At 62.5% G+C, this 57272-nt stretch carries 49 protein-coding genes and 1 pseudogene (1 of these 50 running past the window's edge); 19 read left to right on the forward strand and 31 right to left on the reverse strand.

All coding sequences use genetic code 11. The features are described 5' to 3' along the window. Window positions 1-31: 31 nt before the first annotated feature. Window positions 32-448 carry an RNA polymerase-binding protein DksA gene (gene dksA / locus NKI19_RS12430; RefSeq protein WP_023674847.1) on the reverse strand — a complete coding sequence of 139 codons (417 nt, stop codon included), beginning with the start codon at window positions 446-448 and terminating at the stop codon, window positions 32-34. 260 nt (window positions 449-708) lie between these two features. Here dksA and NKI19_RS12435 point away from each other — a divergent pair, with 260 nt between their 5' ends. The 4 genes from NKI19_RS12435 to NKI19_RS12450 all read left to right on the forward strand — a co-directional run bounded on the left by NKI19_RS12435 (window position 709) and on the right by NKI19_RS12450 (window position 4487). Next, a complete protein-coding gene (locus NKI19_RS12435; protein WP_352491600.1) occupies window positions 709-1212 on the forward strand; it encodes a SixA phosphatase family protein in 504 nt (167 codons plus the stop codon). Between the two features lie 63 nt (window positions 1213-1275). Beyond that, a complete protein-coding gene (locus tag NKI19_RS12440; protein ID WP_352565342.1) occupies window positions 1276-2754 on the forward strand; it encodes a YcjX family GTP-binding protein in 1479 nt (492 codons plus the stop codon). Then, window positions 2751-3845 carry a YcjF family protein gene (locus tag NKI19_RS12445; protein ID WP_352565341.1) on the forward strand — a complete coding sequence of 365 codons (1095 nt, stop codon included), beginning with the start codon at window positions 2751-2753 and terminating at the stop codon, window positions 3843-3845. Before NKI19_RS12440 ends, NKI19_RS12445 begins: the two co-directional genes overlap by 4 nt. 87 nt (window positions 3846-3932) lie before the next feature. After that, the gene (locus NKI19_RS12450; RefSeq protein ID WP_023674843.1) at window positions 3933-4487 is read left to right on the forward strand and encodes a hypothetical protein; all 555 of its coding nucleotides are present in this window, start codon (window positions 3933-3935) and stop codon (window positions 4485-4487) included. A gap of 63 nt (window positions 4488-4550) precedes the next feature. On the opposite strand, the gene NKI19_RS12455 is transcribed toward NKI19_RS12450, so the two are convergent. Continuing rightward, window positions 4551-4817, reverse strand: coding sequence for a hypothetical protein (locus tag NKI19_RS12455; RefSeq protein WP_352491603.1), 267 nt, complete (start codon window positions 4815-4817; stop codon window positions 4551-4553). Between the two features lie 229 nt (window positions 4818-5046). On the opposite strand from NKI19_RS12455, the gene NKI19_RS12460 reads away from it, so the two are divergent. Next, a complete protein-coding gene (locus NKI19_RS12460) occupies window positions 5047-6882 on the forward strand; it encodes a monovalent cation:proton antiporter-2 (CPA2) family protein (protein WP_352491640.1) in 1836 nt (611 codons plus the stop codon). A 20-nt stretch (window positions 6883-6902) separates the two neighbouring features. Beyond that, entirely contained in the window at window positions 6903-7451 is a 549-nt protein-coding gene (locus NKI19_RS12465; protein ID WP_352491641.1) for a DUF924 family protein, read from the forward strand. A 24-nt stretch (window positions 7452-7475) separates the two neighbouring features. On the opposite strand, the gene folK is transcribed toward NKI19_RS12465, so the two are convergent. The 3 genes from folK to folP are packed head-to-tail and all read right to left on the reverse strand — an operon-like array spanning window position 7476 to window position 9192. Next, window positions 7476-8000, reverse strand: coding sequence for a 2-amino-4-hydroxy-6-hydroxymethyldihydropteridine diphosphokinase (folK, locus tag NKI19_RS12470; RefSeq protein ID WP_352565339.1), 525 nt, complete (start codon window positions 7998-8000; stop codon window positions 7476-7478). Next, window positions 7984-8343, reverse strand: a complete 360-nt coding sequence (gene folB, locus NKI19_RS12475; RefSeq protein WP_023674838.1) for a dihydroneopterin aldolase — start codon at window positions 8341-8343, stop codon at window positions 7984-7986. The genes folK and folB overlap by 17 nt, the downstream gene beginning before the upstream one ends. Before the next feature lie 3 nt (window positions 8344-8346). Further along, entirely contained in the window at window positions 8347-9192 is an 846-nt protein-coding gene (folP, locus tag NKI19_RS12480) for a dihydropteroate synthase (RefSeq protein WP_352565337.1), read from the reverse strand. 96 nt (window positions 9193-9288) lie between these two features. On the opposite strand from folP, the gene NKI19_RS12485 reads away from it, so the two are divergent. After that, window positions 9289-9906: a DUF922 domain-containing Zn-dependent protease gene (locus NKI19_RS12485; RefSeq protein WP_352565335.1), complete on the forward strand. Its 618-nt coding sequence runs from the start codon at window positions 9289-9291 to the stop codon at window positions 9904-9906. A gap of 201 nt (window positions 9907-10107) precedes the next feature. Next, window positions 10108-11589 carry an MDR family MFS transporter gene (locus NKI19_RS12490; RefSeq protein ID WP_352491607.1) on the forward strand — a complete coding sequence of 494 codons (1482 nt, stop codon included), beginning with the start codon at window positions 10108-10110 and terminating at the stop codon, window positions 11587-11589. A 27-nt stretch (window positions 11590-11616) separates the two neighbouring features. Here the strand turns inward: NKI19_RS12490 and NKI19_RS12495 are convergent, their stop codons facing one another. The 3 genes from NKI19_RS12495 to NKI19_RS12505 form a co-directional block, all read right to left on the reverse strand. Continuing rightward, entirely contained in the window at window positions 11617-12645 is a 1029-nt protein-coding gene (locus NKI19_RS12495) for an NAD(P)/FAD-dependent oxidoreductase (protein ID WP_352491608.1), read from the reverse strand. Window positions 12646-12726: 81 nt separating this feature from the next. Beyond that, entirely contained in the window at window positions 12727-13047 is a 321-nt protein-coding gene (locus tag NKI19_RS12500; protein WP_352491609.1) for a 2Fe-2S iron-sulfur cluster-binding protein, read from the reverse strand. A gap of 97 nt (window positions 13048-13144) precedes the next feature. Then, window positions 13145-13513, reverse strand: coding sequence for an Hpt domain-containing protein (locus tag NKI19_RS12505; RefSeq protein ID WP_292660938.1), 369 nt, complete (start codon window positions 13511-13513; stop codon window positions 13145-13147). Between the two features lie 285 nt (window positions 13514-13798). Between NKI19_RS12505 and NKI19_RS12510 the strand changes: the two genes are divergently transcribed. Then, window positions 13799-20380 carry an apolipoprotein A-IV repeat region-like domain-containing protein gene (locus NKI19_RS12510; RefSeq protein WP_352565333.1) on the forward strand — a complete coding sequence of 2194 codons (6582 nt, stop codon included), beginning with the start codon at window positions 13799-13801 and terminating at the stop codon, window positions 20378-20380. Between the two features lie 317 nt (window positions 20381-20697). On the opposite strand, the gene NKI19_RS12515 is transcribed toward NKI19_RS12510, so the two are convergent. The 5 genes from NKI19_RS12515 to NKI19_RS12535 form a co-directional block, all read right to left on the reverse strand. Continuing rightward, window positions 20698-21225: a c-type cytochrome gene (locus NKI19_RS12515; protein WP_473559737.1), complete on the reverse strand. Its 528-nt coding sequence runs from the start codon at window positions 21223-21225 to the stop codon at window positions 20698-20700. 337 nt (window positions 21226-21562) lie between these two features. Next, window positions 21563-22219, reverse strand: coding sequence for an ABC-type transport auxiliary lipoprotein family protein (locus tag NKI19_RS12520; protein WP_352491611.1), 657 nt, complete (start codon window positions 22217-22219; stop codon window positions 21563-21565). A gap of 37 nt (window positions 22220-22256) precedes the next feature. Further along, on the reverse strand, window positions 22257-23630 hold the full coding sequence (locus NKI19_RS12525; RefSeq protein WP_352491612.1) for an MlaD family protein: 1374 nt from the start codon (window positions 23628-23630) through the stop codon (window positions 22257-22259). A 13-nt stretch (window positions 23631-23643) separates the two neighbouring features. After that, the gene (locus NKI19_RS12530; protein ID WP_352491613.1) at window positions 23644-24462 is read right to left on the reverse strand and encodes an ABC transporter ATP-binding protein; all 819 of its coding nucleotides are present in this window, start codon (window positions 24460-24462) and stop codon (window positions 23644-23646) included. Between the two features lies 1 nt (window position 24463). Further along, window positions 24464-25648, reverse strand: a complete 1185-nt coding sequence (locus tag NKI19_RS12535) for an MlaE family ABC transporter permease (protein ID WP_292660916.1) — start codon at window positions 25646-25648, stop codon at window positions 24464-24466. Window positions 25649-25726: 78 nt separating this feature from the next. On the opposite strand from NKI19_RS12535, the gene dgcA reads away from it, so the two are divergent. After that, entirely contained in the window at window positions 25727-26710 is a 984-nt protein-coding gene (gene dgcA, locus NKI19_RS12540) for an N-acetyl-D-Glu racemase DgcA (RefSeq protein ID WP_352491614.1), read from the forward strand. Here dgcA and NKI19_RS12545 read toward each other — a convergent pair. Both NKI19_RS12545 and NKI19_RS12550 read right to left on the reverse strand, forming a co-directional pair. Next, window positions 26681-27898 carry an MFS transporter gene (locus NKI19_RS12545; RefSeq protein WP_352491615.1) on the reverse strand — a complete coding sequence of 406 codons (1218 nt, stop codon included), beginning with the start codon at window positions 27896-27898 and terminating at the stop codon, window positions 26681-26683. The two genes, dgcA and NKI19_RS12545, sit on opposite strands and share 30 nt — an antisense overlap. Before the next feature lie 127 nt (window positions 27899-28025). Beyond that, on the reverse strand, window positions 28026-28847 hold the full coding sequence (locus NKI19_RS12550; protein WP_352491616.1) for a UDP-2,3-diacylglucosamine diphosphatase: 822 nt from the start codon (window positions 28845-28847) through the stop codon (window positions 28026-28028). A gap of 119 nt (window positions 28848-28966) precedes the next feature. On the opposite strand from NKI19_RS12550, the gene NKI19_RS12555 reads away from it, so the two are divergent. The 3 genes from NKI19_RS12555 to NKI19_RS12565 all read left to right on the forward strand — a co-directional run bounded on the left by NKI19_RS12555 (window position 28967) and on the right by NKI19_RS12565 (window position 32895). Then, window positions 28967-29746 (forward strand): SDR family oxidoreductase, encoded by a 780-nt coding sequence (locus tag NKI19_RS12555; protein WP_352491617.1) that lies wholly within the window; start codon window positions 28967-28969, stop codon window positions 29744-29746. A gap of 161 nt (window positions 29747-29907) precedes the next feature. Beyond that, a complete protein-coding gene (locus tag NKI19_RS12560; protein ID WP_352491618.1) occupies window positions 29908-30345 on the forward strand; it encodes a hypothetical protein in 438 nt (145 codons plus the stop codon). A gap of 225 nt (window positions 30346-30570) precedes the next feature. Further along, window positions 30571-32895, forward strand: a complete 2325-nt coding sequence (locus tag NKI19_RS12565; protein ID WP_352565331.1) for an NADP-dependent malic enzyme — start codon at window positions 30571-30573, stop codon at window positions 32893-32895. A 12-nt stretch (window positions 32896-32907) separates the two neighbouring features. Here the strand turns inward: NKI19_RS12565 and NKI19_RS12570 are convergent, their stop codons facing one another. Continuing rightward, window positions 32908-33528, reverse strand: a complete 621-nt coding sequence (locus NKI19_RS12570; RefSeq protein ID WP_352491620.1) for a DUF1287 domain-containing protein — start codon at window positions 33526-33528, stop codon at window positions 32908-32910. Between NKI19_RS12570 and NKI19_RS12575 the strand changes: the two genes are divergently transcribed. Next, on the forward strand, window positions 33527-33766 hold the full coding sequence (locus NKI19_RS12575; protein WP_352491621.1) for a hypothetical protein: 240 nt from the start codon (window positions 33527-33529) through the stop codon (window positions 33764-33766). The two genes, NKI19_RS12570 and NKI19_RS12575, sit on opposite strands and share 2 nt — an antisense overlap. A gap of 27 nt (window positions 33767-33793) precedes the next feature. After that, on the forward strand, window positions 33794-34987 hold the full coding sequence (locus NKI19_RS12580; protein ID WP_352491622.1) for a DUF2865 domain-containing protein: 1194 nt from the start codon (window positions 33794-33796) through the stop codon (window positions 34985-34987). Here NKI19_RS12580 and NKI19_RS12585 read toward each other — a convergent pair. From NKI19_RS12585 to NKI19_RS12605, 5 genes and pseudogenes are all read right to left on the reverse strand, one after another. Further along, on the reverse strand, window positions 34905-36278 hold the full coding sequence (locus tag NKI19_RS12585) for a glutamate--tRNA ligase (RefSeq protein WP_352491623.1): 1374 nt from the start codon (window positions 36276-36278) through the stop codon (window positions 34905-34907). The two genes, NKI19_RS12580 and NKI19_RS12585, sit on opposite strands and share 83 nt — an antisense overlap. Before the next feature lie 134 nt (window positions 36279-36412). Then, window positions 36413-38219: pseudogene (locus NKI19_RS12590) on the reverse strand (ABC transporter ATP-binding protein). Window positions 38220-38602: 383 nt separating this feature from the next. Continuing rightward, entirely contained in the window at window positions 38603-39016 is a 414-nt protein-coding gene (locus NKI19_RS12595; RefSeq protein WP_352491625.1) for a GNAT family N-acetyltransferase, read from the reverse strand. Window positions 39017-39043: 27 nt separating this feature from the next. Further along, complete coding sequence (locus tag NKI19_RS12600) at window positions 39044-40726, reverse strand: NAD+ synthase (protein ID WP_352491626.1); 1683 nt, start codon at window positions 40724-40726, stop codon at window positions 39044-39046. Window positions 40727-40791: 65 nt separating this feature from the next. After that, a complete protein-coding gene (locus NKI19_RS12605) occupies window positions 40792-41505 on the reverse strand; it encodes a DNA-3-methyladenine glycosylase I (protein ID WP_352491627.1) in 714 nt (237 codons plus the stop codon). Between the two features lie 83 nt (window positions 41506-41588). Between NKI19_RS12605 and NKI19_RS12610 the strand changes: the two genes are divergently transcribed. Next, complete coding sequence (locus tag NKI19_RS12610) at window positions 41589-42152, forward strand: DUF1003 domain-containing protein (protein ID WP_352491628.1); 564 nt, start codon at window positions 41589-41591, stop codon at window positions 42150-42152. Beyond that, window positions 42149-42736 carry a DedA family protein gene (locus NKI19_RS12615; RefSeq protein ID WP_352491629.1) on the forward strand — a complete coding sequence of 196 codons (588 nt, stop codon included), beginning with the start codon at window positions 42149-42151 and terminating at the stop codon, window positions 42734-42736. Before NKI19_RS12610 ends, NKI19_RS12615 begins: the two co-directional genes overlap by 4 nt. Before the next feature lie 3 nt (window positions 42737-42739). On the opposite strand, the gene NKI19_RS12620 is transcribed toward NKI19_RS12615, so the two are convergent. The 6 genes from NKI19_RS12620 to NKI19_RS12645 form a co-directional block, all read right to left on the reverse strand. Next, window positions 42740-43327, reverse strand: coding sequence for a hemerythrin domain-containing protein (locus NKI19_RS12620; protein ID WP_352491630.1), 588 nt, complete (start codon window positions 43325-43327; stop codon window positions 42740-42742). A 101-nt stretch (window positions 43328-43428) separates the two neighbouring features. Further along, window positions 43429-43788: a diacylglycerol kinase gene (locus NKI19_RS12625; RefSeq protein WP_352491631.1), complete on the reverse strand. Its 360-nt coding sequence runs from the start codon at window positions 43786-43788 to the stop codon at window positions 43429-43431. A 76-nt stretch (window positions 43789-43864) separates the two neighbouring features. Beyond that, entirely contained in the window at window positions 43865-44284 is a 420-nt protein-coding gene (locus tag NKI19_RS12630; RefSeq protein WP_352491632.1) for a GFA family protein, read from the reverse strand. Window positions 44285-44433: 149 nt separating this feature from the next. After that, window positions 44434-45807 (reverse strand): class II 3-deoxy-7-phosphoheptulonate synthase, encoded by a 1374-nt coding sequence (locus tag NKI19_RS12635; RefSeq protein ID WP_352491633.1) that lies wholly within the window; start codon window positions 45805-45807, stop codon window positions 44434-44436. A gap of 178 nt (window positions 45808-45985) precedes the next feature. Then, window positions 45986-49483 carry a transcription-repair coupling factor gene (mfd, locus tag NKI19_RS12640; protein WP_352491634.1) on the reverse strand — a complete coding sequence of 1166 codons (3498 nt, stop codon included), beginning with the start codon at window positions 49481-49483 and terminating at the stop codon, window positions 45986-45988. 13 nt (window positions 49484-49496) lie between these two features. After that, complete coding sequence (locus NKI19_RS12645) at window positions 49497-49784, reverse strand: FAD assembly factor SdhE (RefSeq protein WP_352491635.1); 288 nt, start codon at window positions 49782-49784, stop codon at window positions 49497-49499. A 91-nt stretch (window positions 49785-49875) separates the two neighbouring features. Between NKI19_RS12645 and recG the strand changes: the two genes are divergently transcribed. Next, entirely contained in the window at window positions 49876-51984 is a 2109-nt protein-coding gene (recG, locus tag NKI19_RS12650; RefSeq protein ID WP_352491636.1) for an ATP-dependent DNA helicase RecG, read from the forward strand. Here recG and NKI19_RS12655 read toward each other — a convergent pair. Continuing rightward, on the reverse strand, window positions 51936-52688 hold the full coding sequence (locus NKI19_RS12655) for a DUF502 domain-containing protein (protein ID WP_352491637.1): 753 nt from the start codon (window positions 52686-52688) through the stop codon (window positions 51936-51938). The two genes, recG and NKI19_RS12655, sit on opposite strands and share 49 nt — an antisense overlap. 80 nt (window positions 52689-52768) lie before the next feature. After that, window positions 52769-54592: a glutamine--fructose-6-phosphate transaminase (isomerizing) gene (gene glmS / locus NKI19_RS12660; protein WP_352565329.1), complete on the reverse strand. Its 1824-nt coding sequence runs from the start codon at window positions 54590-54592 to the stop codon at window positions 52769-52771. A 227-nt stretch (window positions 54593-54819) separates the two neighbouring features. Between glmS and NKI19_RS12665 the strand changes: the two genes are divergently transcribed. Then, entirely contained in the window at window positions 54820-55161 is a 342-nt protein-coding gene (locus NKI19_RS12665) for an ADP-ribosylation/crystallin J1 (protein ID WP_352493144.1), read from the forward strand. Between the two features lies 1 nt (window position 55162). Here the strand turns inward: NKI19_RS12665 and glmU are convergent, their stop codons facing one another. Next, window positions 55163-56524: a bifunctional UDP-N-acetylglucosamine diphosphorylase/glucosamine-1-phosphate N-acetyltransferase GlmU gene (gene glmU / locus NKI19_RS12670; RefSeq protein ID WP_352493143.1), complete on the reverse strand. Its 1362-nt coding sequence runs from the start codon at window positions 56522-56524 to the stop codon at window positions 55163-55165. A gap of 130 nt (window positions 56525-56654) precedes the next feature. After that, window positions 56655-57272: the 3' portion of an AraC family transcriptional regulator gene (locus tag NKI19_RS12675; protein ID WP_352493142.1), read on the reverse strand. Its footprint extends 330 nt past the window's final position; 618 of the gene's 948 nt are visible here — the last part of the coding sequence; its start codon lies beyond the right edge, outside the window — the gene reads right to left on this strand; its stop codon occupies window positions 56655-56657.

Below are 57272 nucleotides of genomic sequence, written 5' to 3' on the forward strand. Positions count from 1 at the left end.
CTTTACCGATGCCGCTGTTTTTCCCGGCGACTCAGTCGTCGCGGTAGACCTTCTCGCGCCGCTCATGGCGCTCCTGTGCCTCGATCGACAAGGTCGCGATCGGGCGCGCGTCGAGCCGCTTCAGCGCGATCGGCTCGCCCGTCTCCTCGCAATAACCGTAAGTGCCTTCGTCAAGGCGCTGGAGGGCGGAATCGATCTTCGAGATAAGTTTTCGCTGGCGATCGCGGGCGCGAAGTTCGATGGCGCGGTCGGTTTCCGAGGAAGCGCGATCGGCGAGGTCGGGGTGGTTGGCGTTTTCCTGCTGCAGGATTTCGAGAGTTTCGCGCGCTTCGCGCAAGATGTCGTTCTTCCAGGTGACGAGCTTCATGCGAAAGTAGGATTTCTGCCGCTCGTTCATGAACGGCTCGTCTTCGGAGGGTACGTAATCGGCGGTAACGATGTCGTTCATTCGACTCACCCAACAAACCCCAAATTTGGCGCCTATATATTCGCGGACCGAAAGCTGCACAAGGTCAATCGACGACAGTTTCACGCAATTGTTAGTCCCGGACAAACCAGCATCTGCGATGCCCTTTTTGCAAAGAATACGACCGAATCCGTACATGATTCGCTATGCTTGGGGGGCGCTTGCCATTGCGCACCGAGCTCTTCTGATGGCAAATCCTGCGGCGTGTTGACGGGTTCGGTGCCCGGCACAACGGGGATCCGGTGACCAGACTTTACCTGCTGAGGCATGCGAAGGCCGGCTGGGCGCTGCCTGGCGTGGCTGACTTCGACCGCCCGCTCGATGCATCCGGCTTCGCCGATGCCGAAGCGATGGGCGTGCTGATGCGTTCCCGCAAATACGCACCGGGCTTCACGCTTTGCTCAAGCGCCAGGCGCGCCCGCCAGACGCTGGAAAGCTTGGCTGGCCATGCGGATACGGGCCGGGTGCTGTTCCTTGACACGCTCTACAACGACGATGCCGCCGCGTACCTCGCTGCCATCCGGCAGAATGGCGGGCTGGATGCCCTGCTCGTCATCGGCCACAATCCGATGATTGAGGATCTCGCCATAGCGCTCTCAGGCGACGGCGAGGAGACCGCGCGGGCCATGCTGAATCACGGCTTCCCGACCTCCGCACTTGCGGTGGTGCGGTTCAACGGCAGTCTTGCCGCGGCTGCGCCGGGCGCCGGCTATCTCGAAGCCTTCCTGACGCTTGCCGATATCTGAGGCCATTTCAAAGCCGCGCATCAAAGCCTATATCGGGTCCTGACCGGCCCGCGAGAACAGATTTTGGCATCATCGCTGACGACTTTCACCGACGAGGCGAAGATTGCCTTGGATACGTTGTCAGGCCGCGCTGCCGGGCTTTTCGCTCCGTCGCTGCGTCTTGGCGTGACCGGGCTGTCCCGCGCCGGGAAGACGGTGTTCATCTCGGCCCTTGTGCACAATCTGGTGCATGGCGGACGCTTGCCGCTGTTTGAGGCACAAAAATCGGGGCGCATCGCCCGCGCTTTTCTGGAAGAGCAGCCGGACGACGCCGTACCACGCTTTCAATACGAGGATCACATCGCGGCTCTTGTCGACGATCGCGTCTGGCCGGATTCGACGCGTGCGATTTCCGAGCTGAGGCTCACCATCGAATACGAATCGGCCTCTGGCTGGAGCCGCATGTTTTCCGCCGGCAAATTGTCGGTCGACATCGTCGACTATCCCGGCGAATGGCTGCTCGACCTGCCACTGCTCGGCAAGTCCTACGCCGATTTTTCGCGTGAGGCCTTCGAGATGGCCGTGTTGCCGGTGCGTGTCGATCTTTCGCGGGAATGGCGGACGCTCTCCAATCCGGTCGACCCCAGCGCCGACGCCGACGAAATGACGGCGCGCCGTCTCGCCGAGAGTTTCGCCGCCTATCTCAAGGCCTGCAAGCTCGACGATCGGGCGCTTTCGACCTTGCCGCCCGGCCGCTTCCTGATGCCCGGCGATCTTGAAGGCTCGCCAGCTCTCACCTTCGCGCCACTGCCGAATCTGGGCGGCCGACGCGCCCGCTCAGGATCGCTGCAGGCTATGATGGAGCGGCGCTACGAGGCTTACAAGACCCATGTCGTCAAACCGTTCTTTCGCGAACACATCACGCGTCTCGACCGGCAGATCGTACTCATCGACGCATTGCAGGCATTGAATGCCGGCCCCGGCGCGATGGCCGATCTGGAACGTGCAGTCACCGAAATCCTGTCCTGTTTCCGGCCCGGCCGGGGCAACTTCCTGACCGACCTGTTTTCGAGGCGCATCGACCGCATATTGGTGGCCGCGACCAAGGCCGACCATCTGCACCACGAAAGCCACGACCGCCTGCAGGCGATCGTGCGGCGGCTTGCCGACCGCGCCGTGGCGCGGGCGAATTTCACCGGCGCCGACGTCGACGTCGTCGCCGTGGCGGCCATGCGCGCGACCCGTGAAGGCACGGTCAAGCAGGGCCGCGAGACTTTGCCGGTCATTATCGGCACGCCATTGCGTGACGAAAAAATCAATGGCGAAACCTTTGACGGAAAGACCGAAACAGCCATATTTCCCGGGGACTTGCCGGAGAAAATTGATGCGGTGTTCGACGTTTCCGAATCGGCCCGCCGGCAGAACAATGACGACCCCGCGATCCGCTTCGTGCGCTTTCGCCCGCCGAAACTCGAGCGCACCGCCGAGGGCGTCACGCTCTCGCTGCCACATATCAGGCTCGACCGCGCGCTGCAGTTCCTGATTGGAGATCATCTCGCATGAGTGCGCCCCGCAGACCGGCGGCCTTTCGCATCGAGCCGGAGCCCCAGCAGAAGGAAGATCCGACGGCTCGCCGTACCGGGACCGAGGCCGTGCCGGCGCGAAAGCCGCGTACCGTGAGGGCGGATCTTGCCGTGGTCACACCGGCGGAGACCGACGTGTTCGACGAGCCTGATATCGTCGCTGCCGAACCGCCGCCGGCGATTGCGCCGCGAAAACGTTCGCTGCTTGGCAGCCTATTCTTCGGCGCGCTGGGCGTTCTGGTTTCGCTCGCCGTCGGCCTCTGGACCGACCAGCTGATTCGCGACCTGTTCGAGCGCGCCGAGTGGCTGGGCTGGCTGGCCGCCGCTATGGCCACGATCGCCATCCTGGCGCTTCTGATCATCCTCGTGCGCGAGTTCATGGCGATTGCCCGCCTTGCCGAGGTCGAAAAGTTGCAGAAGCGGGCGCTCGATGCGATTGCCCGTGACGATCCAAAGGCGGCCCGCGCCGTGGTCGACGAGTTGTCGGCATTTGTCGCGGCCAAGCCCGAAACCGCGGCTGGCAGGCGCTCGCTGGCCGAATTGCGCGGCGAGATCATCGACGGCGGCAATCTGGTGCGGCTGGCCGAGACCGAGATCCTCGGGCCGCTCGATGCCCGCGCCAGGGTGATGATTCTCGAAGCGGCGAAGCGCGTCTCCCTGGTGACCGCTGTCAGCCCCCGCGCGCTGGTCGACGTCGCTTATGTCGTGTTCGAAGCCGGCCGGCTGATTCGCCGCCTGGCGGAACTTTATGGCGGCCGCCCCGGCACGCTTGGCTTTTTTCGCCTGGCGCGCAGCGTTCTGGCCCATCTCGCGGTCACCGGGTCGATCGCCGTCGGCGACAGTTTCGTCCAGCAGATCGTCGGCCACGGTCTTGCCGCCCGGCTCTCGGCCAAGCTCGGCGAAGGCGTCGTCAACGGCATGATGACTGCGCGCATCGGCATTGCAGCGATGGAAACGGCAAGGCCCCTGCCCTTTTACGCTGTCAAGCGGCCCGGATTGGGCGATTTCCTCTCCGCGCTGACCTCCTTTGCAGCAAAGAAAGAAAAAGAAACATCCGCTTCCGGAACGTGACTATTGCCTTGGGGTGACAAAGCATTAACCAATCTTGTCCATGGTCGGAAGCGTCCAAACCAGTCTCTTTGTTGCCGGGTGTCGTCGATGAAAAGCGTTATTCTGTCCAGCGGGCTGCCCGTGGCGCTCGCGCTTGTCGCAACCGTCGGCATTGCCGGAAAGACCTCGGCAGCGGAACCGGACAAGCAGTTCTTTCGGTCGGTCGAAGGCAAATGGGTCGGCCCCGGGGAAATCGTTGCCGGCAAATACAAGGGCACGAAGTTCACCTGCAGCTTCATCGGCTCGACGCCTGACGGAAAGGTCGGCATGTCGCTCGACGGCGGCTGCCGGGTAGGCATGTTCACCCAGCAGATGTCGGCAACGATCGAGCACAAGGGACGGCAGGGCTACAAGGGCAGCTTTATGGGCGGGGCCGCCGGCTCCGGCCTCGATATTATCGGCGGCAATGTCGTCGATGCGCACAAGGTGGTTTTCACCATCAACCGCAATCAGTTGCGCGGCGTTATGCAGGCGCTTGTCCCCGACGACAATTCGATGACGGTGACCGTTGCCGTGCGCGTCGACCAGCAGCTGGTCCCGGTCATCGGCATGAAGCTGAAGCGGATCGATGCAGTCGAGGTCGGCTCCATAACTCCGAACTGACTTTCAGCGTGAGAAAAGGCGGCAACCAAACGGCGCCGCCTTCTTTAACATGCAAATGGGCGCTCAGCCCTTGATCGCGGCAATCACGTCGTCATAGGCCTTGCAGGCCTCGGCCGCTGTCGTGCCGCCCTGATATTTGGTTGTGACCGCCTGGACCTTGGCCGTGAGGTCGGCTGCCTTGGCCGGATCCTTGGTAATCGCAGCCTGAAGTGCCGCAGTCATGTCCTGGGCCTTCTTGGTCAGCATCTCGGTCGTGCACTCGGGTGCCTTCGAACAGGCAGAGCCGGCAAGCGCCGCGATGCCAACGGCAACCAGCAAAAACGTCTTCATGTCAGTCATCTCCTCAAAAAAGGGCCGCGACTTAATCGTCGCTCACCCTCCACTGGCCGAAGCCGGGCGTCCTTAGCGCCGGATCGCTGGAACAAGCAACGCCAGGCACTCCATTATCCTGTGCAGTGCGCCTGCAATATCGCCTTCACAATGCGCCGCATTCGCACTGTTCGATCCGCCCCGAAGCCCCTATCTTGGCCGCTTGTTGCAAGAGAGCGGAATGGCAGGCATGGCGGCAGAGGCATCGAACAGCGATCTGATCCAGGTGGTGGCGCTGCTTGCCGCCGGCGTCGTTGCGGTACCGATCTTCAGGCGCATCGGACTTGGCTCCATCCTCGGCTATTTGACGGCCGGCGTCGTGATCGGCCCGTTCGGGCTGCGCATCTTTTCCGAATCGGAAGCCATCCTTCATGTCGCCGAACTCGGCGTCGTCATGTTCCTGTTCATCATCGGGCTGGAGATGCAGCCGTCACGGCTATGGGGCATGCGCCGCGAGATTTTCGGGCTTGGCGCGCTGCAGGTCGGCGTCTGCGCGGTCCTGCTGACCGGCGTCGGGCTGGCGGGAGGTTTTCCTATCGCGCAATCCTTCGTCGCCGGCGCCGGTTTCGTGCTCACCTCGACGGCAATCGTCATGCAATTGCTGGAAGAACGCGGCGAACTGGCCACGCCCAAGGGCCAGCGCATCGTCTCGATCCTGCTCTTGGAAGACCTGGCCATCGTGCCATTGCTGGCGCTGATCGCCTTCCTCGCGCCGGGCGGCGCCGATATGAGCCTGTCGGATCGGTTGACGGAGGTCGGCATCGGCCTTGCCGCGATCGTCGGGCTGGTGCTTGCAGGACGCTATCTGCTCAATCCGTTCTTCCGTATCCTGGCGGATGCGCGCGCCCGTGAGGTGATGACCGCCGCCGCCCTCCTGGTCGTTCTCGGGTCAGCGCTTGCCATGCAGCTTTCCGGCCTGTCGATGGCGATGGGCGCCTTCCTGGCCGGTGTGCTTTTGTCGGAATCGACCTTCCGCCACCAGCTGGAGGCCGACATCGAACCGTTCCGCGGCATCCTGCTCGGGCTGTTCTTCCTCGCCGTCGGCATGTCGCTCGACCTGCATGTGGTCGTCGTCAACTGGCAGCTCATTGCCATTTATGTCGTCGCCTACATGGTGATGAAGGCGATCGGCATTTATATCGTCGCCCGCGTCCTCAAAACCGGTCACCGGGAAGGGCTCGAGCGCGCGGTCTTCATGGCGCAAGGCGGCGAATTCGCCTTCGTCCTCTATTCCGCAGCGGCAGCGGTCGGGATCATCGATAGCCAGGCCAATGCGATGCTGACCGCCATCGTCATCATTTCCATGGTGCTGACGCCGTTGGCAATCATAGCCCTGCGGTATCTAACACCGCGCGACGAGCAGTCGCTTGAAGGCGTCGATGTCGCCGAGGGCCTGACCGGCAGCGTGCTGATCATCGGCTTTGGCCGGTTCGGCCAGATCGCAAGCCAGCCGCTTTTGTTGCGCGGGATTGATGTGTCGATCATCGACAATGAGGTCGAGATGATCCAGGCGGCGGCCGATTTCGGCTTCAAGGTCTATTATGGCGATGGCACGCGGCTGGACATCCTGCGTGCCGCGGGAGCCGGGCGCGCACGCGCCGTGCTGATCTGCGTCGACAAGCCCGATGCCGCCGTGCGCATCGCGGAACTGATCAAGGCGGAGTTTCCCCTGCTGACGGTGCTGGCGCGCGCCTTCGACCGCGGCACGGCGTTGCAGCTCATTCGTGCCGGCGTCGATTATCAGCTCCGCGAAACGTTCGAATCGGCGCTCGTCTTCGGCGGCTCGACCCTGGAAGCCCTCGGCGTCGACCCGGAAGAGGTCGCCGAGGTAGTCGAGGACGTCCGCCGCCGCGATGCTGCCCGTTTCGAACTTCAACAGGCTGAAGGCATCCGCGCCGGGCGGCGCTTCCTCAAAGGCAATATCGGCACGCCCATCCCGACGCCGCTCAGCACGCCACGGCGCGCGGGCCAGGCGCTCAACGAGGAGACCGCCGGCGTGCTGCAGAAATCCGAGGCGGCCGATTGAACATTGGGAAGACGCGAATGATGAACGAACTGGACGAGCGCGCTGTCTCCGTCACTGGATTCTGGCGCGACGCGGGGGAGGACGCGTGGTTCGAGAAGAACGACGCCTTTGATACCGACTTCCGCACCCGGTTTTTCGATCTGCACTTCGCCGCCGCCCGCCGCGAATGCGACGGCTGGTCCGAACACGTCGAAGGGTCGCTGGCACTGATGATCTTGCTCGACCAGTTTCCGCGAAACTGCTTTCGCAGCACCGGCCACATGTACGCCACCGACCCGCTGGCGCGGTATTTCGCCGGGAAGGCGATCGCTGCCGGCCATGATTTGGCGCTCGACGAAGAGCTCCGCGTTTTTCTCTATCTGCCCTATGAGCATTCGGAGGACCTCGCCGATCAGCTCAAATCGGTGGAGCTTACCGCCGCCAAAGCCCCGACCTATCTGAAATATGCGATCGAGCATCGCGACATCATCCAGCGCTTCGGCCGCTTTCCGCATCGAAACAGGATGCTTGGCCGCGAGACGACACCGGACGAACAAATGTTCCTCGACGGAGGTGGGTTTTCCGGCTGACTTCGGCCATCGATGGCGGCAGCGTCAAGCCTTCCACCAATCCCGGCCCGACGGCAGCCGTTCAATGCCCGATGTGTCGACGGCGGCTAGCCGCTCCGACACGCTCTTGCCGTCGACCACAAGCTCCGGCGCAATTTCTGCCAGCGGTGCCAGCACGAAGGCGCGCTCCAGCATGCGCGGATGCGGCACCTCCAGACCGGTCTCGTGGATGACGCGGTCGCCGAACACCAGGATGTCGATATCGATCAGCCGCGGACCCCAGCGCTCCTCGCGCACCCGCTTCAGTTTTCGCTCGGCGTCGAGGCAAAGGTCGAGCAAAGCCCGCGGCGCGAGCGCGGTCGAGATTTCGGCGGCCGCGTTGAGGAAATCCGGCTGATCGAGCTTGCCCCAGGGCGGCGTCCGGTAGAGCGACGAAACGGCAACGACGCGCGTGCTCTCGTCGGCATCCAGAATGCCCAGTGCCGCAGCCATCGACTTCGCCGGATCACCGAGATTGCCGCCGAGGCTGAGATAGACAGTGTTACTGCTATTGCTATTCTGGCCAGACAACGGTCACCTCGACATGATCGAGCACACCCGGCACCGGGGCGTTCGGCTTGCGCACGGTAATCTCGGCCTTTTTGATCTGCGGAAACCGCGCCGTCAGCGCCCTCGCCACTTCGAGCGCCAGCGCTTCGATCAGAAAGCGCCGTTCGCCGGTAATGATCTTCTCGATGACCGCAAAAGCGATGCCGTAATTGACGGTGTCCTCGATGGAATCCTCGACCAGCGCTCGCCCGGGATCCACCGTGAGCGCCGCATCGACATAAAAGCGCTGGCCGAGCGTCTCTTCTTCGTCGAGCACACCGTGCCGGGCAAAGAAGGCGCAGTTCTTCATGCGGATGACATACATGGCTCAGCTTTCCCCGATCTCACGTGCCAGCATAGCATCGGCGATGGCCAACGCGTCCACGTTGATTGCGACATCGTGGACGCGAAAGAGATGCGCGCCTTTGAGCCTCAGGATGACGCTGGTGGCCGCGGTCCCGGCACCTCTTGCGGCTGCGTCGCGGCCGGTGACGGTGCCGATAAAGCGCTTTCGCGATGTGCCGGCCATCAGTGGAAAACCCAGCGCATGAAGTTCGGAAAACCGTGCCATCAGGTCAAGATTTTCCGCTGCCGTCTCCTTGGCGAAGCCGAAGCCCGGATCGAGCACGATATGATCGTCGGCAACACCGCTCCGCCGCGCGATTTCCAGTGACTTCCTGAGGAAGAAGAGCTGATCGGCAATCACGTCGGGCAGTTTCTGCCGGTCCCGACCCGTGTGCATGGCGACAAGGCCGGCGCCGGTTTCGGCCGCGACGCGGGCAATGCCCGGTTCGCGCTGCAGGCCCCAGACGTCATTGACGATATGTGCGCCGGCTTGGACGGCAAGCCGGGCCGTGTCCTCGCGATAGGTATCGACCGAGATCAGCGTTCCGCCAGACGTCGCGAGCGCCTCGATGACCGGCAATATGCGGGCCTGCTCTTCCTTTGCGGAGACCGCAGACGCCCCGGGACGTGTCGATTCTCCGCCGATGTCGATGACGGAGGCGCCCTCCTCCACCATGCGGCGCGCCTGGGCCACCGCTTTTTCCGGGGCGTCGAACAGGCCGCCGTCCGAAAAACTGTCCGGCGTGATGTTGAGGATGCCGACAACCACGGCCTTGCCGCCAAGGTCGAGATGGCGTCCGTGCGCCAACTGCCATCGCCCTGTCATCATTGCCCATCAACCATGTTCGATCCCGCGGCGTGGCTAGGGATCAATTCCGTTGCGCCGGAGACGGCGGTAAAGCAAGGTGGGCAAAGAGGCAACACGATGAAACGATCCCTCCTCTGCGCCCTGATGCTCGCTCTGACCGCATTCCCGGCCGGCGCCGCAACTCTCGTCAAGACATATAGTTATTTCCCGATCGGCGGCAGGACGCTCGACGACATCGAGACCCAGCTGTCGAAACTCGGGCCTCAGGTGAGAAGCACCGGGTCGCGGCATCCGGGCGCCACCCAGATGGCGTTCACCACCCGCGTCAGCTATGCGCAAAAGCCGGGCTCGTGCTGGATTGCCGACGCTGTCGTCACCGTCAAGGTCAAGGTGATCCTTCCCGAGTGGCGCCGCCCGCGCAAAGCCGATGCCGGCGTCAGGCTGTTCTGGGATACGTTGTCCGCCGACATCAAGCGCCATGAGGAACGCCACGTCGAGATTGCCAAAAACCATGGCCGCGAACTCGAAGACGCCTTGAAGGCGAGCTACCCGGAAAACACCTGCGAACTGGCCAAAGCCAAGGCCGCGAAAATCACGGCGGCCACGCTCGCCAAGCACGACCAGGAGCAGATGCGCTTCGATCGTGTGGAAAGCGTCAATTTCCAAAGCCGCATCCTGCGGCTTCTGCACTATCGCATCGAGCGCATTGAGAACGGCCGGCTCGCACCCGGCTGATCTCCGCGTCGTTGGACAAAGCCAATTTTGCCGAAACATAGTGCCAGCTTCGGAAAACTTTCGAGCCGCTGTCGAAATCGGCCTATAGCGAACGACATATGCCAGGTTCGCAGGGATCAGCCTCCGGCAAACGCCAATCGGCGTACTGGATGCTTCCCAGCCCGTCGCGGAAGTGCACGCAGGCATAATGGATGAACGGATATGGACCAGGCTGTCGACAAGCAAGCGATGGTGGAAACCAGCGCGCCGCTGACCGAAACCGAAAAAAACGCCATCATCGGCGGCGTGCTTTTGTCGATGCTGCTGGCGGCGCTCGACCAGACCATCGTCGCGCCGGCGATGCCGACGATGGCACGTCTGCTCGGGCACGCCGAATATCTGCCATGGATCGTGACCGGCTATCTTCTGACCGCGACCGCCGTGGCGCCGCTCTACGGCAAGATCTCCGACATTTATGGTCGCCGGCCGACCGTCTATGCTGCAATCCTGATCTTTCTCGCCGGGTCGCTGGTTAGCGCCACGGCGCCCAACATGCTGGTCCTGGTTGTCGGCCGGGCGATCCAGGGCGCTGGAGGCGGCGGTCTGTTCGCCCTGACGCAGACGGTGATCGGCGACCTCGTGCCGCCGCGCGAGCGGGCCCGCTACGCCGCCTGGATCTCGGGCACCTGGGCCGTCGCCAGCATCGCCGGGCCGCTGCTCGGCGGCACCTTCGCCGAACATCTGCATTGGTCGCTGATCTTCTGGATCAACATTCCGCTCGGCCTACTGGCGATGGCGATCATCAACAACCCGCTCAAGAAGCTGCCGATCGCCGCAAAACATCACCGCATCGACGGCCTCGGCGCGCTGCTTCTGGTCGCGGCCACCTCGCTGCTGCTACTTGCCTTGAATTGGGGCGGCAGCGAGTATCCGTGGCTGTCGCCTGAAATCTTTGGACTGCTCGCCTGCTCGGCGGTGTTCTGGAGCGCGTTCGCGCTGCGGCTGATGCGCGCGGCCGAACCGCTGATCTCGCTCGAAGTGCTCGGCAATCCGATCGTTCTCGCCGGCACGCTGTCGATGTTCCTGCTGCAGGCCGCCAATGTCGGCTTGTCGGTCTATCTGCCGGTCTACCTGCAATCGGTCGTCGGCCTGTCGGTCAGCGAATCGGGCACCGCATTGCTTGGGCTGATGCTCGGCACGGTGGCCGGTGCGACATTCAGCGCGCGAATGATCCCGCGCTTTTTCCACTATAAGCGCATTGCCATGATCGGAACTGTTTTCTCGATTCTGTGCCTCGGCGTGCTCAGCCTGGTCGCCGGGCATGCCTCACTATTGGTCGTCGAGGTGCTGACGACCTGCATAGGGCTGGGCACAGGCACGACCTTTCCGGTTGCCACCGTCTCGGTCCAGAACGCCGTCGATCGCATGCACCTTGGCGTGGCGACCGGCGTGCTCACCTTCCTGCGCTCGCTGGGCAGCGCGCTTGGCGTCGCCATGCTTGGTGCCGTCGCCCTTGGCTACGGCCTGCCGCTGGCCAGCGAAGGCACGCAGCCGGCAGGCCATGTCGCCTCGGCAATGCCGTTCGTGATGATCTTTCTTGCCGCGGCCGCGATCTTGCTGTTGTCGCTCATCACGCTCAGGCTGATGCCGGAAAAAACGCTGCGCGGCCATGCAGAGGCTGTGGCCCCCGCCCTGGCGGAGTAGACCGGCCTGACGAAAATATGGCGAGGTTCAGCCGACCACGCCGAGCTTCTTCTGCAGACTGGTCGACGAGGTCGTATACTGGAACACGATGCGCTCGCCGGGGCTGACGATGCGCTTGGCTGCCTGCGCCATCAAGGCGACCTCGTGGAAGCCCGACAGGATCAGCTTCAGCTTGCCGGGGTACCAGTTGATGTCGCCGACGGCGAAGATACCGGGCACCGACGTCTGGAATTTTTCGGTGTCGACCGGGATCAGGTTCTCGTAAAGGTTGAGGCCCCATTCGGCGATTGGGCCGAGCTTCATCGTCAGGCCGAAGAATGGCAGCATCCGCGTACACGGCACTTCGATATCGCCCTCCGGCCCCCTGATGATGGCGGAGGCGAGCTGGCCGTCGGCACCGGTCAGGCCGGTCACCTGTCCGACCTGGAATTCCAGCTGCTTCATCTCCTGCATGGCATACATCTTGTTGACGCTGTCGGGCGCTGCACGGAATTCGGGCCGCCGGTGCACCAGTGTCACGCTCTTGGCTACCGGCTGCAGATTCAGCGTCCAGTCGAGCGCCGAATCGCCGCCGCCGACGATGACGAGGTCATGGCCGCGAAAGTCCTCCATCCGGCGCACCGAGTAGAACACGCTCTTGCCTTCATAGGGTTCGATGCCCGGAATCGGCGGCCGCTTCGGCTGGAAAGAGCCGCCGCCGGCGGCGATCACAACAATTTTGGCTTCGAACACCTCGTTTTCGTCGGAAGTGACGCGGAAGCTGCCGTCCTCCAGTCTTTCCAGGCTCGAAACCATGCGGTTATAGGTGAATTCGGGCTTGAACGGCGCGATCTGCTCAAGCAGCTTGTCGACCAGACCTTGCGCCGAGATCGAGGGCCAGCCCGGAATGTCGTAGATCGGCTTTTCCGGGTAGAGTTCGGCGCATTGCCCGCCGGGCCGGTCGAGTATGTCGATCAGATGGCACTTCATGTCGAAGAGGCCGAGCTCGAATACGGCAAAAAGGCCGACAGGCCCTGCCCCGACAATGAGTACGTCTGTCTTGGTGATAGCGGTCATGAAGCATGCGCCTTTATGGGAAAACGCGCGACACTGCATGACCATTGGCCCGCTGCCAAGCGGCAGCGGCAAAAATCGGCTTCAGCCCTGGCGGGCCGGCACGCGCACGATCAGCCCGTCGAGGGCGTCGCGCACCTTGATCTGGCATGACAGCCGCGAATTCGGCTGGACCTCGTAGGCGAAATCCAGCATGTCCTCTTCCATGGCTTCCGGCTCGCCGACCTCCGCCGTCCAGGCTTCGTCGACATAAACATGGCAGGTCGCGCAGGCGCAGGCGCCGCCGCATTCCGCTTCTATTCCCGGCACCGCATTGCGGATCGCATTTTCCATGACGGTCGAGCCGTTTTCGGCATCCACGTCAAAATGCGTGCCGTCATGGGCGATGAAGGTCAGCTTGGTCATTTGTCACCTGAAGGGAGTCTGAGCCGACATAATCACTCTGGCGGACAAGTCAACTGCGGCGCGAAAGCGCCGCTGCGTGGCGTTTTGGAGATAAGTCCTATCGGCTGATGGCGGCGACGAAATCCCGCACTTCTTCGATCAGCGAGCCAAGCCGCTTCAGCGTGCTGGCGTCTTCGGGCCGGCATTCGATCGCGCTGGCGCAATCGGCAATGGCAAAGGCGCCGACCCCGCGCGCCGAGCCTTTGAGCCCGTGTGCCAATAACAGCCGCTGCCTGACATCCGCATCGACGATCTTGTCGCGCACCGACAGCGCCTGCTGCACGAATAGAGCCAGCACCTCCTGCTCGAGGCTCCGATCGCCCATCGTCTGGCGCGCAAGATGCGCCAGGTCGATCGGCCGCGCCCCGGCTGTCCCCGACACGTCGCCGCCTGGCATCGAGAAGGCAATGCCGTTTTCGCCACGTATCACTTTGAGACTCCGTTCTTCGACCGCCGCAAAAACTAGGCGTATCCGGTGGACAACGGGTTAATGATTGGCCCGGAAAAATGTCGCGATAACGGCGCCGGAATCACGGCTGTGTTAACCTTATATTTAAAGTTTTACGTATCGGCCGGAATGCATGTTTTCTTTACCCGGCTGTGTCATTACGATACGACAGGTCCATTTTCAGCCTCCTGCGCGGGACACGCTAGGCAGAATCAATAAGCAGAACCATAAGTCCCGCCGCAGCTTGTACAGGGTAGCGAAGGCATGGCGAAGAAACCAACGACGACAAGAACGCTCGACAGCGACGTAGCCAGGGAACTCGAAAAGGCACTTGATATCGATCTGAGCGGCGATGCCGGCGGCGACTTCGACATGGCGGCATCCATGGAAGATCTGGAAGCGCAAATATCGCAAGCCGCCGAAGAGCTGGCGCGCGAAGGTCGCAGCCAGAACGAACCGCCGGCCCCGGACCAGACCCAGAACGCGGCACCTGTCGCCAATCAAAGCCAGAACGCAAATCCCGCGCCAAAAGCCAAGCCGGCTGAGTTGCGTCCTGTCGCAACGCGCAATGGCTCGCAGCCGGCAGCTTTCTCGCCGGCCAACGACGATCGTCAAAAAGACTATAAGACGCTCCTGCACACCCTCAATCGGCGCGCCTCGAACACGATCTATTGGGTCGTGGCTTTCGTTTCGCTGGCCTGGATCGCCGGCGCTGGTGGCCTTGCGAACCTGTTGTTCGGACCTGGCATCTGGAACATCCGCACCTTCGATCAGTTTTTCGCCCGTCCCGAGCTGATCGGCCTGGCGGTTGCGGCAATCGTGCCCGTCATCCTGTTCTGGGCATTCGCAGTGATGATTCGCCGCGCTCAGGAGATGCGCCTTGCCGCGCAGTCGATGACCGAGGTGGCCTTCCGTCTGGCCGAGCCGGAAAATCTTGCCCAGGATCGCGTCATGATGATCGGCCAAGCGGTTCGCCGCGAGGTGGCGGCCATGGGCGAAGGCATCGAACGCACGCTTGCGCGTGCTGTCGAGCTTGAAACGCTGGTTCACAGCGAGGTGAACCAGATCGAGCGCTCCTATTCGGAGAACGAGTCGCGCATCCGCTCGCTGGTCGACGGGCTGGGCAGCGAGCGCGAAGCGGTCGTCACCCATGCCGAGCGCGTGCGCGCCTCGATCACCGGCGCCCACGAGACGCTGAAAGACGAGATCAACGCCGCCAGCGATATCATTCGCGACAGCATTCTCAACGCCTCGACCAAGCTGTCGATGACGATCAACGAATCCGGCGACACGCTGATCGACAGGATCAACGGAAGCTCGATGTCGATCTTCGATTCGGTGGAAGGCCGGCTCGAATCGATCACCGATCGGCTGTCGACGTCGGGCGAGGCCTTCGCCAGCCTGCTCGACACCCGCATCGCCAAGCTGACGGACACCACCGATGGCCTGACGCGGTCGCTGACCGACCTGCTCGACGACCGCACGAGCGGCATGGTGTCGCTGCTCGGCGGTGCCGCCCGCACACTTAATTCCGAATTCGAAGCCAGCCTCAACGGCATCGAGCGGACGCTTGCCGAACGTGGCCAGGCGCTTATCAGCGAGTTCCAGACCCGCGCCGAGGCGCTCGACACCGGTACGCAGAAGCTCAACGCCGCGCTGGAGGCTCGCGCACGCCAGATCAACGAGACGCTGGTCGAGCGCGCGCGCGAAATCGCCCACACCTTCCAGGATAGCAAGGAGACGCTGTCGGCGATGATTGATCAGGGCAAGACCCAGATCGGCGCCGACATGGCCGACATCATTTCATCGACCTCGACGATGCTTGAGGCCCGCGCCGGCGATTTCGCCGGGCGCATGGAGGCGGCACGCCATGTCGTATCGCGTTCGTTCGATACGGACATCCAGCGGCTTGCCGAGGCTCGCGCCGGCATCGAGGAAGCCGTCGAAAACCACAGCCACAAGCTTTCCGAAAGCCGCGACCGGATGGCGGCGGCAATGCAGGCCGATCTGGCGAAGTTCGCCGAGGGTCGCGCCGAAATCGACGCAGCGGTGGCCAACCAGGTGCAGAAGCTTGCCGAAGGCCGCAGCCTTATCTCGCGCGCCCTTGAGGAGGATCTGCGCAAGGTCAACGAATCGCGCGCAGCGATCGACGCTTCGCTGGGCAGCCATCTCGAAAGCCTTGAAGAGGGTCGCAACAGGCTTGCCCAGGCCTTGAACGAAGACTCTGGAAAACTCGTGCAAGCTCGTACGATGATTGATGAAATGGTTGCCGGGCACGTCGGCAAGCTCGCCGAAGGCCGCAGCATCCTTTCGCGCGCGCTGGAGGCCGACCTCGGCAAGCTGGCAGAGAGTCGCGCCGGCATCGACGGCCTAGTCGCCGGTCAAGTCGAAAAGATCGCCGAGGGCCGCGCCATACTCGCCAGTGCGCTGGAAGCCGACATCGCCGGCATCAATGGCCTCATCGAGGCGCATTCGGCGAAATTGGCGCAAGACCGCAGCGGCCTTTCCCAGTCGCTCGATAACGACCTGTCCGACATCAGGAGCCTGATCGCCGATCATTCTGGCAGGCTCGCCGATGACCGCAGCCTGCTTTCGAAGACGCTTGAAGACGATCTTGCCAAGCTGGCCGAAAGCCGGTCGAGCATCGATGGGCTGGTTGCCGGCCAGGTCGAGAAGCTGGCCGAAGGCCGCGACATCCTCAAGCGCGCGCTTGAATCGGACCTGAACGCGATCAAGGGCGTCATCGCCAGCCAGTCTGAAAAGCTGGCGGAAGACCGTGGCCAGTTGTCACGGGCACTGGAGAGCGACCTGGAGACTGTGCGGGGCGTTGTCTCCGATCACATGAACAAGCTCACAGAGGACCGTTCGACCCTTTCAAAGGCGCTCGAAGACGATCTCGTCAAATTGGCCGAAAGCCGCTCGAGCATCGATGTGATGGTTGCCGGACAGGTCGAAAAGCTGGCCGAAGGCCGCGACCTCCTCAAGCGCGCGCTCGAAGCCGATCTGAGCACCGTCAAGGGCGTCATCGCCAGTCAATCCGAGAAGCTGGCGGAGGATCGCGGTCAGCTGTCGCGGGCACTGGAGACCGATCTCGAGGCCGTGCGGGGCGTCGTCTCCGATCATATGAACAAGCTCGCCGAGGACCGTTCGGCCCTTTCGAAGGCGCTCGAGGACGATCTCGCCAGGCTGGCAGAGAGCCGGTCGAGCATCGACGGGCTGGTCTCCGGCCAGGTCGAGAAGCTGGCCGAGGGTCGCGACATCCTCAAGCGCGCGCTGGAAGACGATCTTGCCAAGCTGGCCGAGAGCCGCTCGAGCATCGACGGACTGGTTTCCGGCCAAGTCGAGAAACTGGCCGAAGGCCGTGACATTCTCAAGCGCGCTTTGGAGGCCGATCTCAACACCATCAAGGATGTTATTGCGGGGCAGTCCGAGAAACTGGCGGAAGATCGCTCAACCTTGACCAAGGCGCTCGAAGACGACCTTGCCAAGCTGGCCGAAAGCCGCTCGAGCATCGACGGACTGGTTTCCGGCCAGGTCGAGAAACTGGCCGAAGGCCGCGACATCCTCAAGCGGGCCTTGGAGGCCGATCTCAGCACGATCAGGGGCGCCATCGCCGACCAGTCGCAGCTATTGACCGACAATCGCGCACAGTTTTCGCGTGCCCTGGAAGCCGATCTCGGCAATGTCAACAACCTTGTCGCAACCCACGCAGAGAAGCTTGTCCAGGACCGCTCGACGCTGTCGAAGGCGCTCGAGGACGATCTCGCCAAGCTGGCCGAAAGCCGCTCGAGCATCGATGGGCTGGTTGCCGGCCAGGTCGAGAAACTGGCGGAAGGCCGCGACATCCTCAGGCGCGCGTTGGAAGCCGATCTGGAAAGGCTTGCAATGAGCCGCAGCGAGGTCGACGAGATCGTCGCCGGTCATGTCGGCAAGCTGAGCGAGGGCCGCGACATGCTGACCCGCGCATTGCAGGACGATCTCTCCAGGCTCGCCGAAACGCGCAAGGATGTCGACCGTTCGCTGTCCGGCCATATCGACCAGATCGCCGCCAGGAGCACCGACATCTCCGATGCAATCGCTGCCGACGTAGAAAAGATCGAGCAGGTGTTCAGCCGGCAGACAGGCGTCATCGAGGAGCGCGCCAGCACCATGGAGCGGGCGCTGTCGACGGGTGTCGACAACGTTCGCAGTGTGCTCGAAAGAAGCGCGGTCTTCGTCGCCGGGGCGCTGCGCGAAAAAGTCATGGAAGTCACCAGCGCACTGCATGAGCAGGCGGGCGCCGCATTCAGCGATGCCGACCGCAAGATCGCCGAGCGCGCCGAGCAGACCTCGGCGGCCCTGCTCGCCAGGGCGGAGGACATCGCCCGCACCTTTGAAGAGGCGGATCGTCGCCTCGCCGCCCGCGCCGAGGATACGTCGAGCGCACTGATTGCCCGCGTCGACGACACGTCGAACACCTTGCTCGCGCGTGCCCAGGAGACGGCCGATCAGCTGGCAGCCAGAGCAAGTGAGATTGCCGGCACCTTCGACGCGGCGGACCACAGGCTGGTCTCTCGCGCCATCGAAACGGCCCAGTCGCTGGCCGCACGTGCCGGCGACATCCTGCGCAATTTCGAAACAGCCGACGAGCGGCTGGGCGTGCGCATCGGCGAATCCGCCGAAGCGCTCGCGGCACGCGCCTCGGATCTGGGTCGCATTTTCGATGCCGCCGACCAACAACTTATTTCCCGCATTGCCGAAGGCTCCGAGGCACTTTCGGCCCGTGCGTCCGAGATCGGCCGCATCTTCGAGGAGGCGGATCATCGTCTGGTGTCCCGCATTGCCGACAGCAGCACCGCCATCGGCGAACACGCCGACACCATTGTCGGCGCCTTCACCAGCACCGAGCAACGGGTTGCCGAACGCGCCAGGCAGACTGGCCAGGAACTCGCCGTCCATGCCCGTGAAATCGAGCAGGTGCTTGCCGGTGCCGACGAACGCCTGGCATCGAGTGCTGCTGTTACAGCCGCCCGCGTCGAGGAGCAGGTCGCCAGCGTCGAGAACCGCCTCGCCTACTCCGCCGAGACAATGGGCCAAAAGCTCAACGAACAGGTTTCGAATGCCGAGGCGCAGCTGGTCTCGCGTGCCAACACGATCGCCGAAACCTTCACCGCGGTCGGCCAGCATATCGGCCAGAGCACCAACGACGCTGCAAAGACCATCGGTGCCAATACTCGCGAGCTCAGTACGATGCTTGCGGCACGTTCGGCCGAAATATCGAAAATCCTGGACGAGACGGCACGGCCTCTGGTCGAGCGCTTCGCCCAGGGCGGCTCCGAGCTGCAAAAGAGCATGGAAGAGGTCACCGAACGTGCGACCGAGAAGCTGCGCACTCAAAACGCTGCCCTCGTCGACGCCCTCGCCAGCCGTACGGCCGAAACCCTGTCGGCCGTCGAAGGTGCGCGCTCGACGCTTGCCGACAGCGTTGCCGACCTCATCGGCCGCATGACCACCTCCAGCTCGCAGCTCGGTCAGTTGATCGAGCAGGCGGCGACCAATCTCGGCCAGGTCGACGAACGCCTGACCGGCAGCACGCAAAGCTTCGCCGCGACCACGGAAAAGACCGCGCAGACCTTCGCCAGTTCGGCGCGCCTGGTCGATTCGAACACGACGCGGCTCACCGAGCTGTCGTCGTCGACCTTGCGCGAGGTTGCTTCAATCGCCACCAAGTTCGACGAGCACAGCCGGTTGCTTTCCAGTGCCTCGGACCTGTTGAGCTCGGCCCAGAGCAATCTCGAGCACACGCTCGAAAGGCAATCGTCGCTGGAGGACCTCGCCGTCGGCCTTGTCAAGAAGTCGGAAGATCTCGAAAGGGTCATGCGCTCGTTCGAGAATCTGGTCGGCCAGACGCTGCAGAACGCCGAAGGCAAGACGCTGGAATCGGCCGACAAGATCCGTACCGCGATTTCCGAAGTGGTCGATTCGGCTACCAAGCGATTTGCCGATGCGACCGAGGAGATGCGGCGTACCGCCGGCTCGATCAAGAGCGAGCTCGACCTCACCCGCGCCGAGCTCAAGAAGGGCGTCATCGAGATGCCGGAAGAGGCAAAGGAATCAACCACGGCTATCCGCCGTGCCGTTTCCGAGCAGATCAACGCGCTGAAGGAGCTTTCTGAAATCGTTGCCAAATCTGGGCGCGGCACCGACAGTTCGGAACAGCGCAACCTGCGTCCGGCGCCGCAAGCGCCTGCCGCACGCGCCGCCGAACCGCCACGTCGCCCGGCTCCGGCTCCCGAACAGCGCCGTGCACCGCAGGCACCTGCGGGCGAGACGGCGCTGCGCGGTACGCTCGACCTCGAACGTCCCGCAGACCAAGCGCCGCGCCAGCGCGACCCCAACGGCCGCACGCCGCAGGGCGGTTGGGTGCGTGACCTCCTGACCGGTGCATCGCGCGAAGACGACGCCAAGCCGGCAGCGCCCGCCGAAGCGCCGCGCCCGGCTCCCGCCGCGCGTTCGCCGCTTCATGTCGTGGAATCGCTGAACTCGCTCTCGGTCGATATCGCACGCGCCATCGATCACGATGCCTCGATCGAGCTGTGGAACCGCTACCGGCGCGGCGAGCGCGACGTCTTCACGCGCCGACTTTACACGCTGAAGGGCCAGCAGACGTTCGACGAAATCCGCCGCAAATATCAGTCGGAGGCGGAGTTCCGCGCAGCTGTCGATCGTTACTGCGACGATTTCGAAAAGCTGCTCAAGGACGTGTCGCGCAACGACCGCGACAACATCATGGCGCAGACCTACCTGACCTCGGATACCGGCAAGGTCTACACCATGCTGGCCCACGCCAGCGGCCGCCTGCATTGATCAGGCGACAATGGAGCATGAAAAAGGCGGGAATTTCCCGCCTTTTTCGCGCCGTGCCGATCTTCATCCTATCAACACATGAAGCGACAGCCCAGGATGCGTTCAAATGAACGAGGCATCCTGCTCTATCTGTTGTTTAGCCGCATTTCTGCGGTGCCAAGTAACACCATTGGGCAGAATGCTCTAGGGTCAAAAACCAAACACTCTGAACGACCGAGTTCGACCCATTTCTGCCGTTCCGATATCGGCCTCACCATCTCCAAGGCGGTACATTCACCCACTATTCGGCGAGAAATCTCGTTCCGATCAAAGCCGCCCTACTTCGTTGCAGCGGCTGCGGCTTCCCCCGGCGGCATAATCCGCATCATGAAAGCCGACACCGTTTCCCCGGGTTTGAACGGGCCGGGAACCTGATGGCTGACCGGCTTCACACTTTGGAGGAATGCCGCGATCGCCATGGCGTCATCCGCGGTGAGATGCGCAAAATCGCGCCAAGGCATGATCGGCGCCAGCATGCGGCCGTCCGGCCGTTCGCCGGTCTGGATCGCGGTGACGATCTGCTCCGGGGTCCAGCTTCCGATACCGGTCTCCTTGTCAGGCGTGATATTGCGGGCGACAAAGACACCAAGACCAGGAATCTCGAAGCCCACATCTGAACCGCCAAGAAAGCGCGACATGTCCGGCTTCCCGAAGAAGTAACCGGGTGTGTGGCAGTCGCTGCAGCCGGCAATCGTAGCCAGATATTCGCCGCGCGCAATCTGTGTGTCGTCGGCCATGGCCGCGTAAGATGGCAGGGCAACAATCGACGCTGTCAAGAATGCAAGATGAGTTAGTGTCCGAAACATTGCTTCCTCCCTGTGGTCTGTTCGTGGTTTGTCCATCGACCTCCCGCGTCGTAACCTGGTCGCAATTCCCCGATTTGGCCACGTCGGGGGCGTCAAATTTTAGCATGGCCAGGACGTATTAACCATCAGCGATCAGTTGGACCGTCGGCACTTGTCGTGTCCGGTTGAGCAACTGTTACGAAGCTCGCTAGCCGACGCACAACGCCTTCGCCTTCTTTTGGCGCAACGTGCTCGTCCTGGCAGATGAGCCGAACGGAAACTTACCGCCCATCTCGGCCATTGGCGGCAGTCAGATGATTGAGTTTGATCCTAGCTGCGCCCGGCAGTTCCGGCCGCGTCAGATCACCGTATCGGTCCAGCGGACGATTTGCCCGGCCGCATCGCCGAACGCGGCGTCGAGCGCGCCGACATAGGCCTGGTTGCCATTGCCCGAAACGGGCGCGATGGCGCTAAACGTCTTCGAAGCGCGCACTTCACCGTTGCGGTCGTTCAACAGGCGCACGAACAGCTCGACCTCGGCATGTTGGCCGCCATCGACACGCACCTCGAACGAGCGGATCTCGACGATCACCTGATAGTCGATCGCCAGCCCCTCGCCTGGCTTGCCGACGCCGGTGAAGCTGCCCGAGCGCTGGAACGTCTCTGCCAGCCGCGCCTGTACGATCATCGGCAGCCGGTCGGCCCATTGCGCGCCCTTGAGATACTGGATCGATCGCGGCGATGGCTTGATGACGATGTTCTGGCTATCTAGCGCCTTGAGCGCCGATGGCTGGGCGATGAGTATCTGGCGACGGCTGTGGGCACGCGCTTCCAGCGACGGCGCCGAAAGCTCGAACGTATCCAGCGGCGCCGGTCCGCCGCCAGGCAAGGCCGCACAGCTTGCTAGCGAAAGCGCCAGCAACACCGCCCCAACCTTAGACCCACCCGATGTTATGCCGCCTGAACTGATCGACTTCAAACGCGATCCCCCCCGGATCGTGGAAACAACGCGCATCTGCAAGCTATGTTCTTGCGGTGGTCGGGGATCGAAGTCAACGGCGCACCCTGCCGTCGAACTGCCGGACCTCGCCCTCGCCGCCGGACAAGATCCGTTGTGGGTTGCGGCTGAGATCGGTTACCGCCTCCTCGATGCGGTTGATCGAACGACGGCTGTCCTGGACCAGCGCTTCGACGTTTTGCAGCCCCTGTCCCGAGAATCGCGCCAGATTGTCGGTGATGGTACCGAGGCGGGCGTTCAGCGTATCGGCGACCTGCTTGAATGATCTCAGCGTCGCTCTGGCGTCGGCCATGACGCCGTCGGCCTGGCCGGAGCCGAGCAGTTTGTCGACCTTGGCAAGGATACCGTCGACTCGCACCGAGGCATCGTTGAGGCGTCCTGCGAGCTGGTGCGCGTCTTTGATGGTTTCGTCGATGTCGTCGGCTCGGTTGGCGAACTTGTTGGTCACCTTGGCGATGTCGGCGGCAGCCTCGTTGGCGTTTTCGCTGGCCTTCTGGATATTGGCCAGCGCGGTGCGAACCTCAGCCGGATCGATGCCGTCGAGAACGCCGTCGACCTTGGCCAGCGTGCCTTGCGTCTTCTGGGCGAAGTCGTTGATCGAGCCGACCGCCGTGTCGACGTTCTTGATGACCGTGTCGAACTGCTTGCTGGTTTCCTTGAGATTGGCGGTGACCGTGTCGACGTTGGCGACGATGCTCTTGATCTGGTCCTTGTCGACGGCGTTGAGTAGCCCTTCCGCCGCCTTCAGGGTGCCATCGAGCTTGCCCGAAACACCCTTCAGTTCGTCCGCCAGCGAGCTGACGCTGGCCAGGAACTTGTCGACGCCGTCCGCATTCCTGGCCAGTGCATCGGAGAAGGTCTGGACATTATTGACGGTCTGCGTCAGCGGCCCGCGAACATCCTTGGTGAAGCCTTCGAGCTCCGAAAGGACCTTGTCGGCGCGGGTGAAGATGTTCTGCGCCGTCTGCAGCAGGTTGGTGACCGCCGACGGGTTGGCAACGATCTCAGCGACACGGCCTTCCTTTTCCGCCTCGTCGAGGAGTTTTGGCTCCTTGGGGTCGGCGCCCTTGAGCTCGATGTTGGCCTGGCCGGTGAGGCCGGCAAGCCCGATATCGGCCTGCGTCGACTTGGTGATAGGCGTATTCCGGTCTATTTCGGTGTCGGCGATGGCAGCGGTCGGATTGTCGACGTCGATATAGACACGGCGCACGTCGCCGACTTTGACGCCGTTGAACAGCACGAAGCTGCCACGGCCAAGCCCCGAAGCGGAGCCTGGAATGCGCACGCGCAGCACCGTCGTCTCACCCTTTTCGCCGATTGCCGCCGTCCAATAGACGAAAGCGAAAGCCGCGAGGATCGCGGCCAGCGTGAAAATGCCGACAATGACGTAGTTGGCCCTGGTTTCCATCGCTCACTTATGGCTATGCGCGCGTCGCAAGATCAAGTTGCCGGGCGCGTTTTCCGCGGAAATAGGATTTTACCCAGGGTTCCTCGCTCCTGAGCATGTCGTCGATCGTGCCCTCGACCAGCACTTTCTTGTTGCCAAGCACCGCCACGCGGTCGCACGCCGTAAACAGCGTGTCGAGATCGTGCGTGACCATATACACGGTCAAATCCATCGTATCACGCAGCTTGACGACCAATTCGTCGAACTCAGCCGCGCTGATCGGATCGAGCCCGGACGTCGGCTCGTCGAGGAAAACGATATCCGGATCGAGCGCCAGGGCGCGCGCCAAGGCGGCACGCTTGATCATGCCGCCGGAGAGCTCAGAGGGGAATTTCTGCGCCGCAGCCGGAGGCAATCCGACCAGCTCGACCTTGAGCATGGCAAGTTCGTCCATCAGCTTCTTCGGCAAATCGAGATATTCGCGCATCGGAACCTGGACGTTTTCGAGGACCGTCAGCGCTGAAAAAAGGGCGCCATGCTGGAACAGCACGCCAAGCCGCATGTCGATGCGAAGGCGCTCCCTTTCGGTTGCCTTCTCGACGTCGACCCCGAACAGTTTGATTGTTCCCGATTGCTTGCGCGTCAAGCCAAGGATGGTGCGCAAGAGAACAGATTTGCCCGCACCGGAGGCACCAACGAAGCCGAGAATCTCCCCGCGCCAGATATCGAGCGTCAATTTGTCGAGAACGACCTGGTCGGCGAACGACACCGTGATGTCGTGCGCCGACAGCACGATCTCGTCTTCTTTGGCTTTCTCGGCCACCTTGGTCGTGTTTGTGCCCGGCAGCGCCATGTCAGAACTCGATCGCTGCATAGAACATGGCGAAAAGCCCGTCGAGGATAATGACCACGAAGATCGACTTCACCACTGAGGCGGTCACATGCTGGCCAAGTGATTCGGCGCTGCCGCCAACCTTCATGCCCTCGACCGAGGCAATTATGCCGATGATCATGGCCATGAACGGCGCCTTGATCAGGCCGGCAAAGATGGTGCTGAGATCGATGGCGACACGCAGCCGGTCGATGAACGCCGCCGGTGCAATGTCGGAGTAGAGCCACGCAGCCAGAATGCCGCCGCCCAGCGCGGCAAAGTTGGCGATGATCGTCAGGCAAGGCAGTGCGATCACCAGCGCGACCAACCGCGGAAACACCAGCACGCCGATGGGATTGAGGCCAATGACCTTCAGCGCATCGACCTCCTCGCGCATTTTCATCGAGCCGATCTCGGCGGTGATCGCGCTGCCGGAGCGGCCGGCGATCATGATCGCCGTCATCAGCACGCCGAGCTCGCGCAGGATCAGCACGCCGACCAGGTCGACGACGAAGATGTCGGCGCCGAAATAGCTGAGCTGATAGGCGCCTTGCTGGGCAACGATTGCGCCAACGATAGCCGACATCAGCACCACCACTGGTATGGCGCCGACGCCCATGCGATCGATCTGGTTGAAGATCGCCGCCATATTGACGCCATGGCCGCGGCCAAGCTTCATTTGCGAGCCGCGTATCGTGGCGCCGAGGATGTTCATTGCGGCCAGGAAATCGTCGCGCATCTCATAAACACGCCGGCCAACCGCCTCGAGCCCACGAATGATGAAGTTGGGCGGCTTTGCCGGACCTGATTCGGGCTCGCGTCGAACCGCATCACCGACGGCGCCAAGCAGGATCGAGGCAATCTCGCTTTGCCCCTGCGTCGTGATCTCGACGCCCTTCTTTTCGAAGCTGCTGACCAGGCGGTCGATCAGCCAGGCCCCGGCAGTGTCCATCTTCTCGATTTGTGAAAGGTCGAGCGCCAGCGTCTTGAAGCCGCTGCGCTTCTCGATCTTGCGCATCTCGGCGTCGACCAGCGCCACTGTGCGTGTCGTCCAGGTTCCCGAGAAAGCGCAGCCGAGAACGTCGCCCTCCTCGCCGATCGCGATGCGCGGCTGGTGGTCGGGCTCCTTGGCAGGGCCGCTTGCGTCGCGTTTGCGGATGGTCAACATGGCGTCCTGTTTAGCCTGACGGGGCCGACCTGTCGATTTGCCGACATCCTCCTTGTTGCACAGCCGGAGCAGAAAAATATGGCGCGTGTCATTTCGGTCGAGGCCGAGCGCTTTCCCATCGCCGGGACATTCACCATTTCGCGCGGCTCGAAGACCGAAGCTGAGGTGATTTCCTGCGTCATCACCGAAAACGGCGGTACAGGGCGCGGCGAATGCGTCCCTTACAAGCGCTATGGCGAGACCATGGAGGGTGTGCGCGACGCGATCGAAGCGATGCGTAGCGAGATCGCGCACGGCATCAGCCGCATCGCCCTGCTCGATGCCATGCCTGCGGGTGCGGCACGCAACGCCATCGACTGCGCGCTCTGGGATCTGGAGGCGAAGATCAGCGGAACACCGGTGTCGCATACGATACGAACCGTTCCGTTACGATCACTCGAGACGGCGTACACATTGTCGCTCGCCGAGCCGGAAGCGATGGCGGCGCAAGCCCGCGCCAACGCCCAGCGCCCGTTGCTCAAGGTCAAGATCGGCGGCGACAACGACATCGCCCGCATCCGTGCAGTGACGGCGGCAGCACCCGACAGCCGAATCATTCTCGACGCCAATGAGGGCTGGAATGACGGCAATATCGTCGCAAACCTCGCCTTTGCCGCCGAGCACGGTATCGCCTTGATCGAACAGCCGCTGCCGGCGGGACATGACGGTATTCTTCGCCACATCGCGCATCCGGTGCCGATCTGCGCCGACGAAAGCGTGCACGAGGCGAAGGACCTCGACGCGCTTGTCGGCCTCTACGACGCCATCAACATCAAGCTCGACAAATCGGGTGGCCTGACCGCAGCACTCGTGCTTCGCGACCGCGCCCGCGAACTGGGTCTTGGCGTCATGGTCGGCTGCATGGTCGGCACATCGCTTGCGATGGCGCCGGCCGTGCTGTTGGCGCAGGGTGCCGATTTCGTCGATCTCGATGGTCCGTTGCTGCTGGCCCGCGACCGCGTTCCCGGTCTCGTCTACCAAGGTTCGCTGGTGTCACCGCCCGAGCCGGCGCTGTGGGGCTGAACGCGCCGCAAGCCCGATCAGCGCCAGGCCCGTCAGGGCAATGGGGATCATCGCAAAGAAGCCATTCGCGCCGAAGCGGTCGTAAAGAGGACCGGAAATGAGCGTCGTCACGGCCATGAAGAAGCCGTTGGAGAAATAGGCGATGCCTTGCGCCGCCCCAGTGCGTTCTTCCGCGATTGTCTCACCGATCATCTTTTGCAGGCCGATCAGCACCAGCGCCACCGAAACGGCGTGCAGTGTCTGGATCGCGAAAAACCCGCCAACGCCAAGCCCAAGCGGCCAGATCAGAGGGAAGGCAATCCAGCGCACGATAGCGCCTGTCCCGGCAATCAGCATGATCGACACGACCGAGAAGGAGGCGAAAGCTCGGGTGAAGACGACGAACATGCATATCTCGGCGACGACTCCCCACCCCCACAGCAGCCCGACAACCGAATCGCTGATGCCGATCGACTTCCAGTAGATCGACACGAAGCCGTAGAGAAATGCGTGGCTGGCGGTGATGACCCCGACGCCCGTCGAAAAATAGAGGAAGTACCGGTTGAGGAGTTTCGGTGCCGATTGCTGGATATCGGCCGCCGAAAGCGGCGAGGCGCGGCGCGGACGGCCGAGGCGCGGCGCGATCAGTCCGGCGGCCAGCGCGGCACACAGCGCCGCGAAGATGATCATCGGGACAGCCTGGGCACCGCTTGCCGACAGGATGAAACCGCCGGCGAGATTGGCACAGAGATAGGAGATCGAGCCCCATTTGCGCATGCCCGCGTAGTTGGAGCCGAAGCGGCGAACACCTGAAAGGGCGAGCGAATCGGCAATCGGCGAATGCGGCGTCCAGACGACCGTCAGGGCCAACGACACGGCAAGTACCGTTGCGTAGGTCGGCGGCAGGAAGTAGCCGGCGGACAGGATCAGCGATGCGGCGACCAGCGCAACATAGACATTGGCGCGGTCGCTCGCTTTGTCTGCCAGCGCAGTAAGAAAAGGCGTCGTCGCCACGCGCAGGAACATCGGTGCAGCGAGGATCACGGCTATCTGCTCGGCGTGAAACCCTTTCGCCTGCAGCCACAGCGGGAAATACGGCACATGCGTCCCGAGCGGAACGAAGAGCGTAAAGAAAATCAAGCTCATGCGCAGTTCGAAATGGCGTGGCTTGACGAGCTGTTCGGGCGAAAGCGGCGGCAGCGAGGACATTAACAGGCGATCCGTCGGCACGGCATTCAGCCGGGTCGGCCCGCCACACCTGTCGCTGCTTAACACGGCCAAAAAATCGATGAAACCGCTGGACTAACCGATTAAAGCGAGATGAGGCCGGGTCTGGTCAAGCCGCCTGGACTGCCCTGCCCTTGATGTCGATCGGCACGAGCACCTGGCTGCCGACCGGAGTCTCCGGCAGGACATGGGCCCAGTGCAGGATCTCCATCCGGCCGTCAAAATGCTCGACCACCGCCGTGCAGCTCTCCACCCAATCGCCGGTGTTGATGTATTGCACGTCCTCATAGCTTTCGATCGCGGCATGGTGGATATGCCCGCAGATTACGCCGTCGACATGCGAGCGGCGCGCCTCCTCGGTCAGCACTGTCTGGAACGAGCCGATGAAGTTCACCGCCTTCTTGACCTTGACCTTGGCCCAGGACGAGAACGACCAGTAAGGCAGGCCGAGCACTTGGCGCAGGCGCGTGATGAAGCGGTTGACCAGCATCGCCGCGTCGTAGGCATAGTCGCCTAGATAGGCGAGCCAGCGCGCATTGTGGACGACGGTGTCGAACTGGTCGCCATGAATGACAAGAAGGCGTTTGCCATCGGCGGTCTCGTGGATGGCGCGATCGGCAACGACGATGCCGCCGAAATGAACGCCCTGGAATTGGCGCGCGAACTCGTCGTGATTGCCCGCTATGTAGGTGATGTTGGCACCTTTGCGCGCCTTGCGCAGCAGTTTCTGGACGACGTCATTGTGGCTCTGCGGCCAGTGCCAGCTCCGTCTCAGGCGCCAGCCGTCGACGATGTCGCCGACGAGATAGATGATATCGGCATCGTGATGGCGCAGGAAATCGATCAGGAACTCGGCCTTCGCCGCCTTCGATCCGAGATGGACGTCGGAGATGAACATGCTGCGGAAAGTGCGGGGCTCTGCGCCGGACATCATTTGTCACCGTTGCTTTCGGTGAGGCTATGCCCAGATTCATGCAACAACCGTATGACGGTTGCGATTGGTCCAGCCATCCGGATAGGTTGCCGCGGCAATCAGAGGAGAAAATCACCATGAATCTCGGCATTCGCGGCAAGAAGGCCATCGTCTGCGCTTCGAGCAAAGGCTTGGGACGCGGCTGCGCCATGGCACTGGCGGAGGCAGGCTGCGATCTGGTCGTCAACGGCCGCAACGCCGACGTGCTGGCCAAAACCGCCGCCGAGCTGCGCGAGAAATTCGGCGTCAAGGTGACCGAGATTGTCGGCGACGTATCCAACCCCGATGTCCAGAAGGCGCTGCTTGCCGCCTGCCCCGATCCCGACATCCTCGTCAACAACAATGGCGGTCCGCCGTTCCGCGATTTCCGCGCGCTCGACCGCGAAAAGATCCTCGAAGGCGTGACCCAAAACATGGTGACCCCTGTCGAGCTTGTTCAGGCCGTGATCGACGGCATGGCGGCGCGCGGCTTCGGCCGCATCGTCAACATCACCTCGTTGTCGGTCTATGTTCCTATCCCCGGCCTCGACCTGTCGTCCGGAGCCCGCGCCGGCCTCACCTCGTTCCTGGCAGGCGTCGCGCGCACGGTGATCGACCGCAATGTGACGATCAACAACATGCTGCCGGGAAAACTCGATACCGACCGGCTGCGCGGCCCACACGAGGCCGGCACGCCCGAAGATCCGGCCGCCGCCGCCGCGCGCAAAGCCACGGCCGCGGCCAACGTTCCGGCCAAGCGACTCGGCACGCCGGAGGAATTCGGCCAGATCTGCGCCTTCCTATGCTCGGTTCACGCCGGTTACCTGACCGGACAGAACATACCGGTCGATGGCGGCCTCTACGTCAGCGCGTTTTAATGGCAGAATCCAAGGCTTGGTATCCGCTGGAAACGGCGGGAAACGGATGCCCTCAGGCAAGCCGAAACAGGACAACATTATGCTCAAAACGGCGGCCAGTTCACAACTAGGGTTAGTCCGTATGTTATGTCCCGCCTCGCAGATGGAAATGAGACCGGCGAATGGCGTCTATTTATCGCTTTGTTACGCAAAAACTGCTGTCGCACGGGGTTCGAGACACGGCCGACGGCAACCTTGCAATTACCGACAGGAGATTGTTCCTTGACTTCGTTCGTCTAGAACGAGCGGTTAGGCTGGAGGATTTCGCCACGGTCCAGTCTGCGGTGGTGGCGATTGAAAATCGTTGCTTATCAATGGGTAAACGTCATATCGCGGTGTTTGCATACATGTATCTCAGGTTTTCGGATGCGGCACCAAAGTTTACGCACCTGGACATCGAGCTTGAGGAAGAAGGAGGCATCCGCCGAACAGTCGACTACCGGCGTAGGGTGTCGTCGACAGAGCGACTTGTCGGCGAGTGGGCTGCCGCTGGGTACGACCGCTATTCCAAGAGTTTCTTTCGTGCACTTTATAGGAGCAACAGCCCCACAGCGAACTAGCGAAAGAATACCTAATCGTCCGCAAACCACCTGAAGCAGACATTCGGCTCGCAGCTCGCTCCAGCAACGCGCCTATCGTCCCAACATTTCAATGGCAGACCGTACAGGCTGGCGGGTGGTGCAAGCCGTAAGCTCGCGCTTGCGACATATCACCTCTCGAAAAGCCTCGGCTGCATGCTAAGAGACTCAAAACACCAAACGGACTGAACTGAGGAGGCGGCCGTCATGACAGGCGAAAGCAAGAAGGCGGCCCGATCCGACCTCGACCAAGCAGCGCTCTATTTCCATAAGCACCCCCGTCCCGGAAAGCTTGAAATCCAGGCGACGAAGCCGCTCGGCAATCAGCGCGACCTGGCGCTTGCCTATTCGCCGGGGGTCGCCGCCCCCTGCCTTGAAATCCGCGACGACCCGGCAACCGCCGCCGACTATACAGCCCGCGCCAATCTTGTCGGCGTCGTCACCAACGGTTCGGCGGTGCTGGGCCTCGGCAATATCGGTCCGCTCGCCTCCAAGCCGGTGATGGAAGGCAAGGCGGTGCTGTTCAAGAAGTTCGCCGGCATCGATGTCTTCGACATCGAGATCGACGCACCGGGCATCGAGCGCATGGTCGAGACGATCTCGGCGCTGGAACCAACCTTCGGCGGCATCAACCTGGAAGACATCAAGGCGCCAGAATGCTTCGAAGTCGAGGAGCAGTTGAAAGCCCGCATGGGCATACCGGTCTTCCATGACGACCAGCACGGCACCGCCATCATCGTCGCCGCCGCCGTGCTCAACGGGCTGGAATTCGCCGGCAAGTCGATCTCCGACATCAAGATCGTCACGTCGGGCGCCGGCGCTGCCGCTCTTGCGTGCCTCAACCTATTGGTCTCGCTCGGCGCACGGGTCGAAAACATCTGGGTCACCGACCGGTTTGGCGTCGCCCATAAGGGCCGCGTCGAGGAGATGGACCGCTGGAAAGACCCCTATGTGAAGGACACCGAGGCGCGTACGCTGGCCGACGTTCTGCCCGGCGCCGACGTGTTTCTCGGCCTGTCTGCCGCCGGCGTACTGAAACCGGAACTGCTCCATCACATGGCGCCCAAGCCGCTGATCCTGGCGCTGGCCAATCCCAATCCCGAGATCATGCCGGAAGCGGCACGGGCGGCGCGACCCGACGCGATGATCTGCACCGGCCGCTCCGATTTCCCCAATCAAGTCAATAACGTACTCTGTTTTCCTTACATCTTCCGTGGCGCGCTGGATTGCGGTGCGAGCGCTATCAATGAAGAGATGAAAATGGCCGCCGTGCGAGCGATTGCGGCGCTTGCCCGTGAGGAGCCATCCGACGTTGCCGCGCGTGCCTATTCCGGCGAGACGCCGATCTTTGGTCCAGAGTTCCTGATCCCCTCGCCTTTCGATCCGCGGCTGATCCTGCGCATCGCCCCTGCCGTCGCCAAGGCAGCCTGCGAGACTGGCGTCGCGACACGGCCGATCACCGATTTCGCCGCCTATGTCGACAAGCTGAACCGCTTCGTCTTCCGCTCCGGCCTGGTCATGAAGCCGGTGTTCTCGATGGCCAAGACGTCGAGCGCCAAGCGCGTCATCTATGCCGACGGTGAGGACGAGCGCGTGCTTCGCGCCGCGCAGGTCGTGCTCGAGGAAGGCATTGCCGAACCGATCCTGATCGGCCGCCCGCACGTCATCGAGGTGCGGCTGAAGCGCTACGGGCTGCGCATCAAGCCCGGCGTCGATTTCGGCTTGATCAACCCGGAAGACGATCCGCGTTACCGCCACTATGTCGACCTTTTGATCGAGCTTGCCGGCCGCCGTGGCGTGACGACGGAAGCGGCGCGCACCATGGTGCGCACCGACAATACGGTGATCGCGGCCCTTGCCCTGAAGCGCGGCGACGCCGACGCCATGGTCTGCGGCCTCGAAGGCCGTTTCGAGCGCCATTTGCGCAACGTCACGCTGATCATCGGGCCGCGCGCCGGCATTAGGGATCGCGACCTGTCGACGCTTTCCATGCTGATCTCGCAGCGCGGCATCATTTTCCTCACCGACACCCATGTCTCCGTCGATCCGACCGCCGAAGAAATTGCGGAAATGACCGTTTTGGCGGCCGAGGAAATTCAGCGTTTCGGCATCGAGCCCAAGGCAGCGCTGCTGTCGCATTCGGATTTCGGCTCCCGCGATTCGCCAAGTGCCATGAAGATGCGGCAGGCGGCAGCGATACTGGCGCGCATCGCGCCCGACCTGCAATGCGACGGCGAGATGCACGCCGACTCGGCACTGTCGGAGCAGCTGCGCCAGCGCGTCTATCCGCATTCGCGGCTGAAGGGTGAAGCCAATCTGCTGGTGTTTCCCAATCTCGATTCGGCGAACATCACGCTGACCGCGCTGCGCACGATGATGGACGCGCTGCATGTCGGCCCGATTCTGCTCGGCACCGACAGCCCGGCGCACATATTAACGCCGTCGGTCACGTCGCGCGGCGTCGTCAACATGACCGCACTGGCCGTGGTCGAAGCTGCGCATAAGGCGCAGGCAATCGTTGAACTGGGCTAACCATGGGCTTTCTCAGACTGGCTTGAACCGGAAATGCCCTATCTGCCTGAAAGCAAACAAAGTGTCCTCTTCCCTGGCGCCGCCGCCGATATTGTGAATGACCAGCCTTCTTGTCGGCACCAAAGTGGAGCGATTGGACGACACGATGGCAATATGTGACAGGTTGCCGGGCAGCATCTGGGCGACGAGATCCCCAGGTCGATAGTCGGCGGGGTCTTGGCTGACGGGCAAGGCAGCACCGCGCCGCTCGAAATAGACCGCAAGATTGGGCACACGGCGGTGGTCGATGTTGCGGTCGGGCGCTTTCAGGCCCCAAGCCTTCGGATAGGCGGCAAAATTGGCCCGCATATCCTCATGCACCAATTTTTGCAGATCGACATCGAAGGCGCGGCGATACGCGCGGATCACGACATCCGTGCACACACCCCGCTCGGGCTCAACGTCCCCGCCCGGATAGGCCAAGCGTGTATAGGTCGGATCGTAGAGCGTGGTGACGCCGATCTGCTCACGGGCAGCTTCGACCAATTTGGTGCCCCAGTCCGGCGTGACGGGCTTTTCCTGCGCCATGGCGAGCGGCATCGCCAGGCACAAAAGACCAAACTGCAGTGCGGCTCGACGGGTAATCGCGGTCATGCCAAGCCTCCGGGCATTACTGAATCCAGGCATTCTTCTGGGCGAATACGCCTTTTTCGTGCAACGCCAGGATGTCGCGGTTCTGGCTCTGTCCGAATACGTCGTGGGGCGTGGTAAATATGACAGCATGGTCGTGGTCGAAGCTGCGCACAGGCGCAAGCTATCGCCGATTTGGGCTGAAGCCGGAATCAGCGGTATGCTAAACAAACGGTTAACCCCAAGCGCGGTAGCTTTCTGAACGATAGGCAGGCGGAGTTTCGGAGGGATGACGGGCGCAAGTTGGAAGCTGACGCGGGCCGCCGCGCTGCTCGGCGCCCTGCTACTGTGCGGCATTGCCGTCACTCAGGCGCAGGCCGCTCCGCGCCTCTGCCGCCAGCTTGAAGCCGATCTTGCCGCCGCTTCTCGTGGTGGCGGCGGCAAACCGGCCTTGCTCAGGAAATATGACGACGCGATCGTCCGGCAGCGCCAGCAGATTTCAAAGGCCGTCAGCCGGTCCAGCAGCGCCGGCTGCGGCTTTTCGCTGTCTCGCCGCAACGCCAACACATGCGCAGCACTCGACGCCACCATCGATCGCATGGCAGCCAATCTCGATGCCCTGCAGGCCAAGCGCGCTGATCTTGCCGGCGGTGGTTCGCGACGCGATCGGGCACGCATATTGACCTTGCTTGACGCCAATGGCTGCCGCGATGATGCGGCGTCGCCGACGCTCGCACCGGTTCGCGAAGCCAGCCGCGAAAACGGGAAGCGAAACCTGCCCGACCAGCTTTTGGGCAGTCAGCCCGAAGAGCCCGACCAGGCTGAAGAATTAAGTCAGCCGCGCAACATCCGCACCTTGCTCAACAACGCCGATGAGTTGGGCCAGCCGCGAGGCGAATTCCGCACCATGTGCGTGCGGACCTGCGACGGCTATTTCTTCCCGATGTCGAATGCGGCCTCGCTGGGCGATTTCGAGCGCGACCAGAAGAATTGCGAATCGAGCTGCCCCGGCACCGAAATGCAGGTTTTCTACACGCGCGGCATGAACGACGATTCGGCGTCCATGACGTCTTCAGTGACCGGCAGGCCTTATATCGAACTGCCGACGGCCTACCTCTACAAGCAGTCCGACATGCCGCGGCCGCCGGCCTGCGGCTGCAACGCCGCGCAGAATTTCGAAATCATCGCCGGCAACCCGCCCCCGCCCAGCCCGGAACAATCCGAAGCAAACGTGGGGGCCACTCCGTTCATTCCGCTGCCGGTTGCCAGGCCTAATGCGGGCGCCGACCCGGAGACCTTGGCCAATTCGGAAGGCGGCCTCGACCGCGAGGCGATCAGACGGCTTGCCGCCAAACCTGTGCCCTCGCCGACATCGTTGCCGCCGCCTGAGCAGCGCAAGGTCAGGGTCGTCGGGCCAACGTTCCTTCCCGACCCAGCAGCGGCAACAGATCTGCAAGCTCCGGACCCGAAGGCTGTCCCGTAAGCGCCAGCCTGAGCGGCATGAATAGCGCCTTGCCCTTGCGGCCGCTCGCCGCTCGGATCTTGCCGGTCCAGTCCTTCCAGACCGTGCCGTTCCAAGGCTCCTCCGGCAGCAGTTCGAACGCCTGGCGAAGAAAGTCGCGGTCATCGTCGGAAAACTCCGCCGGCTCCTCTGGACCGTCTCGAAGCGTACGCCACCAGATCGCCGCATCGGCCAGCCTATCGAGATTGCCGCGCACCGCTAGCCAGAAAGGCTCGGCCTGTTCGCCGGAGATGCCGAGCACGATCAGCCGGTCACGCGCCTCGGAAAACGGCATGTGGTGCAGTAGCGTGCGGTTGAGCACGAAGAGCTCATCCGGATCGAATTTGGCGGCGGATTTCGATGTTGCCGCCGGATCGAAGCGCTCGGCAAGTTCAGCCATCGTCGGCACCGCCACGACGTTTTCCGAGGTACCGACGAGCACCGCCAGCGAAGCGACCGCCATTGGCTCTATGCCGCTCTCACGCAGGCTCTGGATGGACAGCGCGCCGGTGCGCTTGGAAAGCCCCTCGCCTGATGCCGTTGTCAGGAGATTGTGGTGGCCGAACACTGGCGGCTCCGCGCCAAGTGCCCGGAACAGGGCTATCTGGACGCCGGTATTGGTGACGTGGTCGTCGCCACGAATGACATGGCTGACGCCCATCTCGATGTCGTCGATCACCGAAGGCGCCGTGTAGAGGTAGGTGCCATCCTCGCGCCGCAGAACCGGATCTGAAAGCGAGGCGAGGTCGACGGTCTCCTCGCCGCGCACCAGGTCGTTCCAGTGAATTTCGGTGCGCTCCGGCTGCAGCGGATCACTGCTGAAGTTGGGCAGCAGAAAGCGCCAGTGCGGCCGCCGGCCATCGGCCTCATATTCCGCGACCTGCTCGGGTGCCAGCGTCAGTGCCTCGCGGCCATAGACTGGCGGCAGGCCACGCGTGCGGCGCACCTTGCGCCTCAGGTCGAGCTCTTCAGGCGTCTCATAGCAGGCATAGACGAGGCGGGCCTCCTTCAGCCTTTCCAGTGCGGCATCATAGATTTCGACCCGCCGCGACTGATACTCCGTGGCATCGGGGAAGATGCCCAGCCAATGCAGGTCATAAAGGATGGCGTCGGAAAATTCCTGCGTCGAACGGACAACGTCGGTGTCGTCGAAGCGCTGGATGAAGCGGCCTTTGTTCTTGATGGCAAACAGCCAATTGAACAAAGCAGTGCGCGCATTGCCGATATGGATGCGGCCGGTCGGTGACGGGGCGAAACGGACGGTAACTGTCATGAGCGAGGGCGTACCGGATGGTTTTGCTGTTGACAAGACGCGCCCCCGCGCTCGGCGGCAGACATAGAACATGACAAAGGCGAAGAAAAGACTGCAGCGCCGCACGTCTATCAAGACGCGCGGCGCCGCAACCGTCAGATCACCAGGCCTTTGGTCAGCTCAAGCGCCTGGCGTTCGAACAGCCGGCGGTAGATGCCGCCTTGCAGCCGGATCAGCTGGTCATGCGAGCCCTCTTCCACGATGCGGCCGCGATCGAACACCAAAAGCCTGTCCAGCGCCCGCACCGTCGACAGCCGGTGGGCAATGACCAGCGTCGTGCGGCCGACCATCAACCGCTCCATCGCCTGCTGGATCAGCACCTCCGATTCCGAATCGAGGCTCGACGTTGCCTCGTCCAGGATGAGAATGCGCGCATCGGCAAGGAAGGCGCGTGCGATTGCGACCCGCTGACGCTCACCACCCGATAGCTTTACGCCACGCTCGCCGACCAGCGTGCCATAGCCTTTCGGCAAATTGGCGATGAAGTCATGCGCGCTGGCCAACCGCGCCGCGTGCTCGATCTCGGCCTGCGTGGCGGCCGGCCGGGCATAGGCGATGTTTTCGGCCAGCGACCGGTGGAACAGGATCGGGTCCTGCTGGACGATTTGCGATCTGTGCGCGCAGCGACGCCTGCGCGACATCGGCAATGTCCTGATCGTCGATCAGGATATTTCCGGCAGTCACGTCATAGAGGCGCTGGATCAGCTTGACGAACGTCGTTTTGCCGGAACCCGAATGGCCAACCAGCCCGACGCGCTCGCCCGGCGCGATATCCACCGAAAAGTCGCGATAGAGCGGCAAGCGATGGCTGCCATAATGGAACGTGACATTGTCGAAGGTGATACGGCCATCGGTGATCCGGATCGGTTTGGCACCGGGCCGATCCTCGATGCCGAGTGGTTCGGACTGGAAGTCGACCAGTTCCTCCATGTCGTTGATCGAGCGCTGCAGATTGCGAATATGCGTGCCGATGTCGCGCAGATAGCCTTGCAGCACGAAGAATGAGGTCAGCACGAAGGCGATGTCGCCGGCGCTCGCCTGTCCCCACGACCACAACAGCAGGGCGAATCCGATGACCGCTGCCCGCAAAAGCAGCAGCATCGTCCCTTGCGTGGTGCCGTTGACGGTGCCGCGCACCCAGGTGCGGCGCGTGCGGCCGCGCCATTTGGCGACGACCTCGGCAAGCCGTGTCTCCTCGCGTTCCTCGGCGCCAAAACCCTTGACCACGGCATTGCAGCTCACCGCATCGGCCAGCGAGCCGCCAAGCCGTGTGTCCCACGCATTGGCAAGCCTTGCCGCGGGCGCGACATAGCCAAGCGACAGCATCGTCGTCACCGCTATGAACAGAACCGAACCGGTGGCGACGACAGCACCCATAAGCGGCCAGAACCAGCCGAGCAGCAGCGTCGAGCCGACGAGCATGACGACCGATGGCAGCAGCGCGATCAGGATCGTGTCGTTGAGCAGGTCGAGCGCCCACATGCCGCGCGTTATCTTGCGCACCGTCGATCCGGCGAAGCTGTTGGCGTGCCAGTCGGTGGAGAAGCGCTGGACGCGGTGGAAGGCGTCGGCGGCGATATCCGCCATCATCTTCAACGTCAGCTCGACAATGGCCATGAAGGCGAGATTGCGCAGCACGACACCGGTGAGCGCCAGGGCCACCAGCATCGAAAAGGCAGCTGTCGCCGCGTTCCACGCAACATCGTCGGCCGCAGCACTGCTGGCGACGGCATCGACCAGCCGGCCGGAATAGAGCGGCGTCAGCACGTCGGCCAAGGTCGACAGCAGGAACGTGCCCATAATGCCGGCAAGCCGCCACGGCTGACGCCGCCAATGGCTGAGCGTGAAGCCAAGAACGCTGCGGAAGGCGCCCGCGCGCAAATCTATTCGAAAACGAGCCATGATGTCATTCGGGCGCAAACGAGCCCGATCCCACGAAAGTAGAAATTGAAAAAACCGCGTTGGCGCCGTTTGGCGCCCGGAGATGCGGAGGTTCGGCGTATTTGGCGGCCCCGTAGAGGGGCGGCGACCGGCAGCGGCGAAATACCTGCCTTGGTTCAGCCTTGCCGCGAGGCTATCTCGCGGCGCACTGACCAAGACCTAGGCTTCGCGGCCTCGCATAACGATGTCAAATCCTGGCATTCGGTTCCTCCTGAAGGGGAATCGCGGAGAGGCGTTTATAGAGACGCCTCAACGCCGCGCCAAGTCAGTAGATAGCCGAAAGCGCATCTGGTCCAACCAGTGCGGCGATTTTGCAACAACAGCCGGTTGTGTGAGGCCTCTGTTCAAATTGCCGGGATACGGTCGAGGCGCATATAGCGGCCGTCCGTGGAAGGCCTGAAGCCGAGCTTCTCGTAGATGGAGTGTGCGTCGTTGGTTGACAGGCTCCAGTGGGTGACAGTCTTGCAATCCGGATGATCGATAAGCGCCTGGACAAGCCGGGTTCCGATGCCTTGTCCACGATGCTCGGGCCACACGATGACATCGGCTAGATAGGCAAATACCGCACGGTCGGAAATCGCCCGGCCAAAGCCGACCTGATTGCCGGCGACATAGGCGCCGACGCAAAGCGAGTTGGAAAAGGCGCGGCGGTGCAGTTCATCGCTGCGGCCGCTGCCCCAATAGCTCTCCTTCAAAATGTCGGACGTCGCCCGGAAGTCGATCCGCGACAGGTCGAAGCTGATCTCAAAGTTGGCCATGGCTAAACCGTTACGCAGGCCAATTGCCTACCCGCCATCCCTGAACCGGTTGGTAATGGGATAGCGGCGGTCGCGGCCAAAATTCTTCCTGGTGATCTTCACGCCGGGCGCCGCCTGCCGGCGTTTGTATTCGGCGACGTAAAGCAGGTGCTCGACGCGGGCCACCGTCGCCCGGTCATGGCCGCGGGCAATGATCTCATCGACGCCCATCTCGTTCTCGACCAGACACTCCAATATGTCATCGAGCACTGGATAGGGCGGCAGCGAATCCTGGTCGGTCTGGTTCTCACGGAGCTCTGCCGAGGGCGCCTTGTCGATGATATTGTTCGGGATTACCTCGCCGGACGGACCGAGTGCGCCCGGCGGCACATGCGCGTTGCGCCAGCGCGACAACGCATAGACCTGCATCTTGTAAAGATCCTTGATCGGATTGAAGCCGCCATTCATGTCGCCGTAGAGCGTAGCGTAGCCGACCGACATCTCGCTCTTGTTGCCAGTGGTGACGACCATCGAGCCGAACTTATTGGAAATTGCCATCAGGATGGTGCCGCGTGCACGGCTCTGCAGGTTCTCCTCGGTAATGCCTTCCTTGGTGCCTTCGAAAAGCTGCGTCAGCGCGTGCAGGAAACCTTCGACCGGCTCGAAAATCGGCACGATATCGTAGCGGCAGCCGAGCGCGCGGGCGCAGTCCTCGGCATCCTTCAGCGAGTCCTTAGAAGTGTAGCGGTAAGGCATCATCACGGCGCGCAGCCGTTCCTCGCCGAGCGCATCGACGGCAAGTGCCGCGCAGATCGCCGAATCGATGCCGCCGGAGAGGCCGAGCACGACATTCTTGAAACCGTTCTTGTTGACGTAGTCGCGCAGGCCCAACATGCAGGCGCGATAGTCGGCCTCTTCCTTTTCAGGGATTTTCGACATCGGTCCGTCAGAGCAGACCCAGATGTCATTCTTTCGCTTCCAGGTGGTGACGTTGACCGTCTCCTCGAACTGGCTCATCTGGAAGGCCAGCGTCTTGTCAGAACCTATGGCAAACGATGCGCCATCGAAAACCAGCTCGTCCTGGCCGCCAAGCTGGTTGGCATAGATAATCGGCAGTCCGCATTCGATGACCTGGCGGATGACGATCTGGTGGCGGACATCGACCTTGCCGCGGTAATAGGGCGAGCCGTTCGGGACCAGCAGGATTTCCGCGCCGCTTTCGGCCAGCGTCTCGCAGACGGCAACCTCGCCCCAGATATCTTCGCAGATCGGCACTCCCACGCGCACGCCGCGGAAATTGACCGGCCCCTGGATCTCGGGGCCGGCCTGGAAGACGCGCTTCTCGTCGAACTCACCGTAATTCGGCAGATCGAGCTTGTAGCGTTCGGCAAGGATCTTGCCGCCATCGGCAAAGATGATCGAATTGTGGGTGCCGGTCTTGCGCTTCAACGGCGTGCCGATAATGAAACCCGGGCCGCCGTCGGCGGTATCGCCGGCGAAATCCTCCGCCGCCCGCTCGCAGGCCTTCAGGAAGGCGGGCTTCAGCACCAGATCCTCAGGCGGATAGCCGGAAAGGAAAAGCTCGGTAAACAGCACGAGGTCGGCGCCTTGGCGGGCGGCATCCGCCCTCGCCTCGCGTGCCTTGGCAAGATTGCCGGCGACGTCGCCGACCGTCGGATTGAGCTGGGCGACGGCGATGCGCAATATGTCTGGAGCGGTCTTGTCTGTCATGCCCGTGGGTTTAGCGCGGCAAAATTCGTCGGGCAATGGCGTTCGTTTGGACCAAACAGTCGATCCTATTCGCCCATATATTCGCGCAAGGCTTCCGGCGGATGGTTCTCGCCGATCGACATTGCCAGAATGCGCGAAATGTGTCGGCGCGGCAGCCCGGTTTCCGCCGCCCAGGCGTTGATCTGCGCCTGGATCCTGCCCAGATCCTTCTTCGACGTTGGGCTCTGCGCAATGTCGAGCCCGGCGTCACGCAGCGCTGCCGCCATGTCGGCCGAGACGATGAAGGCGTCCCACTCCAGCCAGCGCAGAAAATACTGGCCAGTATTGCCGCCGAGCCGGCTGCCATGCTTGCTGAGATAGGCCATCAACCCGACCTGGTCATCCGCCGGCCAATTGGCCAGGAACGTGCCGAAGCTGCCATGCTCCTTCGAGACGCGCTCGACGAAGGCTGCGTTGTCGCGTACGGATTTGATCTTCTGCGGATTGCGCACGATGCGCTTGTCAGCGGTGAGATCGTGCCAGAAATCGTCAGGCTGGAACAGCAGCCGCTTCGGTTCGAAGCCAAGAAATGCTTCCTCGAAACCCGGCCATTTCTGCTCGATGACGCGCCAGACAAAGCCGGCGGCAAAAACCCGCTCGGCCATGGTCGACAGGATCCGGTCGTCTGTAATCTTTGCCACCGCGGCATTGTCGGGCATGGGACCCAGCAGCGACGTAAGCGCTGCCTCACCGCCTTTGCGCTTCGCTGCACGGACGCGAATTTTCCGAAAATCCATCATTGTTTCCTGACCCCATCGCGTCAATCTACCACTTCCCGTATGAACCGGCAGCTTCTACCTCATCGCTGACGACGGAGGCGACGATGAATAAAACGATCGAGGACATGGCAAACCGCTGGCTGAAGCGAAAGCCCGACGGCCTCAGCGCGCTCGAAAGCCGGGTGCTGCAATCTACGCTCGAGCGCACCACGATCTCCAAGGACACCAACAAGGCCGTCGCCTTTCACCAGACATTTGGAGATCGCCTGGCCGACACCATCGCCCGGATCGGCGGCTCGTGGTCCTTCATCCTGGCATTCATTGGCTTCCTGATCCTGTGGACGGCAGGCAATGTCTGGCTCTTGTCGCGCGCCGCCTTCGATCCCTATCCCTTCATCTTCCTCAATCTCGTGCTTTCCATGGTCGCCGCCCTGCAAGCGCCAGTGATCATGATGGCGCAGAACCGCCAGACGGAGCGCGATCGAATCGACGCCGCCCACGACTATGAGGTTAATCTCAAGGCCGAGATCGAGATTATGGCATTGCACGAAAAGCTCGACGAACTGCGCCACAGCCAGATCATCGGCATGCGAGACGAGATTGCCCGGCTGGCCGAGCAGGTGAAGCGCATCGACGACATTCTGTCGAAGCAGCGAACGTCTTCATGACGGAAGTCATCCATCGTCTCATTGAGCAATATGGATTGGTCGCGGTCTTTCTGGGCTGTGTCGCCGAGGGCGAAAGCGCCGCAATTCTTGGCGGTTTTTTCGCGCATCAGCATGTCTTCGTCCCGTGGCAGGCGTTTCTCGCCGCCGCGCTCGGCGCCTTCGCTGGCGACACGTTCTTCTTCATCTTGGGACGGAGCTTCGCCGATCATAAATTCGTGATCAGGCTCCGAGCCCGGCCGGGCTTCAGCCACGCCTACCGCCTTGTCACCTCTCATCCCAACATTTTCGTGCTGTCGAACCGCTACATCTATGGCCTGCGACTGGTCGGCGGAATCGCGGCCGGGCTGTCGGGCATCGCCGCGGCGCGCTTCATCATCCTCAACGCCATCTCGTCGGTAGTCTGGGCGGCACTGTTCTGCACTGTCGGTTATGTCTTCGGGCTGGGCGCGGAGCACATCGTCGGCCAGGCGCTGGCCCGCCACGAGCGGTTGCTGATCGCTCTGGCAATCGGCCTCGTTGTGGCCATCCTCGGCTGGCTCGCCGCCCATATCGTCGCCAAGAAGGAACTCCACAAGGGAAGCTGATCGTCAATCAATGCCGAGCGCGCGATCACCCTTCTCGAGGATCAGCGGAATGATCAGGTCTTCCTCGTCGGCAAGATGCCGGGTCAACATGGCGATCAGCCGGCTGTTCTCGTCAGCATAGGCATCGGCGGCGAAACGCTGTTTGTCTTCGCTCTCCTGAAGCGTGCGGATGAAGGCATTTGCCGCCTGGGCATTGCGCTCCAATCCCTCATGGATTGCGTGGTGATCGGCATCGAGAATCTCGAAGCCGCGCTTCAGACGGGTCTCGGCCCTGGCGAAGACCGGAAAATAATGATGGTCCTCGACATTGTGGTGGCCGTCGAGATTGCCGAGGAAATGGTTGAGGCGCGGCGCGAACCAGCGCGCGAATTCCGGCGCGTTCAGCCTACCTTCCCGATAATCGCCGATACCGTTGGTGAGCATGCCGCCAAGCTCGCGGAACATGTCGTGCCGCTGCAGCCACATATTGGCCATGCCGTGGATGTTGGCATGCGCCTGCCAGTCCTCGCGCGGATATTTCTCGACCAGCCAGCGAAGATCGTCCGGCAGGCCCTCACGTTCGAGCAGCAGAAATCCGGCGGCATCGGCCATATCGGTTTCCTCAGACCATGATCCCGAAAAGTGGTACCGGTTTTCGGAAAAGATCATGGTCAAAACGAGAAATGCGGTGACGGCATGTAGTGTCTGAAACCTCAGATCGGTACCCCGAGGATCCGCTCGATGACGGCGATGCCCCAGACGCCGGCAGCGATCGCCACCGAAATCAGCACCGCCAGCGAACCGCAATCCTTGGCCAGTTGGATATCGATGTTGAATTCACGGCTGAACGCGTCGCATGCCGCCTCGATGCCGGTGTTCAGCACCTCGATCATGATCATGAGCAGCACCGCGCCGATCAGCAGCGCATAGCCGCGCCACGATTCCGAAAGGAACCAGCCGAGCGGCACGGCAAGCACGAGCAGCGTCAGCTCCAGCTGGAAGGCGGCCTCGCCGGTGGCCAGTTTGCGAAACGCCCGCACCGAATTGTAAAAAGCGTCGATCAGCCGCTGCATGCCAAAACCCTTCGGAATCACCGGCAGGGGATTAGCGCAATGGCTGGACCAAGGGAATAAGGCGAACTCTTCAAAATCAGTCGCCCGCCACCTTGATCGACGGCGTCGACTTCTCGAACTGCGGCAGCCCGTCATCGAGGGCGTAATAATCCCCCTTGTCGCCGACGAAGATATGGCATTCTCCTTGAAGCCCGGTTGGCGCGTCGAACAGGCCTGCCATGACCGAAACGTAGCCATCGTCGCTCGGCTTCCAGAACAGCAGAGAGCCGCATGTCTTGCAGAAGCCGCGCCTGGCGAACGAAGAAGCCTCGTACCAGGTGATGCCCTCCGCGCCGGTGATTGTGATGTCGCGGTCGGCAACGTTGGTCGCCGCATAGAAATGCCCGCTCTGCTTCCGGCACTGCGAGCAATGGCAGTAGATGACACCGCGCAGCGGTCCTCGTGTGTGGAACCGCACTGCCCCGCACAAGCATGATCCGGTGTGACTGTCAGCCATGTCGGCCTCCCGATACAATTTCCATCGCTTGGCAGGATTCCAGTTTTGCGCGCGTTAGGCACGAGTAAATACGACACCGGCGGGATTGAATACAAAAAGCGCCGGTTTTCGCCCGGCGCTTTTTCAATGACATCAAAGTTCAGATCGTATTAGCCGTTCACGGCCTGCTTGTGCTGGACCGGGTGGGTCTTCTTGAGCAGATCGGACACCAGGAACGCCAACTCGATCGCCTGGTCGGCGTTGAGGCGCGGATCGCAATGGGTGTGATATCGATCCTGCAGTTCTTCAGCGGTGATGGCGCGGGCACCACCGGTGCATTCGGTGACGTTTTTGCCTGTCATCTCGATGTGGATGCCGCCGGGATGCGTGCCTTCGGCGCGGTGCACCTCGAAGAACGTCTGCACCTCCTTCAGGATGCGGTCGAACGGCCGTGTCTTGTAGCCGGCGGCTTCGATGGTGTTGCCATGCATCGGATCCGACGACCACACCACGCTGCGGCCTTCCTTCTGCACCGCGCGCACCAGCTTGGGCAGATGGTCAGCGACCTTGTCCGAGCCGAAGCGGGCGATAAGCGTCAGCCGGCCGGGCTCGTTCTCCGGATTGAGCAGGTCGATGAGCTGCAACAGGCCATCTGGCGTCAGCGACGGCCCACATTTCAGACCGAGCGGGTTCTTGATGCCGCGGCAATATTCGACATGCGCATGGTCGGGTTGGCGCGTGCGATCGCCGATCCAGATCATGTGGCCGGAGGTGGCGTACCAGTCGCCCGAAGTCGAATCGACGCGGGTCAGCGCCTCTTCATAACCGAGCAGCAGCGCCTCATGGCTGGTATAGAAATCGGTCTCGCGCAATGCGTAATTGGTCTCCGAGGTAATGCCGACGGCCTTCATGAAGTCCATTGTCTCGGTGATGCGGTTGGCAAGCGACTCGTATTTCTCCCCCTGCGGGCTGTCGGAGACGAAGCCAAGCATCCATTGATGCACGTTCTCTAGGCTGGCGTAGCCACCTTGGGCGAAGGCACGCAAAAGATTGAGCGTCGCCGCCGACTGGCGGTACGCCATCTCCTGCCTTGCAGGATCGGGAATGCGCGACTTGGCATCGAATTCGATGCCGTTGATGATGTCGCCGCGATAGCTGGGCAGCGTCACACCGCCCTTGGTCTCATTGTCGGACGAGCGCGGCTTGGCGAACTGGCCGGCGACCCGGCCGACCTTCACCACCGGCTGAGCGCCGGCGAAGGTCAGCACCACCGACATCTGCAGGAAGACGCGGAAGAAGTCGCGGATATTGTCGGCGCCATGCTCGGCGAAGCTCTCGGCGCAATCGCCGCCCTGAAGAAGGAATGCGTCACCGGCAGCGACGGCTGCAAGCTGCTTCTTCAGCTTGCGTGCCTCACCTGCAAAAACCAACGGCGGAAAGGTAGCGAGCTGGGTTTCCGTGTTCCTCAGCGCGACAAGGTCCGGATAGGCAGGAACCTGCTGGATCGGCTTAGCTCTCCACGAATTCGGCGACCATTTCGTCATCGAAGCACCCAACGCTCTTTCAGGCGGACGCCATCGCCCGCCAATCCGCCCCAAGTGGGGTCGCGGCTCCATACACGAAGCCGATTTCCTATTCTAGACCGGAATCTCAGCGCTGGCGAATGACGGCCGGCGGCGAAAGTGCCAGCGCGGTTGTGTCCAGAGCACCAGCGACACCCGGCTACGCCGCCTTCTCCACCAGCCGCGCCAGCTGCGTCATGACAACCGCTGAGCCTGCCAGCCGCTTTTCGGGCGTCGCCCAGTCACGGCTGAAGACGACGCTTTGGTCGGGCCGGATCTTGGCCAGCGAGCCCTGTTCGGCGATGAGCTTGACCAGCCCGACCGGATTGGGGAATTCCCGCTTGCGGAAATGGATGACGACGCCTTTCGGCCCGGCGTCGAGCTTCTCCACGTTGGCCTTACGGCAAAGCGCCTTGATGAAGACGATCTTCAACAGATGCTTTACCTCTTCCGGCAGCGGCCCGAACCGGTCGATCAGCTCGGCGCCGAAAGCATCGATCTCTTCCGTATTTTCGAGATCGCCAAGGCGGCGATAGAGCGCCAACCTGAGCTGCAGGTCCGGGACATAGCTTTCCGGGATCATCACCGCCGTGCCGACGGCGATCTGCGGCGACCAGCCGCCGTCCTGCACCTCGCCGGAATCCTTCACTTCGGCCACCGCCTCTTCCAGCATCTGCTGGTAGAGTTCGAAGCCGACCTCCTTGATGTGGCCCGACTGCTCTTCTCCAAGCAGATTGCCGGCGCCGCGGATATCGAGGTCGTGGCTGGCCAGCTGGAAACCGGCGCCGAGCGTATCGAGCGATTGCAGCACTTTCAGTCGACGCTCGGCCGTATCGGTGAGCTTGCGGTTGGCCGGCAGCGTGAACAGCGCATAGGCGCGCACCTTCGAACGGCCGACGCGGCCACGCAGCTGATAGAGCTGCGACAGTCCGAACATATCGGCGCGGTGCACGATCAGCGTATTGGCGGTCGGTATATCGAGGCCGGATTCGACGATTGTGGTCGACAAAAGCACATCGTATTGGCCGTCATAGAAGGCGTTCATGATGTCGTCGAGTTCGCCGGGCGGCATCTGGCCATGGGCCACCGCCACTTTCAGCTCAGGCACGGATTCGCGCAGGAAATCATGGATTTCCGCGAGATCGCTGATGCGCGGTACGACATAGAAGGAATGGCCGCCACGGTAGCGCTCGCGCAGCAGCGTCTCGCGGATGACCAGCGGATCGAAGGGGGAGATGAAGGTACGCACCGCCATGCGATCGACCGGCGGCGTGGCGATCAGCGACAGCTCACGCACCCCGGTCAAGGCAAGCTGCAGCGTTCGCGGGATCGGCGTCGCCGACAGCGTCAGAACGTGGACGTCGGTCTTGAGATCCTTCAGCCGCTCCTTGTGCTTGACGCCGAAATGCTGCTCCTCGTCGATGATCAGCAGGCCGAGATTCTTGAACGAGATCGCGGAGCCGAGCAGTGCGTGCGTGCCGATGACGATGTCGACTTGGCCTTCGGCGACGCCCTTCTTGGTCTCGGCCAGTTCCTTGGCGCCGACCAGCCGCGAGGCCTGGGCGACGCGGATCGGCAGGCCGGAGAAGCGCTGCGAGAAGGTCTTGAAATGCTGGCGCGACAACAATGTCGTCGGCACCACCACCGCGACTTGAAAGCCTTCCATCGCCGCGATGAAGGCGGCACGAAGCGCGACTTCGGTCTTGCCGAAGCCGACATCGCCGCAGATCAGCCGGTCCATCGGCTTTCCGGCGCCCAGATCATCCATGACCGAATCGATCGCCGTTTGCTGGTCATCGGTTTCCTCATAGGGGAAACGCGCTGCAAACTCGCCATAGAGGCCGTCCGCCGGCACCAGCGCCGGTGCAGCCCGCATTTGCCGCTCGGCGGCGATGCGGATCAGCTGACCGGCCATGTCAAGCAGGCGTTTCTTCAGCCGTGCCTTGCGCGATTGCCAGGCGCCGCCGCCAAGCTTGTCGAGCGTCGCCTCGGCCGAATCCGAGCCATAGCGCGACAGCAGCTCGATGTTTTCCACCGGCAAGAACAGCCGATCGTCGCCGGCATAGTGGATTTCGAGGCAATCGTGCGGCGCACCGACCGCCTCGATGGTGCGCAGCCCGATGAAGCGGCCAATGCCATGGTCGGCATGGACGACGATATCGCCTGAGGACAATGCCGAAGCCTCGGCGATGAAGTCGGACGCACGCTTCTTGCGCTTCGAGCGCCGGATCAGCCGGTCGCCGAGAATGTCCTGCTCGGCGACGACGACCAGTTTCTCCGTCTCGAAGCCGGATTCGAGCGGCAGCACGGCCAGTCCCGCCTGCCCTGGCTCAAGCTTTCCGGCTTCGGCAAGCGTCGCCACCGGTTTCAGGTTGCCAAGGTGATGCTCGGCCAGGATCTGGCCGAGCCGGTCGAGCGAACCTTCAGTCCAGCCGGCGACGATGACACGGCGGCCTGCAGCGCGCTCGTCGGAAATGTGTTTTACGACGACGTCGAAGACGTTGGCGTTAGGGTCGGCGCGTTCCTCGACGAAGCTGCGACCATGGCGCGAGCCGGCATGGAACACCTTTTTCGCACCGGCATCGGGCGCGTCGAAGGAGGTGAAGTCTATCGCTTCGCGCGGGCCAAGCGAGGCAATCAGGTTCTCGGGCGACAGATAAAGCAAATCCGGCGGCACCGGCTTGTAGGGCACGGCATCCTTCAAGGCGCCGTCGGCCTGCTTTTTGCGCGCCTCGTAATGATCGAGGATCAGCGCATGGCGCTCGGCCAGTGCCTCATGTGCCAGATGGTCGAACACCACGGGCGCATCAGGCAGATAGTCGAACACGGTTTCCAGCCGCTCATAGAAGAACGGCAGCCAGTGCTCCATGCCGGCAAACCGCCTGCCCTCGCTGACTGCCGCATAGAGCCCATCGTCGCGCGAGGGCGCGCCAAAGGCTTCGATGTAGGCGCGGCGGAAGCGGCTGATGGTTTCCGGCGTCAGCGCCACCTCGCTCATTGCCTGTAGCGCCATCGACTTGCGCTGGCCGGTCGTGCGCTGTGTTGCGGTATCGAAGACACGGATCGATTCCAGCGTATCGCCGAAGAAATCGAGGCGCAGCGCCTCCGCCCAGCCGGGCGCGAAGAGATCGAGAATACCACCGCGCACCGCAAATTCGCCGATGCCGCGCACCGTCGGCACTCGCTCGAAGCCCGAAGTCTCAAGCCGCGACACCAGCGCGTTCATGTCGATCTGGTTGCCGGGCTTGGCGTGAAAGGTCTGCGCCTCGACGAGTTCCGCCGGCGGAATGCGTTGAAGCAAGGCATTCGCGGTGGTGAGAATGACGGCGCGGTGAGGCTTCTTCGCCAGCGCGATCATCGCTGCCAGCGCATCGAGCCGCTTTGCGGCGGCGTCGGCGCCGGGCGAGACGCGGTCGTAAGGCAGGCAATCCCAGGCCGGCAGTTCCAGCACAGGCAGGCCCGGCGCGGCAAAGGCAAGCGCCTCGACGATCGCCGGCAGACGCTGGCCGTCGCGCGCCACGAACAGCACCGGCTTGTCCGGTGCGATCTCGTGCGCAGCCTGCACCAGCGCAAAGGCTTCGTAGCCGTCGGCGACGCCATCGACGATGAACTGGCCGGCGCGGCCTTTCGGCAGACCGATCGTAGGGATAAGGCTCATGGCTACACGTTGTTCAGAAGGTCATCTCCCGGCGCGAAGCCAGGATTTTTTGCAGGACGGCACAGTCGACATCCGCCGGAACCGGGCGTTCGCCGGTGACGAGAGGAAGGAATTCGGTGTCGGGAATGTCGAGGAGCCTCTCATATTGGTCGATTTCGTCGCCGGTCAAGGCACCGATCTCGGCGTCGGCGAAGCTGCCGAGTATAAGGTCCATCTCGCGCATGCCGCGGTGCCACGAACGAAACAGAAGCTTGCGGCGGCGGGCATCGAGGCCCTCGCTTGATCGTTTCGTTCCCGTCATCGTGCAGCATCCTTGCCCAGGCGGCGCATATAGCGTGGATAGAAGGCGGTGTCAGCCTTGCGCTACAGTCGCCGCAACATAAGCTGACATCATGCGTCCCTCCCTCCTCGATCCGCTGTTTGTCCCGATCACCTCGCTTGTCGGCGTCGGGCCAAAAGTTGGCGCCCTGATCGAAAAAGTCGTAGCAGCCGACCTCGGCGACCGGGACGCGCGCGCCGGGGACCTCTTGTTCGTGCTGCCGCATACTGTCATCGACCGCCGCAACCGGCCGGGCATCGCCGGTTCGGCCGAGGGCGCCATCGTTACGCTCGACGTACGCATCGACCGCCACCAGCCGCCGCCACGCGGCAACAGGTCGGTCCCGTACCGAGTCTACGCCCATGACGACACCGGCGAGATCGCGCTCACCTTCTTCCATGCCCATGCTGCCTATCTCGAAAAAGCAATGCCCGTCGGCGAGCATGTCGTCGTCTCAGGCCGCATGGAATGGTTCAACGGCCGCCCGACCATGGTTCACCCCGACCATATCGCACTTGCCGGCGACGCGGAAAACCTGCCGCTGGTCGAGCCTGTCTATCCGCTGACCGCCGGGCTCTCGGGCAAGGTGCTGCGCCGGGCCATCGGCCAGGCGCTGGCCCGCCTGCCGGCGCTGCCCGAATGGCAGGACGGTGAGTTCCGGCGCCGCCATGCCTTTCCTGCTTTCGGCGATGCGCTCAACCGCATCCACAATCCTACCGACCCGATCGACGTCTCTGTCGACGGCGCAGCGTGGCGGCGCCTTGCCTATGACGAGTTCTTGGCCGGCCAGGTATCGCTGGCGCTGGTGCGGGCCAAGGTCCGCCGATTATCGGGCCGGCCACTCGTCGGCGACGGCCGCATAGTCGAACAACTGCGCGTGGCACTCCCCTATTCGCTGACCATGTCGCAGGAAATGGCGCTTGCCGAAATCAACGCCGATCTCGGTGACCCCGAACGCATGCTGCGCCTTTTGCAGGGCGATGTCGGCTCCGGCAAGACGGTGGTCGCGCTGCTTGCCATGGCGCGTGCCGTCGAGGCCGGCGGCCAGGCGGCATTGATGGCACCGACCGAAATCCTGGCGCGCCAGCATCTCGCAACGATTGCGCCGTTGGCGGAACGGTCCGGCTTGCGCGTCGCCATCCTCACCGGCCGCGAAAAGGGCCGCGAGCGCGCCGACACGCTGACCGGGCTGGCCAATGGTGACATCGACATCATCGTCGGCACCCATGCGCTGTTCCAGGAAACGGTGACGTTCCATGACCTCGTGCTCGCCGTCGTCGACGAGCAGCACCGTTTCGGCGTCCACCAGCGCCTTGCGATCACGGCCAAGGGCGATGCGCCCGACATGCTGGTGATGACGGCAACGCCGATACCGCGGACGCTGGTGCTAACTGCATTCGGCGACATGGATGTGTCGAAGCTGACGGAAAAGCCGGCCGGCCGCCAGCCGATCCGCACCGTCACCTTGCCGCTTGAACGGCTCGACGAACTGATCGGCCGCATGCTCGACGCCGTCGCCGATGGCCAGAAAATCTACTGGATCTGTCCGCTGGTCGAGGAATCCGAGGAGATCAACCTGATGTCGGCCGAGGACCGTTTTGCCTCGCTGAAGCCGCTGTTCGGCGACCGCATCGGCCTGGTGCACGGCCGCATGAAAGGCGCCGACAAAGACGCGGCGATGCGCGCCTTCAAGCAGGGCGACACCCGTATCCTGATCGCCACCACCGTCATCGAGGTCGGCGTCGATGTGCCGGATGCGACGATCATGGTCATCGAGCATGCCGAACGTTTTGGCCTCGCCCAACTGCATCAATTGCGCGGCCGGGTCGGGCGCGGCGACAAGCCTTCATCCTGCGTGCTGCTCTACAAGGATCCGCTCGGCGAGACGGCAAAACGCCGTCTGTCGGTGATGCGCGAGACCGAGGACGGCTTCCGTATCGCCGAAGAGGATCTGAAGCTGCGCGGCGAAGGCGAGTTGCTCGGCACCCGCCAGTCCGGCACGCCGGGCTTCCAGGTGGCGCGCATCGAGGCGCATGCCGACCTGCTCGAGGCCGCTCGCGACGATGCGCGGCTGATCCTGTCGCGCGATCCGGAACTGCAGTCCGAACGCGGCACGGCGCTGCGCCTGTTGCTCTATCTGTTCGGCCGTGACGAGGCCGTTCGGCTGCTCCGTGCCGGCTGAGGCATCGTGCCAAGCGGAGGATTGGCAAGCGCGCCGTGGATCTGCTCGCCGTTCACCGTCACCATTTTGACGGCCGGCGCCACCAGGCCGGCCGACACGATCAGCTTGGCTCCGTCCTCGATTGTCATGTCGAGCAGCACAATGTCGGATTTCGGCACATACATCAGAAAGCCCGTCGTCGGGTTGGGCGTACAGGGCATGAACACGGCAATCAGCGGATCGCCTTCCCGGTCGAGCTTCTGGTTGATCTCGGTTTCCTTCTCGCTGGCGACGAAAACCAGCGACCAGACCCCCTTGCGCGGATATTCGACCAACCCGACCTGGCGGAACATGTCGCCCTTGTTCGACAGCACGGTCTCGAAAATCTGCTTCAGCGAACGGTAGATGCCGCGCACCAGCGGCATGCGGCCAAGCAGGCGCTCGCCGAAATTGACGATGGCGCGGCCAACGATATTGGCGGTCATAAAGCCGATGAAGGTGATGAGGATCAGGGCAACGATCAGCCCAAAACCCGGCACTGGAAACGGCAAGTAGGTGTCGGGATTGTAGCGCACTGGAATGTAGGGTTTCACCCAGGAATCGACCCAGCCGATCAGCGACCAGGCAATGTAGGCGGTGATCGCGAGCGGCGCGCAAACGACGAAGCCGGTCAGGAAATAGTTTCTCAGCCGGGTCATGCCTGAGGTCTTGAGAGCATCCGACATGGTTCACCGCAGCGTGTGTTTGCAGCGCGACACTACTGAACCCGAAGGCGCTTTGGAATGGCGAAGTTTTTAAACGAGACCTATTCCACCGTTACCGATTTCGCCAGGTTGCGAGGCTGGTCGACATCCGTGCCCATGAACACGGCGGTGAAGTAAGCGAGCATCTGGATCGGCAGCGCGTAGATGATCGGCGAGATGATTTCCGGCACGTCCGGCAAAACGATCGTCTCCATCGTCTTCACCGTAGCGTGTGCGGCGCCCTTGCTGTCGGTGATCAGGATGATCTTGCCGCCGCGTGCCGCCACCTCCTGCATGTTCGACACGGTCTTTTCGAAGATGCGGTCATGCGGGGCGATGACGATGACAGGCATGTTCTCGTCGATCAGCGCGATCGGGCCGTGCTTCAACTCGCCGGCGGCATAGCCTTCGGCGTGGATATAGGAAATTTCCTTGAGCTTCAGCGCGCCTTCCATGGCCAGCGGAAAATTGGTGTCACGGCCGAGATAAAGCACGTTTTTGTAGTGCGAGAGGTCGCGCGCGATCTTTTCGATCTGACCGTCGAGCTTTAGCACCTGGTTCGCATAACGCGGCGCTTCCGACAGCTCGCGTATCAGCGTTTTCTCCTGCTCATGCGAAATCGTTCCGCGCGCCACCCCGGCCCGCACCGCCAGTGAGGCTAGCACGGAAAGCTGGCAGGTGAACGCCTTGGTCGAGGCGACGCCGATCTCCGGGCCGGCCAATGTCGGCAGGATGACGTCGGATTCGCGCGCCATGGTCGATTCGCGCACATTGACGACCGCGCCGATCTTCATGCCAGCCTTGCGGCAGTAGCGCAGCGACGCCAGCGTGTCGGCGGTCTCACCCGATTGCGAGATGAAGAAAGCAGCATCGTTCTTCGACAGCGGCATCTCGCGGTAGCGGAACTCCGAAGCGACATCGATGTCGACCGGCAGCCGCGCATAGCGCTCGAACCAGTATTTGCTGATCAGCCCGGCGAGATAAGCGGTGCCGCAGGCCGAGATCGCCAGCCGGTCGATCTTGGCGAAATCGAATGGCAGGTCGAGCGGCTTCGAGACGCCGCCGACGAAATCAACATAATGCGCCAGCGTGTGCGAGATCACTTCCGGCTGCTCATGGATTTCCTTTTCCATGAAATGGCGGCGGTTGCCTTTGTCGACCATGAAGCTCGTGCTGAGCGACTGTTGGCGTTTGCGGTCGACCTTGTTGCCGCCCATGTCGAAGATATCGACCTCGTTGCGGCGCACCACCGCCCAGTCGCCGTCTTCCAGATAGGTGATCGAATTGGTGAAAGGGGCAAGCGCAATGGCGTCGGAGCCAAGGAACATCTGGCCATCGCCATGACCGACCGCGAGCGGTGGGCCGTTGCGGGCGCCGACGATCAGATCCTCGTCGCCCTTGAACATGATGGCGAGCGCAAAGGCGCCTTCCAGCCGCTTCAGCGCCTTGTGCGCCGCCTCAACCGGCTTCAGCCCCTTGGCCAGTTCGCGCGCCACCAGATGAGCGACGACTTCGGTATCGGTCTGCGACGTGAAGCTGTAGCCGTCGCGCATCAGCTCGTCGCGCAATTCGGCGAAATTCTCGATGATGCCGTTATGGACGATGGCGACGCCGTCAGAAAAATGCGGATGCGCATTGCTCTCGTTCGGAACGCCATGCGTGGCCCAGCGCGTGTGGCCGATGCCGATCATGCCGTCGAGTGGTTCGTCCTTCAGCCGGCGCTCGAGATTGACCAGCTTGCCCTCGGCGCGGCGGCGGTCAAGCCTGCCGTGCTTGATCGTGGCGACGCCGGCCGAGTCATAGCCGCGATATTCGAGCCTTTTTAGCGCATCGACGATAAGCGGCGCGACCGGCGAGTTACCGATAATTCCAACGATACCGCACATGGCGCTTGCCCCCGATTCCGACCTCAAACCCGGCGCTATTTAGAGACTGCCGGGCTGTCGCGAAAAATCACATTCCATTTCGTCCGGTATCAGCCGGACTATCCTGCACAGATGCACCATGACAGGGCGCACTTGCAATCCGGTTACTGCAATTGCTCAGTTTCTCCGCTTATGTATCCTACCTCGGCTCAACGGCTCAAGAAATCAGTCAAAGACATGATGCGGCTATGAACGAACGAATTGACACGGTGACGCTTTGGCGCCCGGTTGGGCCCCGCGAACTGGAGTTGATCCAGAAGATAGGGATGCGCGCCTTTCCGCCTCGACTTGCCGATCAGCCGATCTTCTATCCGGTCACCAGCGAGGCCTATGCCACCCAGATCGCCCGAGACTGGAATGTGCCCGCGAGCGGATCAGGTTTCGAGGTGCGTCGCAGCTTTCTGGACCCTTACAGTGTCCAGCATGCCGGCAGCCGGGCGCATCTGGAATACTGGATCCCGGCCGAAGACCTGTCGGCCTTCAACGATGCAATCGTTGGCGAAATCCAGCTTGTCGCCGAGTTCCGCTAGTCTACCCTTTTTTGCGGGCCGCCGCGGCCGAAGAAAAACGCTCGCGCAACTCCTTGCCCTTGCCGGGTAGAGTCCGCTGGCGGGCACGGCCGAAGGCCAACGCATCGTCGGGTACGCTTTCGGTGATGACGCTGCCCGAGGCGATGTAGCCGCCCTTGCCGATCGACACCGGCGCCACCAGCGAGGAGTTCGAGCCGATGAAGGCGCCCTCGCCGATGTCGGTGAAGAATTTCGAATAGCCGTCATAGTTGCAGGTGATGGTGCCGGCGCCGATATTGGCACCGGCGCCGATGCGGGCATCGCCGATATAGGTCAGATGGTTGACCTTGGCGCCCTCCTCGACGATCGCCTGCTTTACCTCGCAGAAATTGCCGACCTTGGCCTTGTTTCTCAGATCGGCCCCTGGTCGCAGCCGCGCGAACGGCCCGACATCGCAATTCGATGCGATGGTGGCGCCTTCGATATGGCTGAAGGCATGGATCTTGGCGCCCGTGGCGATTATTACGCCCGGCCCGAACCAGACATTGGGTTCGATGATCGTGTCGGCGCCGATCTCGGTATCGTGCGAGAAGAATACGGTTTCGGGCGCAATCAGCGTAACGCCAGAAAGCATCGCCTCGCGCCGCCGGCGCGTCTGCCAGATACCTTCCGCCTGGGCAAGCTCGGCACGGTTGTTGATGCCGAGCGCGTTCTCGAAACTGGCTTCGGTGGCTACGACATCAAGTCCCTGCGCAGCGGCGATCTCGACGATGTCGGTGAGATAATACTCGCCCTTGGCGTTCTTGCTGTCTACTTGATCGAGCAGCTTCAGGGCGTGCCTGCCAGCGACCGCCATCAGCCCGCCATTGCAGAAGGTGATTTTCTTCTCCTCGTCCGAGCAGTCCTTCTCCTCGCGGATGGCCACGAGCTTGCCGGCCTTTTCGATAAGCCGGCCGTAGCCCGAAGGATTCTCTGTACGGAAGCCGACCACGACGACGGCCGCACCTTCGGCCAGCTTCAGCCGCGTCGCCGCGAGCGCTTCCGAATCGATCAACGGCGTGTCGCCAAACATCACCAGGATGTCGTCGTAACCCTTTGATATTGCTACGCGTGCGGCAAGCACGGCGTGCGCGGTGCCGAGACGTTTCTCCTGGACGAAAGCCTCGGCCTTGGGCGCAAACTTGAGTGCGGCCTTGCGCATCTCATCGGCGCCATGGCCGATCACCAGCGCCAGATCGCCGCTGCCGGCGGCTTCGGCCGCCTTGACGACATGGGCAACCATCGGCAGGCCGGCGATTGTGTGCAGCACTTTCGGCACCGCACTCTTCATGCGCGTGCCTTCGCCAGCGGCGAGGATGATGGACAGGCAGGATCTCTGGCTCATGGGGACAGCAACCGTTGAAAGGGGTCTGGAATCGAAGCGTTAGTAGCACCGGCGCCATGCTGCACCAATGCGGTTAAATTCCGGTGAGACGGTGGAACCTCCAACCCGCGACACGCTCAAGCAGATCGGCTCAGGCGGCTTCCGCCTCGTTGCGTGATGCGAAGCTGGGGGCTCGGCCACGGCCGTATTGCCGTGGCGAACAGTTCATGACCCGCTTGAAGGCCGTGCTGAAGGCGCTTTCGGATTCGTAGCCGAGCGACAGCGCGATGACGGCGACGGGATCGCTGGAATTCGTCAGCCGGTCGCCGGCCAGCAGCATTCGCCAGCGCGTCAAATAGTCCATCGGCGACGCGCCGACCGTCTCCTTGAATCTGAGCGCAAAGGTCGATCGCGACATGCCGGCCCGTTCCGCCAGTTCCTGTAACGTCCAGCCATGCGCTGGATTGTCATGCATGGCGCTGATCGCCGCGCCGATCTGTTTGTCCGCGAGGGCAAAGAGCCAGCCGATGCCGCCTTTCAATCCTTCGGAAAGATGCAGCCGCAGCGCCTGAACCAGCATCATGTGGGCGAGGTGCTGAATCACCAGAAAGCCGCCCGGCTGCGGCTCGCGCAGCTCCTGCATCATTCGCTCCACCGACCAGCGCAGCGCCGACTGGTCCGACTCTTTGCGGATATGCACAATGGCTGGCAGCATCCGCAACAGGATGCCGGCATGATTGCCGCCAAGCGCGAAGCGGCTGCTGACCAG

It is taken from the genome of Mesorhizobium sp. M0751 (assembly GCF_040320265.1).
GTDB lineage: Bacteria > Pseudomonadota > Alphaproteobacteria > Rhizobiales > Rhizobiaceae > Mesorhizobium.

Excerpts from the sequence above, each read along its gene's own strand:
- dksA (WP_023674847.1), bottom strand. The coding sequence starts at position 448 with ATGAACGACATCGTTACCGCCGATTACGTACCCTCCGAAGACGAGCCG.
- NKI19_RS12445 (WP_352565341.1), top strand. The coding sequence starts at position 2,751 with ATGAGTGCGCCCCGCAGACCGGCGGCCTTTCGCATCGAGCCGGAGCCC.
- NKI19_RS12450 (WP_023674843.1), top strand. The coding sequence starts at position 3,933 with ATGAAAAGCGTTATTCTGTCCAGCGGGCTGCCCGTGGCGCTCGCGCTT.
- NKI19_RS12455 (WP_352491603.1), bottom strand. The coding sequence starts at position 4,817 with ATGAAGACGTTTTTGCTGGTTGCCGTTGGCATCGCGGCGCTTGCCGGC.
- NKI19_RS12460 (WP_352491640.1), top strand. The coding sequence starts at position 5,047 with ATGGCGGCAGAGGCATCGAACAGCGATCTGATCCAGGTGGTGGCGCTG.
- NKI19_RS12465 (WP_352491641.1), top strand. The coding sequence starts at position 6,903 with ATGAACGAACTGGACGAGCGCGCTGTCTCCGTCACTGGATTCTGGCGC.
- folB (WP_023674838.1), bottom strand. The coding sequence starts at position 8,343 with ATGTATGTCATCCGCATGAAGAACTGCGCCTTCTTTGCCCGGCACGGT.
- folP (WP_352565337.1), bottom strand. The coding sequence starts at position 9,192 with ATGATGACAGGGCGATGGCAGTTGGCGCACGGACGCCATCTCGACCTT.
- NKI19_RS12485 (WP_352565335.1), top strand. The coding sequence starts at position 9,289 with ATGAAACGATCCCTCCTCTGCGCCCTGATGCTCGCTCTGACCGCATTC.
- NKI19_RS12490 (WP_352491607.1), top strand. The coding sequence starts at position 10,108 with ATGGACCAGGCTGTCGACAAGCAAGCGATGGTGGAAACCAGCGCGCCG.
- NKI19_RS12495 (WP_352491608.1), bottom strand. The coding sequence starts at position 12,645 with ATGACCGCTATCACCAAGACAGACGTACTCATTGTCGGGGCAGGGCCT.
- NKI19_RS12500 (WP_352491609.1), bottom strand. The coding sequence starts at position 13,047 with ATGACCAAGCTGACCTTCATCGCCCATGACGGCACGCATTTTGACGTG.
- NKI19_RS12510 (WP_352565333.1), top strand. The coding sequence starts at position 13,799 with ATGGCGAAGAAACCAACGACGACAAGAACGCTCGACAGCGACGTAGCC.
- NKI19_RS12515 (WP_473559737.1), bottom strand. The coding sequence starts at position 21,225 with ATGTTTCGGACACTAACTCATCTTGCATTCTTGACAGCGTCGATTGTT.
- NKI19_RS12520 (WP_352491611.1), bottom strand. The coding sequence starts at position 22,219 with ATGCGCGTTGTTTCCACGATCCGGGGGGGATCGCGTTTGAAGTCGATC.
- NKI19_RS12525 (WP_352491612.1), bottom strand. The coding sequence starts at position 23,630 with ATGGAAACCAGGGCCAACTACGTCATTGTCGGCATTTTCACGCTGGCC.
- NKI19_RS12530 (WP_352491613.1), bottom strand. The coding sequence starts at position 24,462 with ATGGCGCTGCCGGGCACAAACACGACCAAGGTGGCCGAGAAAGCCAAA.
- NKI19_RS12535 (WP_292660916.1), bottom strand. The coding sequence starts at position 25,648 with ATGTTGACCATCCGCAAACGCGACGCAAGCGGCCCTGCCAAGGAGCCC.
- dgcA (WP_352491614.1), top strand. The coding sequence starts at position 25,727 with ATGGCGCGTGTCATTTCGGTCGAGGCCGAGCGCTTTCCCATCGCCGGG.
- NKI19_RS12545 (WP_352491615.1), bottom strand. The coding sequence starts at position 27,898 with ATGTCCTCGCTGCCGCCGCTTTCGCCCGAACAGCTCGTCAAGCCACGC.
- NKI19_RS12550 (WP_352491616.1), bottom strand. The coding sequence starts at position 28,847 with ATGTCCGGCGCAGAGCCCCGCACTTTCCGCAGCATGTTCATCTCCGAC.
- NKI19_RS12555 (WP_352491617.1), top strand. The coding sequence starts at position 28,967 with ATGAATCTCGGCATTCGCGGCAAGAAGGCCATCGTCTGCGCTTCGAGC.
- NKI19_RS12560 (WP_352491618.1), top strand. The coding sequence starts at position 29,908 with ATGGCGTCTATTTATCGCTTTGTTACGCAAAAACTGCTGTCGCACGGG.
- NKI19_RS12565 (WP_352565331.1), top strand. The coding sequence starts at position 30,571 with ATGACAGGCGAAAGCAAGAAGGCGGCCCGATCCGACCTCGACCAAGCA.
- NKI19_RS12575 (WP_352491621.1), top strand. The coding sequence starts at position 33,527 with ATGCCAAGCCTCCGGGCATTACTGAATCCAGGCATTCTTCTGGGCGAA.
- NKI19_RS12570 (WP_352491620.1), bottom strand. The coding sequence starts at position 33,528 with ATGACCGCGATTACCCGTCGAGCCGCACTGCAGTTTGGTCTTTTGTGC.
- NKI19_RS12580 (WP_352491622.1), top strand. The coding sequence starts at position 33,794 with ATGACGGGCGCAAGTTGGAAGCTGACGCGGGCCGCCGCGCTGCTCGGC.
- NKI19_RS12585 (WP_352491623.1), bottom strand. The coding sequence starts at position 36,278 with ATGACAGTTACCGTCCGTTTCGCCCCGTCACCGACCGGCCGCATCCAT.
- NKI19_RS12595 (WP_352491625.1), bottom strand. The coding sequence starts at position 39,016 with ATGGCCAACTTTGAGATCAGCTTCGACCTGTCGCGGATCGACTTCCGG.
- NKI19_RS12600 (WP_352491626.1), bottom strand. The coding sequence starts at position 40,726 with ATGACAGACAAGACCGCTCCAGACATATTGCGCATCGCCGTCGCCCAG.
- NKI19_RS12605 (WP_352491627.1), bottom strand. The coding sequence starts at position 41,505 with ATGATGGATTTTCGGAAAATTCGCGTCCGTGCAGCGAAGCGCAAAGGC.
- NKI19_RS12610 (WP_352491628.1), top strand. The coding sequence starts at position 41,589 with ATGAATAAAACGATCGAGGACATGGCAAACCGCTGGCTGAAGCGAAAG.
- NKI19_RS12615 (WP_352491629.1), top strand. The coding sequence starts at position 42,149 with ATGACGGAAGTCATCCATCGTCTCATTGAGCAATATGGATTGGTCGCG.
- NKI19_RS12620 (WP_352491630.1), bottom strand. The coding sequence starts at position 43,327 with ATGGCCGATGCCGCCGGATTTCTGCTGCTCGAACGTGAGGGCCTGCCG.
- NKI19_RS12625 (WP_352491631.1), bottom strand. The coding sequence starts at position 43,788 with ATGCAGCGGCTGATCGACGCTTTTTACAATTCGGTGCGGGCGTTTCGC.
- NKI19_RS12630 (WP_352491632.1), bottom strand. The coding sequence starts at position 44,284 with ATGGCTGACAGTCACACCGGATCATGCTTGTGCGGGGCAGTGCGGTTC.
- NKI19_RS12635 (WP_352491633.1), bottom strand. The coding sequence starts at position 45,807 with ATGACGAAATGGTCGCCGAATTCGTGGAGAGCTAAGCCGATCCAGCAG.
- mfd (WP_352491634.1), bottom strand. The coding sequence starts at position 49,483 with ATGAGCCTTATCCCTACGATCGGTCTGCCGAAAGGCCGCGCCGGCCAG.
- NKI19_RS12645 (WP_352491635.1), bottom strand. The coding sequence starts at position 49,784 with ATGACGGGAACGAAACGATCAAGCGAGGGCCTCGATGCCCGCCGCCGC.
- recG (WP_352491636.1), top strand. The coding sequence starts at position 49,876 with ATGCGTCCCTCCCTCCTCGATCCGCTGTTTGTCCCGATCACCTCGCTT.
- NKI19_RS12655 (WP_352491637.1), bottom strand. The coding sequence starts at position 52,688 with ATGTCGGATGCTCTCAAGACCTCAGGCATGACCCGGCTGAGAAACTAT.
- glmS (WP_352565329.1), bottom strand. The coding sequence starts at position 54,592 with ATGTGCGGTATCGTTGGAATTATCGGTAACTCGCCGGTCGCGCCGCTT.
- NKI19_RS12665 (WP_352493144.1), top strand. The coding sequence starts at position 54,820 with ATGAACGAACGAATTGACACGGTGACGCTTTGGCGCCCGGTTGGGCCC.
- glmU (WP_352493143.1), bottom strand. The coding sequence starts at position 56,524 with ATGAGCCAGAGATCCTGCCTGTCCATCATCCTCGCCGCTGGCGAAGGC.